Below are 57,671 nucleotides of genomic sequence, written 5' to 3' on the forward strand. Positions count from 1 at the left end.
TATCGGGATTTTAAAACAAAAATCTCGTGACAACTCTCGTACTCCGATGCAGTGGAATGAAGAGATGAACAGTGGTTTTACAACAAGTACACCTTGGATTTCAGTGGCTGAAAACTTTACAGAAATAAACGTAGAGAAGGCATTAGAAGATAAAGAGTCTGTATTTTATCATTATAAAAAGTTAATAGAACTTAGAAAAACGTATGATGTAATTACAGAAGGAGAATATGCTATTTTAGATGAAAATCATCTTAAGGTTTGGGCATATACACGTACTATAAATGACGAGGTATTACTTGTTATCAATAACTTCTATGGAGAAGAAATAACGTACTCTGTACCAGCTCATGTTCAATTAGATGGAATGAAACAAGAAATACTACTGTCGAATTATAAAGATTCCAGCAAGGATATTACAAAACTTAACTTAAGACCATATGAATCAATTGTCTATCGCTATACGAAATAAAAAGGTTGTATGCCCACGTGGCGTACAGCCTTTTTATTTTAAGACACCACTATACAAAATGCTTACTTCTACCTCAGGTTTAAATTTTACTTTTGCATAATCTTTATTCCAATTTTTTTTCTTCCATAAATCAGGATGATAAGCGATAAGATGTCTTCCAATACCGAAAGCATCACAATTTGCTTTTTGTAACTTTTTCGTTATCTTTTTAGCTTCTTTCGTCAGCTGTTTAGATAATTCCTTATTTAGTTTTTTTCTTTCATCCATTTTGTAAAGATTATCTCTCGGAGCTTCAAGAGCGATAACTTTTAATTGAAGCTTAATGTGAGCATAAACATTTCCTTTTTTATCTGTTGTTATTTTTAAGTCTCGTTCTAACTTTCGATTGCTAATTTCCATTGTTAAATAATCAGATGTCTTCTCTGATTCATCGCTAGTAAGTTTCTGGGTTATACGGGCACTTGTTCCCATTTTTCCGGTTAATAATACGAATAAAACAGATTGTTTCAAAGATAAATGCCCAGTTAATTTATCTTTGTTAAATAAAGCTAACCCGTTTGTAACTACTTCTTTTCCTTTTATTTTTATAGAAGGGAGGGTGAAGTCTTTACCAGGATCTAACATTTTTGTAGCAGCTGTTTCTAAAGTTTCTTTTGGAAATACACTCATATCTTCTAAGCTTTTCACTTTTTTCTTTAGAAAATCTCCAATTAGTAAATTTCCTACTTTCTTTTTTTCTAGTATCTCGGACGTTTCACCATCTACTGCAATAAGTTTTACTAAAGCAGTTGGGTTTGTTGGATCCCGAAAGCTGACATCTAAATAGGGTAGTATACCTTTTTTTAGAATTTTGGTTCCTAGTAATTGAACACCATATTTGAAATAGCGAATGTTCCCAGTCACATTTTTTTTTAGGGCATCGCTTGTATCCCTTATGTTATGCCCGGTTGCAGAATGTATCTCATTCTCAAATGAAGACTGCTCGCCGCTAGAACTCTTTACAAGTTCGATCGTTTGCTGAAGTCTATTCTCTTCGGTAATATCATATCCAATACTATAAGCTAATCTCGCTTCTCTTAATGGTTCTTGATCCCAACAGCCAGAAAGGAGGGAACTAGTACATAATATAAAAAGTAATTTAACTCTTTTTTTGAACATACTGTTCTCCTTTCTTCTTTCTTATTACTGCATAAAGTAGAAATAAAAGAGGGAGGACAACGATAAAAATATAGGTGAACTTATCAGTGAAAGTTGAAATTACTTTTAATTCTTCAGGTGTATCTATAAATAAGGCTACACTAAAAGCAATAATACCAACGATTGGAACAGCCTTTTTATGATTAGCAAGATTGAATATATGTCCAATTCCGATAGAAGCGGCACAGTAATAACTAGCGATAGAAGCTACAACAGTTATCATCCAAATTGGTATGAATAGTAAATCAGTTCGGTCTATAATCCCGATATGTAAGGAGCGTAATAAGTAAGCGACTGGTTCTGGAATAAGCTCAACTTGCTTTGGACTAAATACGATAAAGCAAATCCAAACAGTAAAAGCATAAAAGAGAGTCACAAATCCGTTAGCGATAGAAATTGCCTTTAGTTTTGCCACAGCAGTCCCATTTACTTTTGGGAAAGCGATAAGAATAATTTCAAAACCATACATAGCTGTAATTGTTTCTTTGGATGCTTGAATAATATTCCACCATCCAGCCTCTGTAATGGGAAAAATATAAGAAAAATCAGCCCGTGAGAGCCCAAGTCCAATTAAAAGCGCCATAGGTAAAATGAGAATAGAGGCCATGACATAAAATCGCACAATTACTTTAAATGTATTATAAGCTACGTAACAACAAGCTATTGTAAATAGCATGAGAATGGCAGACCAAGGAGTGGCTTGTAAGATCCATACTTTAATGACATTACAAGCGCTTAACATAACCGTCATACCAATAAGGGTAAAATAAAAAACATAAGCAAAACCTAATAGTTTTCCAAGCTTGTTACCAAATAGCATACAAACACTTTCATACATATCTGCATCCGGAAATCGTTTTAAGAAAAGCCACATAAGTAAAATAATAAGTTGAATTGCAAGTCCAGCGATGAGAGCAGAAATCCACCCACCACCTTTCGCTATTGGGTGAAGACGGTTTGGGAGAGAAAGTATACCCACTCCGATTTGGCATTGAATAACGAAAAAGGTAAATTGAACTAGCGAAATTTTATTTTGCGTGTTTGTCACCGTCCTCATCCTCTCTCGTTACATGTTGGCGCTGCATTTTTTTCGGCTTTGGATCATGAGGACGTTCCCAAAATGACCAAATTGGTAGTCTTACGAAAGAATCTTTCATATCCTTTATACGCATTGGTGCAAGGGGAGAAAGATATGGTGTATGAAAAGAATGAAGCTGACATAAGTGAACGAAAGTTATAATTAGACCGAATGATATTCCTACATATCCGAATAGGGCAGCAAGGAGCATTAATGGAAAACGAAGAATTCGAACAGCTGAACTCATATCGTTTGATGGAACGAGAAAAGATGAGATTGCAGTTAAAGCTACAACGATAATCATTGTGTAAGAAACGAGTCCGGCTTTTACAATTGCATCACCAATTACTAAACCACCTACAATACCGATTGTTTGGCCAACGCGGCTCGGTAGACGAATACCAGCTTCCCGTAATAATTCGAAAATTAACTCCATTAAGAGAGCTTCAAAAATAGGTGGGAGTGGTACTTTCTCTAATGAAGCTTTAATTGTGTACACAAGTTCGAGCGGCAACACATCAGGATGAAAAGCGACAGTTGCAATATAGAAAGCTGGTAAGAGAAAGGCAATTAAAAAACTTACTAAACGAATCATTCGGACGAAAGAACCGACAATCCAGCGGTTATTATAATCATCTGGTGATTGATAGAAAGCGAATAACGTAACAGGTACGATGAGCGCTGTTGGATCTCCGTCAGATAAAATAGCAACTCGTCCTTCCATTAAATTTGCAGCTACTCTATCTGGCCGCTCTGTATTTAATTGCTGCGGGAAGGGTGAGAAAGACGTATCCTCTATAAACTCTTGTATATATCCTGGAGACATGAGTGCATCCGTTTTAATCGTTTCTAACCTTCTTTTCACTTCTGTAACGAGATCGTCATTCGCTATATTTTGCATATAAGCAATTGCCACTTTTGTATGCATTTCTTCACCAAGCGTGAAATATTTTACGACAACATTTGGACTTTTTATGAGTTTACGAATCGAAGCCAAATTAGTTGCTAAATCTTCTACAAAACCAGAATGCGGTCCACGGACAACTCCTTCGTTATCAGGCTCTGCTATATCTCTTTTTAAAGATAAAGCCGTTTCGAATATACAAAAACTGTCGACATGTTCATGAAAATATAACGATTTACCTTGTAATAAAAGTTGTACCCCATAATTTAAATTCGTTTCTTTTTTCATATTTAACGTAGAAAAAGCTTTATCTAAAGACAAATCAGACCGCGTTAATAATGGCTCAAGAGCTAATTGATGAATTAAATTTGGATCTGATAAAGATTCGATATATAAGATCGTTCCTTTTCCGTTTTGAAAAGGGAGATCTAATTTTTTTATATCATCAGAATGGAAAAGTTTATTTTCAATGTAATTAATGTTCTCCGGAAGTGATGGAAACATATGCTTTTTGTTATTATCTTGTTGTGAACTCTTCTGTTCGGTCATACTTTCCATCTCCTTTATATTGGAATTATTTCTGTTAATTTTTGCTTTTTGTGAGAAAATTATGCTTGGATTATTTGGGGAAAATAAGCTTGAAAGTTACGTTACGTCATCTTTTATACTTAAAGAAACAGAGAGTAGGGGGATGGTGTATATGATTTTGAAAAGTATGTGGGGATGGAAAGAAATCTTATATTTATTTATGTTTGTATTCATTATTGTTCCAGTAACAGTTGAATCTCTTTTTTATGACTATGCTTTAAAAGTAATAGGGAACGCATTGTATGCGGGAGTATTAATGGGATTTATAATGGCAGTGATATTTACTACTGTAGTTTATCTTTTTTGTATAAAAAGATATAAATTGTCGTGGAAAGACATTGGAATTCGGAAGCTTTCATGGAGAGATTTCCTATGGACAGTTGTAGCGCTAATTTTCTTAATTATAGTTAGTATTGCTGTATTAATGATAATGGAGAAAATGGGTATTTCTTTTGAAAATAGTAAAACGGAAACGGTTCAAAATGATAAATCAATATACGCGTTCTGTATCGCGGTAATTGGAGCAGCAGTTATATCACCAATCTATGAAGAAGTTTTATATCGAGGTGTTTTTTATACGTTTTTTCGTGATAGATATGGCATATGGGGCGGGGTGCTCATAAGTTCCATAATATTTACTGTTGTTCATATTCCAACATATAACACATTACCAGTGAATTTTTTAAGTGGAGTAGTATTTGCGTGGTTATATGAGAAAACAAATTCTATTTTATCAGCTATGATTGCCCACGCACTATTCAATTTCATAGCAGTACTTCTCACTTTTGTGTCGAATTAAGAAGATATATAGGAGGGATACAGATGGAAATAGCAGTAGAACGAGTTTTTACGAAAGAAATTTTAGCAAGAGCAGCAAAGGCATTTCATGTAATAGTGGAAGAAAAGCCACTTGGAGATTTTGAAAATTATATTTTTAAGGCAAAGGGTGATAGTGGTGAAGATTACGTATTACGTTTAACGCACTCTTCTCATCGTTCTAAAAAAGAAGTTGAAGCTGAACTAGATTTTTTACGATATGTTGCGGAGCATGGGGCAAAGGTAGCAGGCCCTCTGTATTCAAAGTCTCAAAATCTTGTAGAAGAGATCAGAGCAGAGGATGAAACTTTCTTTTTCGCTTCTTTATTTACATATGCAAAAGGTGAACAAGTAAAAGGAGAAGAATCGCCTTATTGGGGAGATGCTTATTTTGAAGCATGGGGAAAAGCGATTGGTCAACTGCACCGCTTAACAATGAACTACCCTAAAACAGATTATCGTGATACGTGGGAAGAAGACGAAAGTGGGATTGTTAATGAATTAGAAGATGATCAAGTGAAAAAGATTGCAGCGGTATTAATGGATGAAATAAAGGCTCTTCCCATTGAAAGAGAAACGTTCGGCCTTATGCACGGTGATATCCATCCCGGTAATTTTCATTATGATGGTAAAGAGCTAACAATCTTTGATTTTGATGATGCGGCTTATAATTACTTTATACATGATTTAGCGATGGTTCTCTATTACTCTGTTCTATTTACACCGTGGATAGCAGAAGAGAAGACAAATTTTGCTCGTAAACAGCTACAAGTGTTACGAAAAGGCTATGAGTATGAGCACAGACTGGCGGATAGTTGGTATGAATCGTTACCGTTGTTCTTACGTCTACGTGATGTTGGTTTATACGGTACACTTCAAAAGAAGTTTAAGGGGAAAGATATGCCAGATAACTTCCGGAAATTATCGAAAGAATTATATGAAAGAATTATAAACAAAGAAGCAATTGTGAATATATAATACATTTTGTTCAAAACAAAGTATATAAAATAAATATATACTTTGTTTTTTTATACAAAAATATGTTTGTTTTATTAAAATAATATTGTTATAGATTCGGTATACACTTATAATTTTATATATATTCAGAATATTCTTTATAAAGAAGGAGGGGGAATATTTGGAAGCTATCGTAAATTGGATAAATAGTATTGTTTGGAGTCCAGCACTTGTTTATTTATGTTTAGGAGTAGGGTTATATTTTTCCATTCGAACGAGGTTTTTACAAGTAAGGCATGTAGGAGAAATGGTGAAGCTGACATTTCAAGGAGAAAAATCAGAGGCTGGTGTTTCTTCATTCCAAGCGTTAGCACTTTCGTTATCAGGACGCGTTGGGACAGGGAATATAGCTGGGGTAGCAACAGCGGTTGCATTCGGTGGACCAGGAGCTGTATTTTGGATGTGGGCAGTAGCCTTTTTAGGAGCAGGATCAGCTTATGTGGAATCAACACTCGCGCAAATATATAAAACGAAACATCAAGGACAGTTTCGTGGTGGACCTGCTTATTACATTGAAAAAGGTTTAGGTGTGAAATGGTATGCATTAGTATTCGTTGCAGCGACAATTATTGCAACGGGGCTTTTATTGCCAGGTGTGCAAGCAAATAGTATTGCCGTAAGTTTAGAAACAGCTTTTGGAATTAACACTACCGTATCAGGGGCTTTATTAGTTGTTGTATTAGCTATTATCATCTTCGGTGGCGTAAAGCGAATCGTGAACGTTGCACAAGTTGTCGTACCGTTTATGGCAGTTGGTTATATTTTAGTAGCTTGCGTTATTGTTGCTATGAATATTGAAAAATTACCAGAAGCATTTATGCTAATTATAAGAAGTGCTTTTGCATTAGAAGCGGCTTTCGGTGGTATTATCGGTTTAGCAATTTCTTGGGGAGTAAAACGTGGTATTTATTCCAATGAAGCAGGGCAAGGAACTGGACCACATGCAGCAGCAGCAGCTGAAGTATCACATCCAGCTAAACAAGGTTTAGTGCAAGCATTTTCCGTTTACATTGATACATTATTTGTTTGTTCAGCAACAGCATTTATGATGATTATTACAGGCATGTATAACGTATTTGATGCAAGCGGAAAAAACTTTATTGTAAATAAATTAAATGGTGCTCAGCCAGGACCAGGATATACACAGGCAGCGGTAGAATCTGTTTTCCCTGGATTTGGAAACGGTTTCGTTGCAATCTCGTTACTATTCTTTGCATTTACAACAATTATGGCGTATTACTACATTGCAGAAACGAATATCGCGTACTTAAATCGTGATAAAGACCGTCCTTGGCTGTCTATGATACTAAAGTTTGTATTTTTAGGAGCTGTATTCTATGGCTGTATAAAAACAGCAGCAACAGCTTGGGCTTTAGGTGACATCGGTGTAGGAATTATGGCATGGGTAAATATCATTGCGATTTTATTATTACAAAAACCTGCATTAGTTGCATTAAAGGATTATGAAAAGCAGAAAAAAGAAGGAAAAGATCCAGTATTTGATCCAGGGCCATTAGGAATTAAAAATGCTGATTTCTGGGAGCATGAATACGGCAAAGATAAGAAAGAAGAAGTATCTTAATGGAATAGAAATGAAAAAGCAAAGGGAAAATCCCTTTGCTTTTTTTTATGGGCAAAATGAGGCAGGCAGTTATTTTTTTGCCTATTTTTGAATATAAAAAGAATGTACATGCTTTGTTAAGGGAAGGGGGGAGTATGTTGATAGAGTTTCGTAATGTAAATAAATATTATGGTACCTTTCAAGTTTTAAAAGATATTAATGTACAAGTGAAAAAAGGTGAAGTGGTAGTAGTTGTTGGGCCGTCTGGATCAGGAAAAAGTACGTTGCTACGGTGTATAAATCAGTTAGAGACAATTACAGATGGAGCGTTAATTGTACAAGATACGGAAGTACACAATGCAAAAACAGATATGAATGAATTACGCCGAAATATTGGAATGGTCTTTCAACATTTTTATTTATATCCACATAAAACGGTTCTTCAAAATATTACACTAGCACCGATTAAAGTAAATAAAGTTTCAAAAGAGGAAGCTGAGCAAACAGCGATGTTTTATTTAGAGAAAGTAGGCATCCCGGAGAAGGCTAATGTATACCCGCATCAATTATCTGGAGGACAGCAGCAAAGGGTAGCAATTGCTAGGGGGCTCGCAATGCAGCCGGAAATTATGCTATTCGATGAGCCTACGTCTGCTCTTGATCCGGAGATGATCGGGGAAGTACTTGATGTTATGAAAACGCTAGCTAAAGAAGGGATGACAATGGTCGTTGTCACGCATGAAATGGGATTTGCGCGAGAAGTAGCAGATCGGATTTTGTTTATGGATGATGGTCAAATTATTGAAGATACAACACCGGCGCAATTTTTTGCAAGTCCTGAACAAGAAAGAGCTCGTCTATTTTTAAGAAGAGTGTTAAATCATTAAAGGGGGAGTTTTATGCTTAAAATGAAAAAGTTGTTTACGTTAATCGTATTTTCATGTTTATTCGTACTTGTCGTTGCTGGATGCGGAAGTAAAAAAGATGAGGCGAAAGAAACGAATACGAAACAAGGCGGGGCTGTTGAGCAAATTAAAAAGCGTGGGAAACTAGTAGTTGGGGTGAAGAATGATACGAACTTATTTGGCTTGAAAAATCCTTCGACAGGACAGGTAGAAGGGTTTGATGTTGATATCGCAAAGGCGCTTGCGAAAAAAATCCTTGGAGATGAAAAGAAATTAGAATTAAAAGAAGTAACGTCTAAAACGCGTATTCCACTACTGAAAAATGGTGATATTGATGCAATCATCGCGACAATGACAATTACGGAAGAACGTAAAAAAGAAGTAGATTTTTCAGATGTATATTTTAAAGCAGGGCAATCGTTACTTGTGAAAAAAGGAAGCGATATTAAAAGTATTGATGATGTGAAAAAGGGTGTGAAAGTGTTAGCTGTAAAAGGTTCAACGTCTACAAATAATATTCGTCAAAAATCACCAGAATCGACTGTATTAGAATTTGAAAATTACAGTGAGGCATTTACAGCGTTAAAAGCAGGGAAAGGCGATGTATTAACGACAGATAATGCAATTCTTTACGGCATGGCAAAACAAGATTCGAATTATGAAGTTGTAGGGAAAATTTTCACGGATGAGCCGTACGGAATTGCAGTGCAAAAAGGTGCAGATGATTTAACGAAAGAGATTAATAGCTTGCTAAAAGATATGAAGGCGAACGGGGAGTACGACAAATTGTATGAGAAATGGATTGGGCAAAAACAAGAGAAGTAACGTGATAGTTTCATTAATGGAGCTTTATTCTCATTGATAAATAGTAAGAGGATGAGGGATGCTCATCCTCTTCTTGTAAAGAAAGAGGGGAGAATATGTGCCTGATTTTTCTATATTGACGAATAACATTGATATGTATTTAGAGGGCTTTAAGTATACAGTTATGTCTAGTGTAATTGCGTTAATAGGCAGCTTTATTTTAGGAGTAATTTTGGCTGTAATGCGCATTGCACCTATTCGTATTTTAAATTGGTTGGGAACGGCTTTTGTAGAGTTTGTAAGAAATATTCCACTCGTATTAATTGCATTTATATTTTATTTCGCTTTACCTGTAATAGGAATTACTTTAAATGGTTTTGTAGCAGGAACAGTTACGCTTACCGTATATACTGCAGCGTTTATTGCGGAAGTCATTCGCGCTGGTATTTTATCAGTTGCAAAAGGTCAAATGGAAGCAGCGCGTTCCTCAGGATTAACGTATGTACAGGCGATGTATTATGTTGTTTTACCCCAGGCGATGAAAATCGTAATCCCTCCTCTAGGAAATCAATTTCTCAATTTAGTAAAAAACTCTTCCATACTCGGAATTATCGCTGGTACCGATTTGATGTATCAAGGAGATTTAATTTCAACGAAGACATTTGTTACGTTCGACGTTTATATATTTGTCGGGATGTTTTATTTAATATTAACAATTCCGCTCAGTATGCTAGTGCGTTATTTAGAAAAACGCTTAGCAAAGGAGGCGGTGTAAATGGATTTTAAGGGAGCAATTACAGGAGATCATATTCTGTTTTTATTAAAAGGATTACTTATAACGTTAGAGGTAGCGCTCGTAGCAATTGTACTCAGCTTTATTATTGGTAGTATAATAGGGATATTGCGCTACATGAAAATCCCTGTCGTCTCACAAGTATTAGGAATTATCGTTGAAGTGATTCGAAACTTACCACTACTTTTAATTATATTTTTCACATATTTTGCGCTTCCAGAAGTAGGCTTGAAATTAGAGATTATAACAGCTGTAATTGTTGCTTTAACAGTATTTGAAGCAGCAATGATATCTGAAATTGTTCGAAGTGGTCTATTATCGATTGAAAAAGGACAGATTGAGGCCGCAAGATCTTCAGGATTAACGTATGTTCAAGCACTGTGGCATATCACCTTACCACAAGCATTAAGAAGAATGGTCCCGCCGCTTGTGAGTCAGTTTATTTCATTGCTGAAAGATACATCATTAGCAGTTGGTATATCACTGCCAGAGCTTATGCATAATGCTCAAATTATTAGCGGGCAGAATGTAAATTATATGATTCCAACGTTTATAGTAGTAGCTTGTATGTACTTTATCGTAAATTATAGTTTATCAATTTTATCGAGAAGATTAGAACTTCGTTAACCTTTACAATATATGTAAAGGTTTTTCCTTGTTTCCCCTTATTTTCCTCTAATTAGAATCTAAATCTCACAATAATTCGGTTTTTTATATTGTTTTATCAGAAAAGTTTTAATTTTATATAGAAATTGTAATCGCTTTCGTGTATATTTTTATTATCAGAAAATTTTAACAAGATATAGGGGTATCGGTAGGGGGAGGATTTAGATGCAGCAACCAACGAATGAGAAATTACATCGTACGATGAAGAGTAGGCATTTATTTATGATCGCACTAGGTGGTGTAATCGGGACTGGTTTTTTCTTAGGTTCAGGTTACACCATTAATCAGGCTGGACCAGGGGGAGCCATCCTTTCCTATTTAGTGGGCGGATTTATTATGTATTTAACAATGCTTTGTCTCGGAGAGTTAACGGTAGCAATGCCGGTTTCAGGTTCTTTCCAAAAGTATGCGACGAAGTTTATTGGGCCAGGAACGGGCTTTATGATTGGCTGGCTATATTGGCTTGGCTGGGCAGTGACAGTAGGACTAGAATTAACGTCAATCGGTTTAATGATGAAAAGATGGTTTCCGAATGTTGATGTTTGGGTATGGTGTCTCGTATTCGGCGTTATTTTATATGCTTCAAATGCTATCTCAGCGAAGAGTTATGCTGAATTAGAGTTTTGGTTCTCTAGTATTAAAGTAGTTACAATTCTTGCATTTGTTGTTCTTGGTGGTAGTGCATTATTAGGGTTTATATCATATGACGGAAAAGAAGCGGCACCTCTTTTCTCTAACTTTGTAAGCGATGGTGGATTATTCCCGAATGGACTAGCTGCCGTATTACTCACAATGATTACAGTTAACTTCTCGTTCCAAGGAACAGAGTTAATCGGGATTGCAGCAGGAGAAAGTAAAGACCCTGAAAAAACAATCCCGCGTGCAATTCGTAATACAGTATGGCGCATTATGCTATTCTTCATTTTAACAATGACGATTTTGGTAGGATTAATTTCTTGGAAAGAAGCTGGCATAATTGAAAGTCCATTCGTAGTCGTATTTGATAAAATCGGTATTCCATACGCAGCTGATATTATGAACTTCGTTATTATTACAGCGTTACTATCTGTAGCGAATTCAGGATTATATGCGGCAACTCGTATATTATGGTCACTTGCAAATGAAGGAATGGCACCAACATCTTTCAAGAAAGTAAATAAACGAGGTATTCCAATTACAGCGCTAGTCGTAACGATTGCGGTAGCAGGGTTATCTTTATTCACAAGCTTCCTTGCAGAAGATACAGTATACATGTACTTATTATCTATAGCTGGTTTATCGGCTGTTTCAAGTTGGATCATTATTGCTTTATCGCAACTTCGCTTTAGAAGTCAGTATATAAAAGGCGGAGGAAAGTTAGAGGACTTAAAGTATAGAACACCACTATACCCAATTGTTCCAATTTTAGCTTTAATTACGAATAGTATCGTTGTTATTAGTTTAGCGTTTATTCCCGAACAAAGAATGGCGTTATATTGTGGTATTCCATTTATCATTTTCTGCTACATATATTATTATATAAATAAGAAACGGCAGAAACCGATGAAAGTGGAGATGGAGACACCAAATGAAACTAACAATCAAACACGATGATATACAGGCAGATTTATCGTATGGTCCATTAGCGATTGGAAAAGAAAATGGGTATTCACCGTTACAATTACTCGTTTCTTCTATCGCAGGATGTAGTGCAATTGTCTTCCGAACAATTTTAGAAAAGAAACGTATTACATACGATACGTTTACAATTGAAACCGAAATTGGGAGAAGTGAAGCTTTATCAAAACCAGTTGAAAGTGTTCATTTGCACTATAAAATTAAAGCGCAAAACATTACAGAAGAGCAATTAGACAAGGCGCTGCAACTTGCGGTGAAAAACTGTACAATCGTTCAATCGGTAAAAGATAGTATAAAAGTTACGGAAACAATTGAACTAATAAAATGAAACATAAAAACGTGAGAATACGGCTCTCACGTTTTTATGTTTTTGATAAAGGGGGAAATATGATGGAATGTGTAGGGTGTAAATTAGCCAACGAAGAAGAAATTATATATAAAATATATGAAGATGACTATGTAACATGCTTTTTAGATCATGAACCTTTCTATTCAGGTCATACTTTAATTGTGCCAAAGCAACATGTTGTAGAAGTAGACGAATTAGATGATGTTGTAGCGAAATCGATTATGGATGCTTCTAAGCTTATTGCAAAAGCGATTAAATCACTATATAAACCTGACGGAATTACAATTTGTCAAAATGGTGGAATCTTTAACGAACTCACGCACTATCATATGCATGTTGTCCCAAGGTATAAAGAGCGCTCATTTGCCGAGTTTTATACCGTACAACCGGGAGAGAAGAAGGATTCTAACTTTGAAGAGACACAGAATTTGTTAAAAGAAGCGATAGAGAAAATACTACTTATTGAAAAGGAATAAGAGGGATGTTCTTAATGGAACAGTCAGGAAAATTCTAATATTAAAAAGCCCAATTTCTCAGTTAAAATAGAGAAATTGGGCTTTTGTTTATTCTATTATTAAATTTTATCTATAAAAAGATTTTGCAGTGTCACAAAGTATAGCGCTCATTCGTTATATAGAATGAGAGGAGGAATTATATGAAAGTTACAAACAACGATTATGAAAAGATGGAAGAGCTATACGAGTTGTACGAACAAAAAATTTATTATGTAGCTTATTCTATTTTAAATAATATTCAGCAGGCAGAAGATGCAGTTCAAGAGACGTTTATTACTCTTTATAAGAACTTGGAAAAGCTCTATAGCTTGAGTACTGAAGAGCATAAACGCTACATTTTGAGAATCGCGAAAAACAAAGCGATTGATAGTTACCGAAAAAATAAACGACATGAAACATTTTTAGAAGAATATGAAAAAGAATCAATAGAAGCAGTAGATGAAAATATTGAAGAGTGGGAAAAACGTAAAATGTCTGAGGTTCAAATTGATACATTGCTAAAAGAGTTAAATGAATCTAACAGACAGGTGTTTAAGTACAAAGTCTTCTATAACTTAACGTATCAAGAAATTTCAAGTGTCATGGGGATAACGGAGGCGAATGTCCGCAAGCAGTTTGAACGCGCTCGAAAACGAGTCCAAAATATGATAGGAGGTATACAACATGGCGAATTCAAAGAACTCCAAAGAAATATATGAACTTGCGGAAAAAATTGCTTTAGATGATTTTGATAAACTCGAAGAACAACATGAATTTTCACATACATATACGCGCAAAAAGAAATTGTTTATGGAGGAAATGAAGCTGAAAGACGGACAACCGCAGAAAAAACGTAAAAAACATCGTATGTTAATCGCTGCTGCTTGCTTATTGATCGGCATGCCGACAACCGTTTTTGGAGCAGTAAAAGTCTATAATATGATTGTTCAAAAACAAAATTATGAAGTAAATGTTTCGGTAACAAACAAGGACTCGAAAAAGGCTGATAAGTGGTATAAGTTGAAAATCGATAAATTACCAGAGAATATGGAAGCAATTGATGACAGTGCTATGAAATATTCATTTAAAGATAACGACGCAATGGGTGGATTTTCATTCGCTCTTTGGAGAATAGGAGAAAATGCAGATTTTCAAACTTTGTATTCAAAAAGCTATGAAGAAAAAGAGATAAATGGTAAGAAGGCAGTAATTGTTCATAAAGAAACTGGAAACAACAATGTAATGTTTGATAGGAAGGTCTTTCTCTTTTTTGAGAAAGAAGGGATTATGTTAGAAAGTTTTATTGGATCAGATATAAACGAAGAACAAATGATAGATGTGTTAGGGAATATTTCACTTGAGCCTACTTCCAAAGAAAAGGCATCATATATAACGGATTATGATAAAAAGTATTTTAGCCAAGCAGATGAACCTAAAAAAACTAAGGTGATTCCTTTGAAAAAAGATAGTAAACGACTATTTCATATAGGGCAAAAGGTTCCAGTAACGATATCTATGGATAACAGCAAAATTGAATATGTGATAGAAAAAGTTGAAGTCTTTGATTCAATCAAAGATTTTAAACAAGAGAACTTTTATGAAATGGGCTTAGGAATACTAAGCAGGAATCAGGCTTTGGATCAAGCTGGACAATTGATACCATATAGAAGGGATAAATATAAAATTGGAAATGGCAAAGATTCAATTGATCAATTAGTAGGGTCAAAATTAGTTCATCCTAAATTTGTTTATCTAACAACAACAGTGAAAAATATAGGTAAGCAGGCGACAGAAGAAATTTATATGCATCCATCTATAAAACTGCTTAAATCTGAAGGTAATGCATGGAACTACGCTAAAGAATCTGGAATTGCCGAGAAAAATATTATGACGGGAGAAGTTGATTATTTAGAGCCTCACGGAGATGGAAAAAGCTTTTATAATATTGGCAGTATCCGCCCGGGAGAAACGATAAAAGTTAAATTAGGCTATTTTGTAGATGAGGATAAACTAGATTCAATCTTTTTGGATGCTTTTAATTACAGAGGGATTGGTGACACTGAAAATATGAATTCAAAAAATCGTTGGTGGTTTGATATTCGTCAATAATAAAAATAATAGGAACAACGGGACTGAAAAAGCTGCTGATATTTAGCAGCTTTTTCAGTCTCCATACATATGTAAAACTTCTTTCGCACGCATACGTAAACCATCTATCAATTCTTTCGGTTCTAAAACTTTCGCATCTTTTCCAAGTCTATAAAATAAAGGAGTAATAAAATTGATTTCTCCTTTATCAATTGTTGAATGTATATATCCTGTCCCGTCTTCGTTTACTACCACGAATTCTTCAAGGTAAGGAACACTTTTACATTGGCGCACGCCTTCTGCTGTTAATGAGACATGTAACTGGGTAGGAATGTGTACTACGTTAGAGCTCGAGTCGAACCATTCTTCTAAATTCATGAACGTCTCTTCATTTTCTTCTGTTGATAATATAGAAAGAATACGATCAACGCGATACAGTAATACTTTTTTTCTACTGAAGTCATAGGATGGTAAGTACCATAGCCCATCATGAGCGTATACACCGATAGGATGAACATGTTTTGTTTTGATCCCTGATTTAGATTCGTATTGAAAGTGTAAATTTTTATTTTCAATAGCCGCGGTTAACACTTCGTTTAAAAGAGGTGTATTAATTGTTCTCTTCGGATTCCAAAAAGCAATATAAGAACGTATTTTATCAACTTTCGCTTGCGCATCATGTTGTAGAGAGCTATACAGTTTATGCGTAACGGAATTGATTTCTGTGTTAAAAGGTAAGTCACTGTAGTAGCTTAAAGACTGAAAAGCAAAAAAGATGGATACTGCTTCGTCTTCCGTAAATAAAATAGGGGGAATGACTTTATTCGTTAATACTTTATAGCCTCCGTTACGACCTTGTTCTGCGTAAAGGGGTAATCCCATATCACTTAAATCTAAAATATATCTATGGACAGTACGAACAGAAATGTTAAATTCATCAGCTATTTCCTGCGCTGTAAATGTTCTTTTCGCAGAAGCGAATATAAGAATGTCTAGTAAACGTTTTGCTTTTGACAACTATCTCACTCGTTTCTTTTTTAACATGACATGAATTGTCATGTTTTAAGGTTAGTATAGTGTGTATAAGGTCATTTTATCAATATACGTTGCAAGGAGGAAAAGAGATGTCACGTGAAGTTGTTTTATTTATAGCCGCTAGTTTGGATGGATATATTGCGAAAGAAAATGATGATTTAGAGTGGTTAATGGAAACGGAAGGAGAGGGAGATAACGGTTATACAGAAATGTATGAAACGATTGATACAATAATTATGGGAAAAAGAACGTACGATTATGTAGTAGAGCATACAGAAACATTCCCGTACTTAGATAAAGCATGTTATGTTTTTTCTCGTTCAGAAAAAGGTTCAAACGAACACGTGGAGTTTGTAAATGAAGATGTAGTGGAGTTTACTAAAAGGTTAAAAGCACAAGAAGGATCTAAAATATGGATGGTTGGTGGAGGGAGTTTACTGAAAGAGTTCTTTAAGAATAATCTAATTGATGAATATATTGTTACGATTACACCGCATATATTAGGTTCTGGAGTTCCGTTATTTCAAGACAAGAATCCAGAAATTAATTTAACTTTAACGGATACGAAACGTTTTGGGCAATTTGTAAATTTATATTATAAAGTAAAATGATAAAGAAACACGACTACCATCAGTAGTCGTGTTTCTTTATAGATGGTAATGAAATGATAAAGCAAGACCCATGATTGACTTCGCTCGTTACAGTAATATCCCCGCCGTGTAGTTCTACAATTTCTTTCACGATAGATAGTCCTAAACCAGTTCCGCCTGTAGCTCGTGATCTTGCTTTATCAACTCGATAAAAACGGTCGAAAATGTGAGGGAGGTCTTCAGGCGGAATACCTTCGCCTTCATCTTCAATTGTAATGGAGATACTTTTATGTTCTTCTGTAACAGAAATATTTATATGAGAATGTTCTTTTGAATGTCTATAAGCGTTATTTAAAATGTTTATTATAACTTGTTCAAATCGCTGTTTATCTAAGTTTACTACCAGTGTAGGAGGACAAGAAAAAGAAACTGTAATGTATCTTTCTTTATACATGGCGTTTACTTTTTCGGCTATGCGAGTAAGGAAGGTGTGTAAATGTACTTCCTTTACTTGAATAGAAAAGTTATGTTGTTCCATTTGTGCAAGTGAAAATAAATCTTGAACTAAGTTCGTAATATAATCAGACTCATCTTTTATAATAGATAAATATCGCAAACGTTGCTCAGGAGATGTGTTTTCCTTTAAAGCAATGTCAGCATAACCTCTTACGTATGTTAACGGTGTTCGTAATTCATGAGCAACACTTGCTAGAAATTCACTTCGCTCTGTTTTCATATAATGTAAATCATTAGCAAGCGTTTGAATAGATGATGTTAGTTCACCAATTTCGTCATTTCGAGTAGTCGTTAACGAAACGGATAAATCGCCTTTACTCATTTTTTCAGTGGCATGTTTCATGTGTAACAATGGTTTTGTTAACAACCGTGATAATAGAAAGATAGTGATGGCTGTTAATAGAAACGTAATGACTCCGGCAATAATGAATTGTCTTGTTAGCCCGTTAACCATGTCCTCGATTGATTCTGTTCCGAGAAACATATATACGTAGCCTTCCGTTTTTCCTGCGACTATAATTGGACTAACTGTACATATATAATTAGATGTTTTCCAATGATTCTCTATAATTGCTCCGTCATGATCTGTCCGTGTTTGCATTTTTTCAATATGCTTTTTTATCGTAGTATTTATTTCGTTGGATTTAGCCAGTACTTCTTTATTTGCATTTGTAATAACAACCGTGGTTTCGGCTTCGGATTCCATTAGGGCAACATGGGAGATTGTTTGCTTATCAAAATACTTTTCAAGGACATCTCGGTGACTATTTCCGCGCTTTAATAAAGCTGTCATTTCTTCATTTACTCTATTGTTGACAAGGCTATAATAAAGCAAGACAAATAGAACACTTTCGATTAAAAGTGTAACAATTAAAAAATAAAATCCGAGTTGAATAGATATTCGCTTCATCGTTTTGCTCCTTACTCTAGAGTATCAACCCATCGATAGCCGACTCCGTAAACAGTTTTTAAATGGTGATCAATAGGAAAATTTACTTTTCGTAATTTATCACGCAAATTACGAATATGTGAATCGACTGTCCTATCTTCTGTATTTGTATTTAATCCCCAAATTCGTTCAATGAGCTGATCGCGGCTTAACACGTAGTTCACATGACGTAAAAATAATCCGAGTAAAGAGAATTCGATTGGAGTGAGAAGAAGTTCTTCATTATAGACAGAAACGAAATGCTTTGCCTCATCCCATAAAATGCCGTGATATTGGATTTGCGCGTGTTGATTCGTTCGCCTTAAAACAGCTTCAATTCTTGCGAAAAGCTCTTCTTCATGGAAAGGTTTCGTTACATAATCATCCGCTCCAAGTTTTAACCCTTGGATAACATCTACCGTTTGATCACGAGCCGTTACCATAATGATAGGAACGTTACTAAAGGATCGAATTCTTTTGCACGTTTCCCACCCATCCAACTTTGGCATCATAATATCGAGTAAAACAAATTTGAAGTTTCGATTTTCTATATGTGAAATAGCTTCTTCCCCGGACACTGCACATACGCAGTTATATCCGATTGGAGTAAGATAAAGTGTTAATAATTCAAGCATTCTCGGCTCATCATCTACGAGTAGTATATCGACCATAGAGTACCTCCGCATTTGTAGTTATTAATTAAATTGTAAGTCAAAATCATGAAGAAATGGTGCAGATTATCATGCATCTGCATAATTTCTTCAGAATTGCTTGTTATTGTAAAGTTGAAATTTCATTTTAGGTAATCATATTGGCTCAAAAATGATTCATACGGAGGCGGTATAGTGAAACAGATGACCCGAATTTTTGGGATAACAATAATTACAGCAGTTGGTCTTGCTGCATGTGGACAAACAAATACGGATCATAAAAATCATGAATCTAAAGAAGAGAAAAAAACAGAGCAAAAGGAAATGAAAATGAATCAGGAGGTAACTGCGCCGAAAGAAATGAACGAAGGTGCATCGAATGATTTATTAACGACAAGTTTAAAAAATGTAACGAGATTAAACACAAACGATCCTCTGCAAATGGCAGTATTAACTTCGCAAACGATATGGCCAGCAACGCATAAAGAGAATCAGCCAGGCGCTATTATTTTAGTACCAGTAAACGAGTGGCAATTAGGTATTGCGAGTGCGGATCTTATTCACCATCCGAATAACGGGCCGATTTTATTTATAGAAAAAGAAAAGGTACCCGAAGTGACGTTAAAAGAAATACAAAGATTAAATCCGCTCGGAACGAAAGATAGAACACAAATTATGGTGATGGGGGATGTAAGTGCATCTATCCTTGAGCAATTAAAAGAATATAAAGTAAAGCAAATAAAAGAAACGGATCCAGCTATATTTGCTAAAGATGTGGATAAAGAATATGCCGATATAACAGGAAGTTATCCAAATAGTGTTATTATCGGTTCGTCTGAAGAAGAAGGGCGTTTATACACAACACCAGCTGTAAACTGGATCTCTCATATGCCAGAACCGCTTTTATATACAGAAAAAGATAAGGTCCCAGAAGCGACGATAGAGGCATTAAAAATGAGAAAAGATAAAGCGAATATATATGTATTAGGACCAGAAAAAATCATTTCAAAAGCAGTAGAAAAAGAGTTAAGCAAATACGGGAGAGTAACACGTATTAGTGGGGAGACTCCAACAGAAAATTCGGTTGCATTTGCGAAGTTTAAAGATGAAAAAACGAAATTTGGCTGGGGGTTCACAAAACCAGGTCACGGTTTATCATTTGTTTCAAGCAAAACACCAGATTTAGCAGTTGCAGGAGCACCATTTTCACATATGGGTAAACACGCACCTGTTGTATTGTTAGAAGAAGGGAAAGCTTCACAACCAGTGTATGAATTCCTTGCTAGTATTCAACCGAAGTTTAAAGATGACCCAACGCTTGGACCGTATAACCACGGCTTCTTATTAGGAAGTACGAGTGATATTTCATTTGAAACACAAGGTATACTGGATGAGAGGTTAGAGATTGTGCAAGAAAGTGGTCAAGGTCACGGTGGACATTAATAAAATGAGCAAAGGCGCTACTAAGGTAGCGTCTTTTTCTGTAGGAAACTTTTACATAGCAAAAATCTCTCTACTCGTTATATAATAGCCTTCGTGCAATCGGGCTTTTATGGGCAGTTGATCCCCACCTAACTTCTTTGCTTCCGCTGAATTTTGAGGTGGGGGTCTTACTGCCTGTTAATGCGGGATAAAAGAGTAGAGGAGTGGTATTTTGTTTCAAACGATAAAAAATGACTGGTTCTCCAACGTGAAAGGGGATGTGCTATCAGGAATTGTCGTTGCTTTAGCGTTAATTCCTGAAGCGATTGCTTTCTCAGTTATTGCAGGCGTGGATCCGACCGTTGGGTTATACGCAGCCTTTTGTATTGCAGTTACCATTTCATTTGTTGGCGGAAGAACTGGGATGATTTCAGCTGCAACAGGTGCAATGGCATTATTAATGGTGACGCTTGTTAAAGATCATGGTTTGCAGTATTTATTTGCTACAACAATATTAACCGGTATTGTCCAAATTATTTTTGGCGTGTTCAAACTTAGCTCATTTATGAAGTTTGTACCTAAATCTGTTATGAGTGGGTTTTTAAATTCACTTGGAATTTTAGTTTTTACAGCGCAATTGCCACATTTTAAAAATGCAACTTGGCAAATGTATGCACTTGTCGCATTAGGACTTGCAATTATATATGTATTTCCACGTATTACGACGGCTGTACCGTCTACACTTATTTCTATTATTATTGTGACAAGTATTGCTCTTATGAGCGGATTACAGTTAAAAACAGTCGGGGATATGGGAAGTTTACCGAAAGAATTACCGTTCTTTAACATTCCTGACGTGCCTTTTACACTTGAGACATTAGGGATCATTTTACCGTACGCAGTTATGCTTGCAATTATCGGTTTACTAGAGTCATTATTAACAGCTTCAGTTTTAGATGATATGACGCATACGGAAAGTAATAAACATAAAGAAGCACGTGGACAAGGTATTGCAAACATTGTCGCTGGTTTCTTCGGAGGAATGGCAGGCTGTGCAATGATTGGACAATCTGTTATTAATATTAAATCAGGTGGACGCGGTCGTTTATCGACATTTGTAGCAGGCGGGTTTTTAATCGTATTACTATTTGTTTTAGGTGATTATGTCGTTCATATTCCGATGGCAGCTTTAGTTGCAGTTATGATTATGGTTTCAATTGGAACATTTGATTGGAACTCTGTAACAACGATTCATAAAGTACCAAAAGGAAACGCATTTGTTATGATCGTAACAGTTGTAATTGTCTTAATTACACATAATTTAGCATTAGGTGTAATTATCGGAACAGTAATTAGTGCGGTTTTATTTGCATTCAATATGGCAAAGATTCACGTGAAACATTTATATATTGAAAATAAGAAAATATACGAAATTCACGGTCAACTTTTCTTTGCATCTACAGCAGACTTTATAAATAATTTTTTATTCAATGAAGATGTAAAAGAAATTGAGTTGAACTTTACTTATGCGCATATATGGGATGATTCCGCAGTAGCCGCAATTGATAAAGTTATCATGAAGTATGAACAAAGTGGCGTGAAAGTAAGTATAACGGGATTAAATGAACGAAGCTCGAAGATTATTTCAAATTTAGCTACTTATAGTAAAAGAATTGCTAGTTAGAAGCCTCCTTTTTAGGGGGCTTTATTATATAATACGGGTAGGATAACGAAAAGGGGATTCAGCATATGTACAAACAAATTATATTAGCATGTGACGGTTCTGAACATGCACTTCGAGCAGCGGAACATGCAACATATATTGCGAAATGTAGCGAAGAAACAAATGTTGAAGTTGTGTACGTAGTAGATAATAGAACGGCAAAATCAGATATTATACAAGGTCAAACAGATTTAGAAACAATATCGGCTAGTCGAAAAGATAAATTAAAAGAGATTGAAAGTTTATTAAAGAAAGAGAACATTTCCTACAAAATTACGATATTACATGGCGATCCAGGAGATACGCTCGTTCAATATGTGAATACAGGGGATATAGATCTTGTTATCGCTGGCAGTAGAGGGTTAAATACATTACAAGAAATGGTGCTTGGTAGTGTAAGCCATAAAATAGCAAAGCGTGTAAAATGCCCGGTGATGATTATAAAGTAAATTGAATGAGATATTTTGTAGTGTAAGCAAGACCTTGATATAATTCGAGGTCTTTTTTTGCGTATAAAGAGGGAGAGTGCGGACATACTAGATATATAAGTTTAAAGGGAAATCGTTAACTTACAAATTTGTAAGTTTGTTGTCAGAAAAATCGATGTTATGAAATTTTTCCCATTGGTAAAATAAGAGTATCAAAGGGGAGATAGGGAGGATGGAAGTAATGAAATCATTGCAACATTTATCATATAGTCAAGGGGTAAGCTTAATTTGTTTAGGAGGATTTGCTGCATCTGTTACGTTAGCTATTTTAATAAAGATGGTTCATCAAATCTTTTAATTTTAGAGTAGGGAAGGAATTGGTTGTTATTAATAGCAAGAGAAGGACTATAAATAAAAAATAGCTCCTGGTATGTATCTCAGCGCCAGGAGCTATTTTCTTATTTCTCTGTTTCGGCTTTATCACTTGTTACGCTAACGTTACCCCATTTATATTGATCCACTGGTGTATATTTATAATCTTTTACGCGATTATTTACACCTTTTAAGTCAAATTTATAATGAAGTGGAATTAATGGCACTTCATCATGAACTAATTTTTGCCATTTATCGTATACATCTTTACGGTACTTTTCATCAGCAGCTTTTGGAGAAATACCTTGTTTTAATAATTCTGTGTTTTTGTCAGTAGCCCAACGTGTGTAATTGAACGATGCGTCTTTAGCCCAAATACCAGAAGGGTCTGGATCAGATGCAGTTCCCCAAGCTGCCGCGAAAAGATCAACTTTTGGATCATCTTTTTTAATCATATCGTAGAATGAGTTGAATTCATGCAAGCGACCATCAAGAAGCTCAACTTTTAGACCGATGTCTTTCCAAGATTGAATAAAGAATTTTGCAAGTGGTTCACTTACATCGCTACCACTCATTGATAAGAAATTAGCTTTAAATTCTTTACCATTCGGATCTTCGCGGAATCCATCCCCGTTCGTATCTTTATAGCCAGCTTCATCTAATAACTTTTTAGCTTTCTCTACATCTTTATCATAGGCACCAATTTTATTGTTATGATATTTTGGTAGAGATGGTGGGATTGGTGAGTTAGCCGGATAACGTAGGCCGTGATATAATTTTTCACCAATTTCTTTTCGATCAATAGCATACGCCATCGCCTGACGTACACGAACATCTTTAAATTTCTCTTTATCCATCACTACTTCTTCTTTTTCTTTATCCATATGGCCTAATTTAAAGCCGATATAACTATAGTATAAATCGGTTTTACCGACTAATTGTGCATTTTTTAATTTACTTACATTTGGATACTGATCGGCACTTACTTCAGCAATGTCAATATCGCCATTTTTTAAGGACGCGTTAACAACGGAAGGGTTAACAACTTTTAAAACCATGCTTTTCAGCTTTGGTTTTCCGCCATAATAGTCATCAAAACGTTCGAATTCAACGGATTCTCCAGGAGTAATTTTTTTCACTTTAAAAGGTCCGAAACCAATTGGGTTTTTACGGATTTTATCAGATTCTGCTAATTTATCGATTGGTACATCTCCTAAATATTTCTTATGAAGAGGGTATGCCCAAAGCCCAGTTTTCACTGAAGGATTCGGCTCTTTATATGTAATCGAAATTGTTTTTGGATCCGTTACTTTTATACCTGAAATTTTGTCAGCTTTTCCATTGTGGTAATCTTCCATACCTTCAATCATTTGCATTTGAGTGTCATAGCGAGAACCGGCATATTGTTTGCTACCAATTACAAGATAAGAATATTCTAAATCCTCTGCAGTAACAGGATTTCCATCATGCCATTTTACATTATCTTTAATTTTCAGTGTAATTGTCTTTTTATCTTTAGAAATTTCATATGTAGCAGCACCATCATTCGTGTATTCCCAGTTTTCGTCATTTGATAATAAAGATTCATCGAAAATGGTAATGACTTGGTTATCAGGATCTCCTTCATATACAGCGAAGTTCAAAAGTCCTTCAAATGGTGTGTTAGAAACAAGACCATATGTTAATGAACCATCTTTAATTTCCTTTTTATCATTTTTAACAGATGCACTAAATTTATTTGTATCTACTTTTTTTGTGCTGCTCGTTTTTTCACTACCACCACTGCCCCCACATGCTGAAAGTAGTAATGTTGAAACCGCAAGTGTACTTAATACTTTGAAAAACTTTGGCTTATTTGTCATTTCTTCCACCCCTTATCCTTTTCTTTGTCTTGCGTCAGCCGAACGGCGTAGCGCTTGACCAATAAAATTTATACACAGCATCAATGTTAAAATCATGACTGATGCGGGTAACCAAATCCACCATTTCTCTTGTAATACATCTGGATTTCTAGCATAACTAACAAGTGTACCAAGGCTTGGTGTACTTTCTGGTAGGCCAAATCCTAAGAAAGTTAGACCAGATTCAATACCGATGTTTCCAGCAAGGTTTAATGTAATACTAACAATGATAATGGAACTTAAGTTAGGTAGTACTTGGAAAAGGATGATTTTCCAGTTTGGTGTTCCTAAAGTTTTAGATGCAGAGACATAATCTAGTTCTTTTTCAGTTAATACTTTTGAGCGAATTAATCTTGCCTTTCCTGTCCATAAGAACACGCTCATAATTAAAATGAAAGTAAAGATATTGAATGTAGGAACAAGTGTAATAAATACAATTACAAGCATTAAAAATGGTAAAACCATAACAAAGTCGATAATGCGCATAATGATATTATCAATAGCTCCTCCAAAATAACCGGCAATTAATCCAATCGAAAGGCCAATTAAACAAGAAAGAATAGTAATTGCTAATCCAATTGTAAATGAGTTACGTGTACCAATAATAAGTTGGCCGAAAATATCGCGTCCTCCGTAATCTGTTCCTAACCAATGTTCAGCAGAGGGAGGAGCATAAATAGCGAATAAATCAACTCGTACAATATCTTCTTGTTTCATAATAAAAGATGTTGCGTAGACTGCTAGTAATAAGATTGCTAGGAAAACAAGTGAAAACATTGCTAATTTATCTTTACGAAGTTCTCGCCACATAATAGAGAAACCAGAAGGGCTTTTTTCGTAATGAACAACTTCAGTTTGTTTTTCAGGGTTTGCTAACATAACGTCTGCTCCTTTCTTTAATCAATACGAATACGTGGATCGACGATGCTTAGAATAATATCTGAAAGGAGAGTTCCAAGTAACGTTGCAAATCCAGTAAACATAACGAGTGCAGTTATTACACTAAAATCGCGTTGAGAGATGGATTGTATAAATAGTTGTCCAATTCCTGGATAGCTAAAAATACTTTCTAAAAAGATGGCACCGCCAACTAATCCTGTAATTTCATAGCCTAAGAAGGCTGCAATTGGTAAGAATGAATTTCGTAAAATATGTCTAGAATAGATTTTTGATTCTGGAACCCCTTTTGCTCTTACTGTACGAACAAAATCTTTATGTTTCGTATCGATAATTTCGCTTCGTAAATATTGAACTGTACCAACTGTTGCAATTAATGCGCCGGATAGAGCTGGTAATAGAAGGTGATTCAATTTGCTTAAATAGTAAGCAAATGTACCTGTTGCAACTTGAGGATCTACGCTACCACCGGTTGGGAATATTGCAAACTTAAATCCGAATAGGAAGAGCATAATTAATGCAAATATAAATAGTGGTGTAGCAAATCCTAGATAGTTGTAAATGGTAATAAGTCGATCAGCCCATGTATCATTCCACCGCCCACTTATAACGCCTAGTGGTATGGCAATTAAATAAGTAAGAATAAGAATGACAAGTGCTAAAGATACTGTATTTCCAAGTCGTTCTCCAATTAGATCGGTTACTTTCATTTTATGTGCATAGGAAATACCGAAGTCACCTTGGACGGCATTTTTAATCCAGCGAACATATTGTGTTGGAACTGGGTCATTTAATCCAAGCTTTTCACGTTGTTCTTCAATCACTTTTGGATCCGCTTTTGGATTGATTGCTCTGCCAGTTAAGGCATCACCTGGCATTGCTTTAGCTAGTAAAAAGACAAGTACACTTAACACGAATAATTGCGGGATCATCACTAAAAATCTCCGTAATATAAACTTCCACATGTTTTATCACTCCCTTATGGTAATGCCACCCGGTGCGTTGGCGAGATTGCTTTTAAGTCATAAGCACGACCGTTTTCATTGAAATAATTTTCGTATGATTTCTCGTATTCAGAGCTTACTTGTTGACGGAGATTACGTTGTCTCTCTCTGTTTTCAGGACGAATATCAGGAATTGCTGATATTAGGCGCTTCGTATAAATATGCTGTGGATTGTTATAAATTTCAGCACTAGTTGCTTCTTCCACAATGCGCCCGCGATACATAACACCGATACGGTCACACATATGACGAATGACACCTAAATCATGACTGATAAATAAGTACGTTAGTCCAAGTTCAGATTGTAAATCTTGTAAAAAATTTAAAACCTGAGCTTGTACAGAAACATCTAGTGCTGATACAGGTTCATCAGCGATAATAAGCTTCGGTTTTAACGTCAGAGCGCGTGCAATACCAATCCGCTGCCTTTGCCCACCGGAAAATTCATGTGGATATTTATAAATTGACTCTGGATTTAGACCAACTTTATCAAGATATTCTTGAACTGCTCTACGTTCTTCATCAGGTGAGAGCTTCTCGAAATTTCGAAGAGGCTCAGCAATAATGTCGAGAAACGTTTCTTCGGATTTAATGATGAATATGGATCTTGGAAAATCATTTGAATATCTTTTCGTTGTTCACGTAGCTCAGAGCGACTTAATTTTGTTAAATCTCTATTATTAAAATGAATGCTACCCTCTGTTGCTTTCGTTAAATGCATAATTGCTTTACCCGTTGTTGATTTGCCACTTCCTGATTCACCAACGATCCCGTATGTTTCACCCGGTTGTAATTCAAAACTTACACCATCGACAGCACGCACGTAATCTAATGTGCGGCCGAAGAAACCACCTTTAATTGGAAAATGTACTTTTAAATCTTCTACTTTAAGCAGTGCCATGAGCTACGTCATCTCCTTTCTTATCTTGGAAGTTGAAATGCTTGTAGCAAGTACAACGTACCCAATGGTCTGGTTTTACTTCATGTAAAATTGGATTTTCCTCGTGTTGATCAGGTCTAATCCATGGAATTCGAGCTTGGAAGCGACAACCTTTGCGAGGAAGCTTCGCTAACGAAGGAACCACCCCTTGAATTACATGCAATTTTTCTTTTTCACCATACGCAGATGGAATGGAGTTTAATAGAGAACGAGTATATGGGTGAAGAGGGTTGTTAAAAATCTCTTCAACTTTTCCTGTCTCTACAACTTGTCCAGCGTACATAACGACGATACGATCGGCTGTTTCTGCGACAACACTTAAATCATGAGTAATTAAAATGATGCCCATTTTCGTTTGTTCTTGAATAGATTTTAGTAAGTCTAAAATTTGTGCTTGGATGGTTACGTCAAGAGCCGTTGTTGGCTCATCCGCAATAATGAGTGCTGGGTTACAAGCAATTGCAATTGCGATAACAATTCTTTGTCTCATTCCGCCAGATAATTCGTGTGGGTATTGTTTATATGTAAGTTCTGGTTTTGGAATACCAACTTGATGAAGTAGTTCTAAGGTGCGTTCTTTTTTTTCAACTTTAGAAAGGCTTGTGTGGTAGTCTAAGTTTTCTTCGATTTGTTTTCCAACTGTCATCAGAGGATCGAGTGCTGTAAGAGGTTCTTGGAAAATCATACCGATGTTTGATCCGCGTACTTTATTCATCTCTGCGGCTGACATAGTTAGTAGATCCTTATCTCTATAGTTAAGCTGCCCTTGTAATTTTGTATTTGCTTCATTATGCAGTCGCATAATAGAAAGGGCAAGTGCACTTTTTCCGCAACCTGATTCACCAACTATCGCGACAATCTCATTTTCATGGACAGTTAACGAAACATCATCAACTGCGGCATGATAGTGATCTTGTATGCGAAAGGAAGTCTGTAAGTTTTCAATGCGAAGAAGTGGATTCTTCATGGCTATCCCTCCATCTTTTCTGAAAAGACTAAATATTTTGTATGTTGTTGTTATTTTAATATAAATTGACAATGTTTGACAAGCATAAGTTGAGAAAATATTCAAAAATCTTTTTATACAAAAATTGAATGCAGTTGTATTAGTAGTTGAAGCGATTTGAAAACGCTAACATATATGTGAGAGGGAAATAAATCTTTTGTAAGAAAAAAGTATTATATGTAGAAAAAAGAGAGATGTTCTGGAAAGAACAGTCTCTCTTTTTTTGATAAGAATAATATTCGTACTTAAGCTTGTTTTGTTTTTGCAGATCCTGTCTTTAAAGTAAGAGCAAGGAAGAACATTGCAAGTACACAAGATACAAGTAATAAGATGAATCCGCCATCCCATCCGAATGCATCGACGATAAAGCCCATAGCTGCGCTAGCAAAAGTAGCTCCACCTAGGTAACCGAAGAATCCAGTTAAACCAGCTGCAGTTCCAGCAGCTTTTTTTGGTGCTAAGTCTAGTGCGTGTAGGCCGATTAACATAACAGGTCCATAAATTAAAAATCCAATTGCGACAAGTGCGATACTATCAACCATTGGATTACCAGGAGGATTTAGCCAGTAAACAAGAACGGCGATAAATACACCAACCATAAATAAAATACCAGCAGGTGCGCGGCGTCCTTTAAACAGTTTATCACTCATCCATCCGCAAAGAAGTGTACCTGGAATACCAGCCCATTCGTATAGAGCATAAGCTGTGCGAGAGCTACTATGAGTGAAACTCTTTTCCTCTACTAAATAAGTAGGAGCCCAGTCTACAACGCCGTAACGTACGAAATAAACGAAAACGTTCGCGATAGCGATGTACCATAAAAATTTATTGTTTAGTACGTATGTAAATAAAATTTCTTTTACTGAAAGTTCGCGTTCTCGATCTTTTACTTTTTCATCTGCTGGATATTCTCCAGTATGTTCTTCAATAGAAGGTAATCCACAAGATTGAGGTGTATCTCTCATCGTAATTAATACATAAATACCAACTAAAATTGAAAGAATACCTGGGAAGTAAAAAATACTATGCCAGTCATTTGCAAAGAAATATAACCCTAATGTTACAAGAGAAGGCATAAGTGCGCCACCGACATTATGAGCGACGTTCCAAATAGACATTTTTGTACCACGTTCACTAATAGAGAACCAGTGAACCATCGTACGACCACAAGGAGGCCAGCCCATACCTTGTACCCATCCATTTAAAAACTGAAGGACAAACATAAGTATAATGCTCGTTGTAATGAAAGAAAATGAGCCGAAAATAATATTAATGATACCTGATAAAAATAGCCCAGCTGCTAAAAAATAGCGAGGATTACAACGGTCGGATACGATACCCATAAGAAATTTACTTAATCCGTAAGCGATAGATACTGCTGAAAGGATAACACCAAGTTCCCCTTTACTAAAGCCTTGTTCAATTAAGTATGGCATTGCTAGTGAAAAGTTTTTTCGAACAAAGTAGTAACCTGCATAGCCGATGAAGATACCTAAGAATACTTGTAAACGTAATTTACGGTATTCGCTATCAACGCGATCAGCTGGTAAGCGTTCCGCGTGGGGCGCAGGTTTAAATAATTGTGTGAAAAACATAAAATGAAAATCCTCCCCTAATGAATTCGAAATGTTGTAAGTCAGAGAGAATATAAAAAGGCCATGAAATATAAAAAAGTTTCCTTTTTTATGATTCATAGCCGTATACTCCGATTCTCCGTGACTGTCAATATTAACTTCGTCGAAAATTATACAACTTTGTGACAAAAATGTAAACGTTTTTATAAATAAAAAGTGTTGACGGATTTTGTTCGTGGTATTAATATTTAAATACATTAAATATTTTATTGCTTAAATAAGAGGTGGATAATATGCCAAATGATATGACGCATATCGATAAAATTCAAGCTCTTGCCTTTTCGATTGGAAAGAAAATGCAGACAGAGTTATTAGAACAAATGCAAGCAACAGGACTTACACCACCACAGTTTTATATTTTAAAGATTTTGGATCATTACGGTGCTTCAAGAGCGACAAAATTAGCAAAAAAGATGTATGTAAAGCCGAGTGCAATTACAGTGATGATTGATCGCCTAATTGACCAAGAGCTTGTAGAACGCTATCACGACAAAGATGACCGTCGTGTTGTCATCATTGAGTTAACAAAAAAGGGGAAAGCTAGAGTAGAAGAGGCAATGACCGCTCGTAATGAGCATATTGCAAAATATTTCTCACATTTAGAATTACAAGAAAGAGAAGATTTGTTACGCCTCTTTGAGAAGTTAGAAACAATTATTTGCGGGACACAAGAGAAAAAAGAGAATAACTAAGAGGAATTGAGGAGATTACATGGAGCAACAAGAAAACATAAATAGAAAGTTGCTGTTAATCGGTTTAATAATCGCGATGCTATTTGCCGCATTAGATGGAACAATCGTTGGTACAGCAATGCCGCGTATCGTCGGTGAACTAGGCGGATTAAGCTTAATGACGTGGTTAACAACAGCTTATATGTTAACATCAACGACAGTTGTACCAATTGCAGGTAAATTAGCGGATTTACTTGGCCGTCGTAACGTATATATTACAGGACTAGTTATCTTTATGGTTGGTTCGGCGTTATGTGGTATGGCAAATGGTATGACGGAATTAATTATTTTCCGTGGTATTCAAGGTCTTGGTGGCGGTATTATGATGCCAATGGCTATGATTATTATCGGAGATATGTTTACGGGAAAAGAACGTGCGAAATGGCAAGGTATTTTTGGTGCGTTATACGGTCTTGCTTCTGTAATTGGACCACAAGTGGGTGGTTGGATTGTAGACGCAGTGAACTGGAGATGGGTATTCTACATTAACTTACCAGTTGGTATTTTAGCAACAATCTTTATTGCAATGGGATTAAAGTCACATAAACAAACAGGACCGATCAAAATTGATATTGCTGGAATCTTTACGATGATTCTCGGTGTTGTAAGTTTATTACTTGCATTAACGTTTGGCGGAAAAGATTATCCATGGGATTCTTGGCAAATTATCGGTTTATTTGCATTAGCTCTAATTGGTATTGTTAGCTTTGTTATCGTTGAAACGAAAGCAGAAGAACCAATTTTACCGATGCATTTCTTTAAAAATCGCACGTTTACAATACTGAATGCGATTGGTTTCTTTATGAGTATCGGAATGTTCGGTGCGATTATGTTCGTACCATTCTTCATGCAAGGAATTGTAGGAGTAAGTGCTGCTGAATCAGGAACAATCATGACGCCGATGATGATTACAATGATTGTAATGAGTATTATCGGTGGTCAACTCGTATTAAAAGTTGGTGTGAAACCACAAATTATTACAGGCATGCTTATTATGGCTGGTGGTTTCTGGTTATTAACAACGATGGATATGCACACGACTAAACTTACTGCTACTTTTTATATGAGTATTATCGGTTTAGGAATGGGTCTTGTTATGCCGACATTAACATTAGCGTTACAAGAAAGTTTCCCGAAAAAAGATCTTGGAGTCGTAACATCATCAAGTCAGTTCTTCCGTCAAATCGGTGGAACATTTGGTATTACAATTTTAGGGTCAATCATGAATAACACTTCAGGTACAACATTAACAAATAAATTAGTACCTGTATTAGATACGTTCCCGAAAGAAGCGGGACAAATGGTAACGAAATTTAAAGATATGATTCATACAGACCCACAAGGTTTATATTCGATGCTATTTAGTCCAGAGGCATTAAAACAAATGCCAGAAGCATTCGCTAACAGCATTGTACCAATTTTGAAAAACTCTTTAGTAGACTCACTTCATACTGTATTCTTAACAGGATTAGTATTCATTGTAGTGGGTGCTATCTTTACGATTTTCTTACAGAAGATTAAACTATCAGATCGTAAAAAAGACGCTGAAGAGCCTTCTGTAGAAGAAAAAGAACAAACTGTATCATATTCGTAATGAAAAAGCATCGCCTTATGGCGGTGCTTTTTTGAGTATAACCTTAAAAGCTTTTTTTGTGAGAAATGATTGACGTATTTCTAGAAATACGTTATATTATTTTCTGTAAACGGTTACATGAAATGGAGTGGAAAGAGAATGAGTACGATTAAAGACGTTGCAAAATTAGCGGGAGTATCTGTTGCGACCGTTTCCAGAGTGTTAAATAAAAATGGATATGTTCATGAAGATACATTAAAGAAAGTAGAGCGAGCGATTGAGATGCTAGATTATAAACCTAGTACAGTAGCGCGTTCACTATATAATAAAAAATCTCGTTTAATTGGCTTAGTTGTTCCAAATATCGTGAATCCATTCTTTCCAGAAGTTGCACGTGCCGTAGAAGATGTAGCGCATAAGCAAGGATACACAGTTGTCCTTTGTAACTCTGATGAGAGTTTAGAGAAAGAAAAGCAATATATTGATGTACTTAGGCAAAATAATGTGGATGGATTTATTGTAGCAACAAATCCACAAAATAGTGTTAATTACATGAAGTTGTCTGTTCCAGTTGTTGCAATTGACCGTATGTTTAATGAGCGTATTCCTACTGTATATGCAGATAACTATGCAGGGAGTCAGGCAGCGACAAAGTTATTAATAGATAAAGGGTGTAAACATATTGCGCATATTCGCGGACCGCGTGACGTAAGCACGGCTAATGAGCGTTTTGAAGGTTTTGTAGACGTTATTACGCAAAATAATCTTTCTTATATGATTGCAGAGAGTACATTTGATCCAGCTAATAGTGAGCGTGTAGCGGTGGAATTATTAGAAGAATACCCGCATATTGATGGAATTGTTGCTGGAAATGATTTAATTGCAATAGGTATTGTAAAGGCTGCACTTCAAAAGGGGATTTCTATTCCGGATAATTTACAAATTATCGGATTCGATGGAATTTCTTTAACAGAAATGATGTATCCATCTATTACAACTGTTGCACAGCCAATTTATGAAATGGGGAAAATTGCAACAGAGCTGTTGTTAGAGCAGATGGAAGGAAACGTATTAGAAGAGAAACACTATCGTTTACCGATTGAAATTATAGAACGAAATACAACGAAGTAAGGAGATGAAACAGATGCCAAATATTGCAGTAGTAGGTAGTATTTCAATGGACTTAGTGGCTGTTTCAAAAAAGCGTCCGAAAGCAGGAGAAACAGTAATTGGTGAAGCATTTCATACAATCCCGGGAGGGAAAGGAGCCAATCAAGCGGTTGCTGCAGCTAGATTAGGCGCAAATGTAGCGATGGTTGGAGCGGTAGGAAACGATAATTATGGAACTGTAGTTAGGAGCAATCTAGAGAACGAACGCGTTTTTATCGACTATGTGGTACCGGTTACAGATGCAGCGACAGGAATTGCTCATATCGTTTTAGCAGAAGAGGATAACAGTATTGTTGTCGTGCAAGGAGCGAATGCTCTTGTAAATGAGTCGGTTGTAGATCGTTCGAAAGATCTTCTTATAAAAGCAGATATGGTTGTTCTTCAACTAGAGATTCCACTTGAAACAGTAAAATATGTATTGGCTATTTGTGAGGAGCATAATATTCCAGTTATGTTAAATCCAGCGCCAGCACAAGTGTTATCAGAAGATATTTTAGAAAAGGCAACTTATATTACACCAAATGAACATGAGTGCCGCATCGTATTAGATGATTTCACATCACCAATTGAAGATTTACTGGCTAAATATCCAAATAAACTATTGATGACAGAAGGTTCTAAAGGTGTTCGTTTCCATAATGGTACGGAGATTGTACATGTTCCTAGCATCGCTGTTGATGTAGTAGATACGACTGGAGCTGGTGATACATTCAATGGTGCATTAGCAGTTGCGCTTTCTGAAGGAGAAACACTTCAAAAAGCAATTCGTTTTGCGAATATTGCTGGTGGCCTTTCTGTAACGAAACTTGGAGCACAGGGCGGTATGCCAACGAGAGATAGAGTACGTGAAGTACAGGTGATTGTCGGATGAAAAAGCACGGTGTATTAAACAGTGAGATTGCATCAGTCCTGGCTTCACTTGGACATACAGATACGATTGTAATCGCAGACTGCGGGTTACCAATTCCTGACGGAGTAAAACGAATTGATTTAGCTGTTGAGATTGGAAAACCTAGCTTTTTAGACGTATTGCAAGTGGTAGCTGATGATATGGCAATTGAAAAAGTAACGTTAGCAGAAGAAGTCATTAACAATAATGCGGAAGTAAATAAAGAAATCGAGCTGAAATTAATAGAGCCAGCATTTGAATATGTATCGCATGAACAATTTAAAGAGCACACGAAGAAAGCGAAAGCAATTATTCGTACAGGAGAGGCTACTCCTTATGCCAATGTAATTTTACATGCAGGCGTGATTTTTTAATAAAAGGAAGTGATGGGAATGCGTATTGAAATGAAAAATATTTCAAAGGCGTTCAATGGCAATCCTGTTTTGAAGAATGCACAGTTTATGATTGAAACAGGGGAAGTCCATGCATTGATGGGGGAAAATGGAGCGGGTAAATCAACGCTCATGAAGATTTTAACAGGTGTATACAAAAAAGATGGTGGAACAATCACGATTGATGGACAAGAACGAACTTTTAAAAATGCGAAAGAAGCAGAAGAGTACGGTATTGCATTTATACATCAAGAATTGAACATATTATCGAACTTAACAGTAGCTGAAAATATGTTTCTCGGTAAAGAGTTAATGTATGGGAAGACAGGTATTTTACGTACGCGTCAAATGAACGCGATTGCGCAGCAGCAACTAGCGGAGTTAGGGTTACATGTAAAAGGCGCTATGTTGGCAGGAGAGTTATCGGTTGGACAACAGCAAATTATCGAAATTGCGAAAGCGTTAATGACAAACGCGAGCGTTATTATTATGGATGAACCTACAGCTGCATTAACAGATCGTGAAATTGAAACGTTGTTTACTGTCATTAATAAATTACGTAAAGAAGGCGTTTCGTTCGTTTATATCTCACACCGAATGGAAGAAATTTTTTCAATATGTGATGCCATTACGATTTTACGTGATGGGGAATACGTAGGACAGAGACTTATTCCGGAAACATCATTTGATGAAGTAGTGAGTATGATGGTGGGGCGCAGCATTGGTGAACGTTACCCAGAGCGAAATAGTCAAATTGGCGATGTCATTTTTGAGATGCGTAACGGAACGAAAAAAGGGAAGTTTGAAAATGTTTCGTTTCAAGTGAGAAAAGGTGAAATCCTTGGTGTTGCTGGCTTGATGGGAGCTGGCCGTACAGATATTATGAAAGCCATATTTGGATACGAACCTTTAGATTCTGGCCAAATTTTTATAAATGGACAAGAAGTAAAGATTGATAGTCCGATAGATGCGATTAGACAAAGAATAGCTTTTATTACAGAGGATAGAAAATCTGAAGGGTTAGTTTTAGATTTCTCAATTCGAGAAAATTTAGCTTTACCGAATTTAGAAAGTCTTTCAAAGGGAAGTGTCTTAAGTAACGAACTAGAACAACAGTTTACAGCGGATATGATGAAACTTCTTAATGTGAAAGCAGCTAGTGGAGAGCAAGCGGTGAAATCTCTTTCTGGTGGAAATCAGCAAAAGGTCGTTATTGCAAAATGGCTAGGTATCCACCCGCAGTTACTCATTTTAGATGAGCCAACAAGGGGTGTAGATGTTGGAGCGAAAAAAGAAATTTACTCTATTATGAATAAGCTTACTGAGCAAGGCGATGCCGTTATTATGGTATCATCTGAGCTTCCAGAAGTTTTAGGAATGAGTGATCGCGTTCTTGTTATTCATGAAGGAAAAGTCGGCGGCATTTTAGAGAAAGATGAGGCATCACAAGAGTCTATTATGGCACTAGCTACAGGGGGAGAGTAAGGATGGCTAAGAAGGGGAATGTATTACAACAACTCGGTTCTTTAATCGGTTTAGTATTAATTATCGTCGTAATTACAGCTTTAAATCCGGCATTTATTGAGATTCCAAATTTATTTAATATACTGCGTCAAGTATCAATTAATGCGCTTATTGCATTCGGAATGACCTTTGTAATTTTAACAGGGGGTATTGACTTATCGGTAGGTTCTATTTTAGCATTATCAAGTGCACTTGTTGCTGGAATGATGGCAAGTGGCATGGACCCGTTCCTTGCGATGGCAGTTGGATTAGTAGCTGGTCTTGTAATGGGAATTGTAAACGGTATCATCATAGCGAAGGGAAAAGTAGCTCCATTTATTGCAACTTTAGCAACAATGACTATTTTTCGTGGGTTGACGCTTGTTTATATGGACGGACGTCCGATCACTGGTCTTGGTGATCATTTAATGTTCCAAATGTTTGGCCGCGGTTATTTTCTCGGTATTCCGGTACCAGCTGTTACAATGATGGTCGCTTTTGCAGTACTGTACTTCATTTTGAAGAAAACGACATTTGGTCGCCGTACATTTGCAATTGGTGGAAATGAAGAAGCAGCAGCATTATCAGGTATTAATGTTACGAGAATTAAAGTAATGATTTATGGTCTTTCCGGAATTTTGGCAGCGCTTGCAGGTATTGTCTTAACATCACGACTAGATTCTGCACAGCCGACTGCAGGTACTTCTTACGAATTAGATGCAATTGCAGCAGTTGTATTAGGTGGAACAAGTCTTTCTGGGGGAAGAGGATGGATTGTTGGTACATTCATCGGTGTACTTATTATCGGTGTACTAAATAACGGTTTAAATTTATTAGGTGTATCTTCTTTCTTCCAACAAGTTGTAAAAGGACTTGTAATTTTACTAGCTGTATTGATTGATCGCCGAAAAGAAGCGTAATGGAGGGATAGTTCATGAAGAAATGGTTACTTATACTCGTTGCATGTATTATGGTCATTACTGCTGGTTGTTCAATGGAACCACCAGAATGGGCAAAGGATTCTAGCGATAAAGGTCGAAATAAAACTATTAAAGTTGGATTCTCTGTTTCAACTTTAAACAATCCATTTTTTGTGACTTTGAAAAAAGGGGCAGAAAAGAAAGCGAAAGAAAGCGGCATTGAGTTGATTGCTGTTGATGCACAAAATGATGCAGCAAAGCAAACAAATGATGTTGAAGATTTAATTCAAAAAGGTGTCGATGTAGTTGTTATTAATCCAACCGATTCAGATGCTGTTGCTTCAGCAGTAAGTGCGGCAAATGCAGCAAATGTCCCTGTTATTACTGTAGACCGCGTTGCAAATTCAGGTAAAGTTGTTTCTCACATAGCCTCTAATAATATTGAAGGTGGTCAAATGGCTAGTGATTACATTCGTGAATTAGTTGGCGAGGGAGCAAATGTTGCTGAATTAGAAGGAATCCCTGGCTCTTCTGCTGCTCGGGAGCGCGGGAAAGGATTCCATAACGTAGCGGATAAGTCTTTAAAAGTAGTTGCAAAACAAGCAGCTGATTTTGATAGAGCAAAAGGATTATCTGTTATGGAAAACATTTTGCAAGCAAATAGTGATATTAAAGCCGTGTTTGCGCATAACGATGAAATGGCATTAGGGGCACTTGAAGCATTGAAGTCTTCTGGAAAAACAGATGTAGTCGTTGTTGGTTTTGATGCAACAGAAGATGCTGTAAAAGCGGTTAACGATGGGCGTATGGCTGCAACAGTTGCTCAAAAACCGGAATTAATCGGGGAGAAGGCGATGCAAACAGCAAAAGAGATCACGCAAGGTAAAAAAGTAGACAAATCTATTCCGATTGAATTAGAGCTTATTAAGAAAAACAAATAAATATAAAATGAAAATCAGGAAGGAAGAATAACAAATGAAATTCTTTATTGATACAGCAAACATTAATGAAATTAAAGAGGCAAATGCATTAGGCGTAGTAGCTGGAGTAACGACAAACCCATCACTTGTAGCAAAAGAAGGCGTAGATTTTCATGAGCGTATTCGTGAAATTTGCAGCTTTATAGAAGGACCTGTAAGCGCAGAGGTAATTAGCTTAGAAGCTGATAAAATGATTGAAGAAGGAAAAGAATTAGCTAAGATTGCTCCAAACGTTGTTGTAAAAGTACCAATGACAACGGAAGGTTTAAAAGCAGTAAAAGCATTCTCTGATTTAGGAATTCGTACAAACGTTACATTAGTATTCTCAGCAGTTCAAGCATTACTTGCAGCTCGTGCTGGTGCAACATACGTTTCACCATTCTTAGGTCGCTTAGACGATATCGGTCATAACGGTATGGACCTAATCCGCCAAATCGCAGAAATCTTTGCAATTCACGGCATTGAAACAGAAATCATTGCAGCATCTGTACGTCACAGTGTTCACGTAACAGAAGCAGCATTAAACGGTTCACATATTGCAACAATCCCAGCAAACGTAATTGCTTCATTAGTGAAGCACCCATTAACAGATCAAGGAATTGAGAAGTTCTTAGCTGATTGGGAAAAAACACAAGAGAAATAATAGAAAATCAAGAATCCTAGTTTAATTGACTAGGGTTCTTTTTTTATTTAAAAGAATTTTCATGCAATTTTGCATATTGTCTTTTAAATTTGTTATATAAGCTATTTAATATATATCAAATCACTTTTTATTTTTCATATTTCGACATAAAAAGGTAGAGGTTCTGACCAGAAAACTGGAGGGGCATGATTCTATAACAGAAAGCTTAACGTTTATAGAATTATGCCTTTTTATATAGGGAGGGCAGAAAATAGGGATTTCGATTTAAATGCACTCATTTATCTGAATTTTAAGTTTTATAAAAGGAGAGAAATAGAATGAGAAGAAAAGCGCCATTTAAAGTGTTGTCATCATTAGCAATTGCGGCAATTATCGGATGCACATCTGTAATGAGTACTCCGCTAGCATACGCAGAAACGCCAGCAAAAGAGAAAGAAAATGTATCTACAACACCAATTGATTACAATTTAATTCAAGAGGATCGTTTAGCGGAAGCGTTGAAAGAAAGAGGAACAATTAATCCAGCATCTTCTAAAGAAGAAACGAAAAAAGCTGTAGAAAAGTATATTGAAAAGAAACAAGGCGATCAGGCAAATAAAGAAATTCTTCCAGCGGATACTGCTAAAGAGGCATCTGATTTCGTGAAAAAAGTAAAAGAGAAGAAAATGGAAGAAAAGGAGAAAGTAAAGAAACCTGAAAAAAATGTTAGTCCTGAGCAAAAACCAGAACCAAATAAAAAACAATTGAATGGACAAGTCCCAACGTCTAAAGCAAAGCAAGCGCCATATAAAGGGTCAGTTCGAAATGATAAAGTATTAGTATTACTCGTTGAATTTAGTGATTATAAACATAATAATATTGATCAAACACCAGGGTATATGTATTCGAATGACTTTAGTAGAGAGCATTATCAAAAAATGTTATTTGGTAATGAACCGTACACATTATTTGATGGTTCAAAAGTAAAAACGTTTAAACAATATTATGAAGAGCAGTCTGGTGGAAGTTATACGACAGATGGATATGTAACGGAATGGCTAACTGTTCCAGGAAAAGCGTCTGACTACGGTGCTGATGGTAGTAGTGGTCACGATAATAAAGGACCAAAAGGCGCACGTGATTTAGTGAAAGAAGCTTTACATGCAGCTGCTGAGAAAGGGTTAGATTTATCTCAATTTGATCAATTCGATAGATATGATACAAATGGTGATGGAAATCAAAATGAACCTGATGGTGTAATTGATCATTTAATGGTAATCCATGCTGGCGTTGGTCAAGAAGCTGGTGGCGGTAAATTAGGTGATGATGCGATTTGGTCACATCGTTCAAAATTAGCAATAGATCCAGTAGCGGTTGAAGGTACAAAATCAAAGGTAGATTACTTTGGTGGAAAAGTAGCGGCGCATGATTACACAATTGAACCAGAAGATGGAGCAGTAGGTGTATTTGCGCATGAATTTGGACATGATCTTGGCTTACCAGATGAATATGACACGAAATATACTGGAACTGGTTCACCTGTCGAAGCATGGTCATTAATGAGTGGAGGTAGTTGGACAGGGAAAATTGCAGGAACAGAGCCAACTAGTTTCTCACCACAAAATAAAGACTTCTTACAAAAGAATATGGGCGGCAACTGGGCAAAAATTTTAGAAGTAGATTACGATAAAATTAAGCGTGGAGTAGGAGTTCCTACATATATTGATCAAAGTGTTACGAAATCCAATCGTCCAGGCGTTGTACGTGTTAACTTACCAGGTAAAAGTGTTGAAACGATTAAACCGGAGTTTGGAAAGCATGCATATTATAGTACAAGAGGAGATGATATGCATACAACACTAGAGACACCATTCTTTGATTTAACAAAAGGAACAAATGCAAAATTCGATTATAAAGCAAATTATGAGTTAGAAGCAGAGTGCGATTTTGTCGAAGTGCATGCAGTAACAGAAGATGGAACGAAAACATTAATTGATAGACTTGGAGAAAAAATAGTCCAAGAGGATAAAGATACAACAGATGGAAAATGGATTGATAAATCATATGATTTAAGTCAATTTAAAGGGAAAAAGGTGAAACTGCAATTCGATTATATTACAGATCCGGCTGTAACATATAAAGGTTTCGCGATGGATAATGTAAATGTAACTGTTGATGGACAAGTTGTATTTTCTGATGATACAGAAGGACAGGCTAAAATGAATTTAAATGGTTTTGTTGTTTCTGATGGAACAGAGAAGAAAGCTCATTATTACTACTTAGAGTGGAGAAACTATGCGGGATCAGATAATGGATTAAAAGCAGGGAAAGGTCCGGTGTACAATACAGGTCTTGTCGTTTGGTATGCAGATGATAGCTTCAAAGATAACTGGGTTGGGGTGCATCCAGGTGAAGGATTCCTTGGTGTTGTAGATTCGCATCCAGAAGCATTTGTTGGCAATTTAAACGGAAGACCAACTTACGGTAATACAGGTATGCAAATTGCAGATGCTGCATTTTCATTTGATCAAACACCAGCATGGAGTGCAAATTCATTAACACGTGGACAGTTTAACTATGCTGGATTACAAGGTGTTACAACATTTGATGATTCAAAAATATATAGTAACAAACAAATTGCAGATGCAGGAAGAAAAGTTCCAAACCTTGGACTTAAATTCCAAGTTGTTGGACAGGCAGAGGATAAATCGGCAGGCGCTGTTTGGATTAAACGTTAATAACATAAAAGCACATTCTTCATATGAAGAGTGTGCTTTTCAATTTGTACAGTAAGTTATTATTTTAGCTTATGTAATACAAGTGTCTGTTCATATGTAGTGTATCAAATTATGTGGGGAAAGGAAATATTTCCGAGGAAATTGTCGAAGTATCGTCGGTATTTATACACTTTTTTTGTAAAAGAAGAACTGCAGTATTGCCTTTACAGTTTAATTTATTTACATTGTTATTTAGTTAGACACAAAAGTAATATATTCGGCAAAAAAAGAGCTCTATTCGATAGGGCTCTTTTTTATGGATAGAAAGGAGTGAGTTAAATGAAAGAAATAATTGAATGTCCCCAGTGTGAAGGAGATATTACTACGCAACATATTATTGATCTCCCGCATCCTTTTTCATTCAGGTGTCCACATTGTAAGGTGAAATTAAAAGAAATGCGGATCACACCATGCTTAATATTAGCAGCAATTTGTATCATTCCAGTGCTTATTATGATTGGAGAGAGTATTAAGGAATTACTAGTAAAATATTTTTCTATTATAGACGATGTACCAACTGTACTTATTTTCTTCTTATTTTGTTATCCATTGTATTATCTCTATGAAAAATATAATGCCATATTGTTTATTAAATACGGCTTATTGAAAGTTAAAAGTTGAATAGGAGTTTATCATTATGTTGTGGAAAGTTTATTTAGTCATTGTAGCGATATTAACTATTACTTCGCTAGTAAGAGGTATGTATCAAACGCCAATTCAAAAGTTTGATTTTGTATTGACTATAATTACGTGGATTGGGCTATTTGGTTTTGTCTTTGATGCAGAGATATTAACCTCACTCGTTTGGAAATGCATCTTCGTGTTTAGCGTTAGTTGGACTTTAAGTGCCGTTTTTGTTTTACGTTTATATGAAGAGAAGGATGAACCGTTACCTTTTATATTCAAATTAATTGGTATTGTCCCAACTCTGCCATTATATTACGGGTTATATCAATATGCATTTTAAAAAAGACAATGATGGAATTAACCCATCATTGTCTTTTTTACTTTGCTTTTTGCTTTACTTTTTATTTTGCTTCTTACATAAATCATTCCAGCGAATGTTAATAAGAATGCAGTTCCGATAACGAAGCTGACGCTAGGGGATGCCCCGATTGCACCAACTGTAAAGGATCCAGCAACAACTCCTAATGAGAAGAAAGCATAAAACAATCCGAATGCTTTTCCGCGCTTATCATCTGTCGTATTTTCAACAAGTAATGCATTTATCGATGGGAAAAGGATAGCGAATCCAATGCCATAAATCATCATAACGATAAAGAGCATACCTTTTGTTGCGAATAATCCAAGTAAAGATAACGCGAATGCCATTACTGCAATCCCAATTAGCATGAGTTTTGAACGATTAAATCGATCGTAAATACGGTTTGTTGGTAGCAAGAAGAAGAGGATAGCGGTAATTCCGAATACACTTAACATCATGCCTGTTGTAGATGCTTTAAGCGCTAATGCCTCAACTTTCACTGGTAGCATATAAGTGACAATTCCTTGTGAGAACATTAGTGTGAAAGCACCAATATATGCTTGCAATAACGGTTCTGATTTCAATAGTTCAATCATATCTTCTTTGTTCATCATTTGTGTTCTTGAGGTATCTTGTCTTGATACGTTATTTGGTAAGAAGAATAGAGATACGATTGTACCAAGGACCATTAAAATAGAAATGGTGATGAACACCCACTCTATACCAGCAGTTGCTTTCATAATTCCACTGAAAGCCGGTCCTACAATTGCCGCTGTTCCAACAGCAGCACCAGATAGAGCCATTGCCTTACCTTGTCTTGCTGAATTTGTTTGTTTTGATAAAAATGTAAAGGCAGCAGGAATTAAAAAGCCGTCACTAAAGCCGTGCATAAAGCGCACAACTAATAGTTGTTCACCACTTTGAACAACCGTGTATAACAAGACTATGAAACTCGTAAGTCCCATGCTTATATAAAGTATTTTTTTTGCACCAAATTTATCGACAGCAGCGCCAGCAATAATATTACCGATCATATTAGCGAATGAGTACATACCGACAACTAGCCCAATAATAAGAGGAGATCCTCCAAGACTTTGAGCGAACGTACTCATAATAGGTAATTGTGAAAATGTATCTAGAAACGCTACGATAACAATAAAGTAAATAAAATATTTCAAGCGATATTCACCTCTCCTATGCTATTATGGCATAATGCTAATTTCAACCGCAATGAAATTAGCATTAACAGATGTGGAAAAAAGTACAAAGTGACAAAACATTGAACGTTATTTGTTAAAATTTAGTGGGAATGAGATTGTTTTTTTGAAATATATGGATAGAAGTATTATAATAGATTGGTAAACTTCACCAGGTTAAGTATATACGTAGAGAGGGATGTATAAAATGAAAGCATTACTTTGGCATAATCAACGCGATGTACGAGTAGAAGAAGTACCAGAACCAACTGTAAGACCAGGAGCAGTTAAGATTAAAGTGAAATGGTGTGGTATCTGCGGAACAGACTTGCATGAATATTTAGCAGGACCTATTTTTATTCCAACAGAAGAGCACCCATTAACACACGTAAAAGCACCGGTTATTTTAGGTCATGAGTTTAGTGGTGAGGTAGTTGAAATCGGTGAAGGCGTTACTTCTCATAAAGTGGGAGATCGCGTCGTTGTAGAACCAATTTATTCTTGTGGTAAATGTGAAGCTTGTAAACATGGACATTACAATGTTTGTGAACAACTTGTTTTCCACGGTCTTGGCGGAGAAGGCGGCGGTTTCTCTGAATATACAGTAGTACCAGAAGATATGGTCCACCATATTCCTGATGAAATGACGTATGAACAAGGGGCACTTGTAGAACCAGCAGCGGTAGCAGTTCATGCAGTACGTCAAAGTAAATTAAAAGAAGGGGAAGCTGTAGCAGTATTTGGTTGTGGTCCAATTGGGCTTCTTGTCATTCAAGCAGCTAAAGCAGCAGGAGCAACTCCTGTTATTGCAGTAGAACTTTCTAAAGAACGTCAAGAGTTAGCAAAATTAGCAGGTGCGGATTATGTATTAAATCCAGCTACTCAAGATGTACTAGCAGAAATTCGTAACTTAACAAATGGTTTAGGTGTAAATGTGAGCTTTGAAGTAACAGGTGTCGAAGTAGTACTTCGTCAAGCGATTGAAAGTACAAGCTTTGAAGGACAAACTGTAATTGTTAGTGTGTGGGAAAAAGATGCGACAATTACGCCAAACAACCTTGTACTAAAAGAAAAAGAAGTTATCGGTATTCTAGGATACCGTCATATCTTCCCAGCTGTTATTAAATTAATTAGCTCTGGCCAAATTCAAGCAGAGAAATTAATTACGAAAAAAATCACAGTGGATCAAGTTGTTGAAGAAGGATTTGAAGCACTTGTAAAAGATAAAACACAAGTGAAAATTCTTGTTTCACCTAAATAATAGAGAATAGTAAAAAATAGCCCTTTTCTAGAAATAGAAGAGGGCTACTTTTTTTCTATACAGAAAGGTGATAGACTTTCCTTTAACTACAGGTATTTTGTTTGGAAGGGGAAGTCTAATGCTTTCATTTATGTTGACATTAAAACGGATGCTAAAAGCTTGTTTACGAGCGTGGAAAGATAAAGAATTTCAAGTGTTATTCGTATTAACAATTTTGACCTTAACATCTGGGACAATCTTTTATAGTACGGTGGAGGGATTACGTCCACTTGATGCTTTATATTTTAGCGTTGTGACGCTAACTACTGTCGGTGATGGGCAATTTAGTCCTCAAACTGATTTTGGAAAGGTATTTACGATAATATATATATTTATAGGGATTGGATTAGTATTTGGATTTATTCATAAGTTGGCAGTTAATGTACAGCTGCCAAGTATATTATCGAATAGAAAAAAAGAGTAAAGCATGTGGATGCTTTACTCTTTTTTTACATTAGTTTAGACAATCATTCGTAGTAGCTTAACAATACTTTATTACAATATAAGTGCATTCATTCATTATATTCACTATGTATAAAGTTATAATGATATGAACATTTGCATATTTTAATTTATTGATAGAAATTTCATGAAAGGTGGGATATTCTAGTCATAGGTTAACCGGACGATATCATAGGATCCTAACAAAAAGTTTTCAATAATTCAATTATAAAATGGAGGATTTCAGATGAAAAAGAAAGTACTTGCTTTAGCAGCAGCTATTACATTAGTAGCGCCATTACAAAGTGTTGCATTTGCTCATGAAAACGATGGGGGAAGTAAAATAAAAATAGTTCATCGCTGGTCTGCTGAAGATAAACATAAAGAAGGCGTAAACTCTCATTTATGGATTGTAAACCGTGCCATTGATATTATGTCTCGCAATACAACACTTGTAAAACAAGATCGAGTTGCACAATTAAATGAATGGCGTACGGAATTAGAAAATGGTATTTATGCTGCTGACTATGAAAATCCTTATTATGATAATAGCACATTTGCTTCACATTTCTATGATCCAGACAATGGAAAAACATATATTCCATTTGCAAAGCAGGCAAAAGAAACTGGCGCTAAATATTTTAAATTAGCTGGTGAATCATATAAAAATAAAGATATGAAACAAGCATTCTTCTATTTAGGATTATCTCTTCATTATTTAGGAGATGTAAACCAACCGATGCATGCGGCAAACTTTACAAATCTTTCGTACCCACAAGGATTCCATTCTAAATATGAAAACTTTGTAGATACGATAAAAGATAATTATAAAGTAACGGATGGAAATGGATATTGGAACTGGAAAGGTACAAATCCAGAAGATTGGATTCACGGAGCGGCAGTAGCAGCGAAACAAGATTACGCTGGCATTGTAAATGATAATACGAAAGATTGGTTCGTAAAAGCAGCTGTATCACAAGAATATGCAGATAAATGGCGTGCTGAAGTTACACCAATGACAGGTAAGCGATTAATGGATGCACAACGTGTTACTGCCGGATACATTCAGCTTTGGTTTGATACGTACGGAGATCGTTAAGTATTAAAAAAAAGGTCAAATCTCACAATAGAGTATTTGGCCTTTTTATAACTAATACATGGAGGTATGAAGCGTGAAAGGAAAAATGCTAAAAGGTGTACTTAGCTTTGGGATTGGTTTAGGAGTTTTATACGGAGGATCTTCAGCTCAAGCAGAAACGTCTACAAATCAAAATAATACTTTGAAAGTGATGACGCATAACGTGTATATGCTATCAACAAATTTATATCCGAACTGGGGACAAAGTGAGCGTGCAGATTTAATGGGGGCGGCAGATTATATAAAGAATCAAGACGTTGTTATATTAAATGAAGTGTTTGATAATAGCGCATCAGATCGTTTGTTAGGGAATTTGAAGAAAGAATATCCAAATCAAACAGCGGTATTAGGTCGTAGTAACGGAAATGAATGGGATAAAACGTTAGGTAGCTATTCATCTTCAACTCCTGAAGATGGGGGCGTTGCAATCGTGAGTAAATGGCCGATCGTTGAAAAGATTCAATATGTATTTGCAAAAGGATGCGGGCCAGATAATTTATCGAATAAAGGATTTGTATACACGAAAATTAAGAAAAATGATCGTTTCGTTCATGTAATCGGGACGCATTTGCAGGCTGAAGATAGTATGTGCGGAAAAACTTCACCTGCATCTGTACGTACAAACCAGTTAAAAGAAATTCAAGACTTTATTAAAAATAAAAATATACCAAATGACGAGTACGTCCTATTTGGTGGTGATATGAACGTGAATAAAATAAATGCAGAGAACAATAGTGACTCAGAGTACGCATCCATGTTCAAAACATTGCACGCTTCTATTCCATCTTATACAGGACATACAGCAACTTGGGATGCGACGACAAACAGTATTGCGAAATACAATTATCCAGATGCACCTGCTGAACATTTAGATTATATTATTGCAAGTAAAGATCATGCGAATCCATCATTTATAGAGAATAACGTATTACAACCGAAATCTCCACAGTGGACTGTTACATCATGGCTTAAAAAATATACATATAATGATTACTCTGATCATTATCCAGTAGAGGCAACTATTTCTATGAAATAGTCCTAAAAAGTTTCTTCTTAATAGGAAGAAACTTTTTTATTTTGTAGAGGAAATTTCAACTTTCTTTCCAATATGTATAAGACATATTGAAAAGAGGAGAGAAAAATGTGGATCGAGGAATTTTTAAAGAGGTTCCATTACCGTGTGCATTTTTGGATGAAGTGGCTTTAGATAGAAATATTCAATCGATTATAGAATTAAGTGGGAATAAGAAGATTCGTATAGCGAGTAAATCGTTACGTTCTGTTCCAGTTATGCAAAAGATTTTAGCTACAAATGATCGATTTCAAGGTATTATGTGTTTTTCACCTAGAGAGGCTTTGTTTTTAATTGAACAAGGATTCAATGATTTATTGCTCGGATATCCTGCTTATGATAAAAGGGCTTTACATGAAATAAGTTTGCTAACAAAGCAAGGCCTCATTATAACTTGTATGGTGGATTGTGAAGACCATATTGTTTATCTAGAAAAAATTGCTGAGGAGTCTAAAGGGTGTTTTCGTGTTTGTTTGGATATTGATATGAGTAGTCGTTTTTTTCAATTTCATTTTGGGGTAAACAGATCACCGGTAAAAGATGTGCAAGGTGCTTTGAAAATAGTAAAAAGGGTAAAAGAGTCATCATTTTTAATACTAGATGGTGTAATGGGATATGAAGCTCAAATTGCTGGGGTAGGAGATCACATACCGAATCAAAGAGTGAAAAGTAAAGTAATTTCGTATTTAAAGAAGAAGTCAGTGTTAGAAGTTAAAGAAAGAAGAGGACATATCGTAAACGAAATACAAAACCTAGGTATTGAACTAAGGTTTGTAAATGGGGGAGGCACAGGAAGTATAAAAACAACTGAGCAAGATCATTCAGTTTCAGAGATTACAATAGGTTCTGCTTTTTATGCCCCGAAGCTGTTCGATTATTATAAAGAGGTGCAATTTCATCCAGCTGTCGGATTTGCTTTACCAGTTGTGCGTAAACCAGCCCCGTTTATTTACACTTGTTTAGGTGGTGGATATATTGCCTCAGGTGCAATCGGGAAAGATAAAGAACCTGAGATTTGGAGACCAAATGGTGCCAAACTATTAGCTTTAGAAGGCGCTGGCGAAGTGCAAACACCGATTTTTTATAACGGTGAGGAACGAGTAGAGATAGGAGATTCTATCTTGTTTCGCCATAGTAAAGCTGGAGAGTTATGTGAGCGTTTTCCTTTTTTATATCGTGTGAAAGAAGGAGAGATTGTTGGGGAGTATTCAACATATCGGGGGGATGGCCAATGCTTTCTATAAAGGGACAAAAATGGAGAAATTGGACAGGGAATGTAGAAGGAACGCCGCATTATACGATGTATCCAGAAAGTATACAAGATGTAGTAGAAGTTGTAGGGCTTGCTCGAAAAACAGGGAAGAAAATTCGTGTTGTCGGTTCAGGACACTCGTTTACACCTCTTGTGCAAACGGAAGAAATTTTAGTTTCTTTAGATGAATTGAAAGGTATTTTGGATATGGATGCAGAGAAGATGGTTGCCGAAGTATGGGCAGGAACAAAGTTACATGATTTAGGGAAGTTACTTGAAGAAAAAGGTTATGCACAAGAAAATTTAGGGGATATTGATTCGCAATCGATTGCAGGAGCGATTAGTACAGGGACTCATGGAACGGGTATTACCTTTGGAAGTTTATCAACACAAGTTATAGAGATTACCGCAGTTTTATCTACAGGTGAGAGTATAGTCTGTTCGGAAACTGAGAATGTGGAATATTGGAGAGCTTTTCAGTTGTCGCTTGGGATGTTAGGAATCATTGTAAAGGTAAAATTGAAAGTAATTAGGGCGTATTCACTTGTGTATGAAAGTGAAAAACAGTCATTATCTACTGTAATGAACAAGCTAGAAGAATACAAGAAGAATCGCCATTTTGAATTTTTCGTTTTTCCTTATTCAGATGAAGTGCAAGTGAAATTTACAAACGAAACAACGGGTAAAAAAAGTGACTTGAAATGGCATAAACTAAAGGTAGAGTTGCTTGAAAATAAGATGTTTTCTTTGTTATCTAAAGGATGTAAATGGTTTCCTTCCATAAGTAAAGGTGTAAGTCGATTATCGGCTAAAGCTGTACCGAATACAAAAATAATTGGTCCGAGTTATGAAGTATTTGCTACATCGCGTGCGGTTCCATTTTATGAAATGGAGTATAGTGTGCCTTCAAAATATATGCGGGCTGTTGTAGAAGAAATTTTAAACCTTATTGAAAAGAAAAAGTATAAAGTGCACTTCCCAATTGAATGCCGTTATGTGAAAAGTGATGATATATGGCTCAGTCCAGCGTACGGAAGGGATTCAGCGTATATTGCCGTTCATATGTATAAAGGTATGAAGTATGCGGCTTATTTTGGTGAGGTGGAGAAAATTTTTCAAAAGTATGAAGGGCGCCCGCATTGGGGGAAAATGCATACTTTAACGTACGAAAAATTACAAAATATATATCCAGAAATGCATTCGTTTCTAAAGGCGAGGAAGTTACTAGATGAAGCAGAAATGTTTTCAAACCCTTACACAGAAAAATTATTTACGATTATGAAAAAAAGCTGACAAAGTATTACTTGTCAGCTTTTTTTAGTATGATCGCATTTCTTGTTTGACTAATACGCTCGTAAAATAGTAATTTATCACGACTAAATACATGTAATAAAACATGAATAATAAATAGACCGTTAATTACAAATTGGAATAATAGTATAACTAGTAATACTAAAGGCTCTGTATGATTTAAGATAGAGCTACTCGAAAGAATATAATTGATTCCGCCTAAAATGAAATAGAATATCCCGTAACGAATGAATAATTCTTTTATTGTAATACGCTCTGCTTGTCCTTTAATGTAAATCCGAAGCAACGCTTTTCCTATTGTTCTTCCATTCGTAAAGTATGGAATGATAATAAAGTAAATTAAAATTGAACATGTAATGAAAAGGAGTTCGTATACATTTGTATAAGATTGGATGTTAGCAATGAATAGTGAATTTCCTTTATTTTTAATAAACGGTACAACGATAGATAAGAAAATCCAATCAATTTGCATAGCGATGAGACGACGAATAAATCCGACTGGTTTCGTTTCTAAATCAATATGAATATCTAATTCGCTTGTTTTCGGAAGGAAATAAGTAAATATTGGTGCAATGATAAAACCAATTACGCCGCCTAGCGTGTTTAAAAACAAATCGTCAATATCAAATAAGCGATAGGCACAATTATAAATACCATATAATCCAGTTACTTGTGTTAACTCAAAGAACAGTGAAAGGCAAAAAGAAATGCACACTGTTTGTAAGAAGCTACGTCGGAAGTAATAACGTAAGTACATACCGAACGGAACGGTTAGTAGAACGTTAAAAGCAACTTGTAAAAACGCAGATTCCTTTAATAAATAGAAGTAGGTAGCTGGCATCGTTAAAATCGCCGAGGTATGATTACTAATCTCTTGTATGAAATAAAATGGCGAGAGTTGCATATGTTGCGTATTAGCCGGTTGTAGGCTACAAGTATCATACGTTTGTGGTAATGGCAAAATCACAAGAAAATAGGCATTTAATAAGTAAAGTAATAATGAATATAAAATAAATGAACGCCATTTATTTAAATAACCGTATTTACGATAATTAAATATTAAAAAAGGGATTAATAGAAACATTGCTAAAATAGGAAATAAAAGAAATGCTGTTTTTATTGGAAATAAATATGCAGTCAAAATGAAGCTCCTTTCAATGAAAATTCGTTTATCATTATAACGTTAAAAGAACCTGAAAACAAAATTAAAATATTTCGAAATAGAAAAAATTTCAAATTTAAACGGGATTAAGTTATACTAAATTTAATATGAGGATATTGCGATTATTATAAGTTGAGAGAGGGTACAAGATATGCGATATGAGCTTTTTTCTGTAAGTGGGGATCATATTACAACTTTTGAAAGTGCATGGCGTTTTCAGGAGGGAGAACAGATTTTTGTTCATGATGATCAAACAAAACGAAATTTTATTATTATCCGCCTAACGCATGATGTATTTCAACAAAATAAACATGTTATTCGTTTGTATTGTCAAGAAAAGAAAGTATACGCATAAAAGGGACCCCTCTTACTGTACAGAAAAGTAAGAGGGGCTTTATCATTATAAAGATATAAAAAAGCGAGTCATCCTAGTTTAATAGAATGACTCGCTTTTCGATTTGTAAGTTTCACTTTATAAGAAAATAAGAGTAAGTACACCTACGATAATACAATAGAAAGAGAAATATTTTAAATTTCCTTTTGCCATAATGTTCATAAACCATTTTAACGAAATATACGTCATGATAAATGTTGCGATAAATGCAACGACATATGGTACGAATAATGTGTCTAGATTTGGATCTTTTGCAATGTCTGTAATACTTAATAATAAACCACCTAAGCTAACAGGGATATATAGTAAGAATGAGAAACGAAGAGCTGTTTCTTGCTTCATACCAAGTAACATCGCTGCTACGATTGTTGCACCTGATCGGCTTATTCCGGGAATTAGTGCGCAAGCTTGTGCTAATCCGACGATGATTGCATCTTTCATAGAAAGATCACCATCATTTTTACGTCCACGTAGGTTTCTAATAATCCAAAGGCCGACAGCAGTAATAAGAAGGGAAATCCCAACCATCTTCACGCCTTTTAAGTACTGGTCGATGTAATCTTTAAATAAAACACCAATAACACCTGCTGGAATGGTCGCAATAACAAGGTAAATAATAAAGAAGAAATCTGATTTTGCGCCTTCCGCTCTTGTAAATATATAAGATAGACCATTCTTCGTTAGACGAATTAAATCATTTCTATAAATAAGTAATACAGCTAATAATGAAGCTGAATTAACAAGTAGTTCGAAGCTAAACCCTTCTATTTTTAGTCCTAGCAAATGTTGTGCTAAAACGAGGTGACCACTTGAAGAAATCGGAATTGGTTCTGTTAGTCCTTGGAACAGACCAAGAATTAAATATTTTAAAATGTAGTAAAATTGTTCCATAATAACCTCCTTGTTTATTAGTCGAAAGAAACAACTTTTCCATTATAACAAAGATACGGATGAATATTGAGAAGAAATAAAAATTCGAAATATAATAAAAACCCCTTATAGCGTTATAAGGGGTTTTTATTATTAATGAGAAGCCGCTGTTTCTTGAAGACCTTTAGTCAATTGAACATCGACTTTTTCGGCATCATGAATATGGTTCATAATAGTAGTATTTAATTTTTGGAACATTTGTTGTGTATTAGCGAATTCACGTAATATATCATCATTACAAGATTTTTGGTTTTCGATAGCTTTAATAACATTTGTAGCACCGCTTTGTAACGTTTGAATCATAATTAAAATATTTTCAATTCTAGCGTTTGTATCGGCACTCATTTCTACACCTTCATCAACTAAATGCAAATTATCTTTTGTGTTATCATATGCTTTTTCAATTTCTTCTTGAATTTTTTTCGTTAAGTTTCCGATGTTTTTTGTACTTTCGGCTGTACTTTCCGCTAGTTTTCTTACTTCATTGGCAACGACAGCGAATCCTTTACCGTGCTCTCCAGCACGCGCAGCTTCAATACTCGCATTTAAAGCAAGTAAATTTGTTTGTGCTGCAATGTTTTGGATGACTTCTACAATTTGCTCGATTTCTTTTGAGCGCTCACTTAAATGATTCATACTGTTAGACGTACGCTGCGATTGTTCACCTAATTTGTTAATTACAATAAGTAAACGGTGAACAGATTCTTTTCCTTCATTAGAACAGTCAATAATTTCTTCAATAGATTGAATTAAGCTTTGTTCTTTTTGTAACATTTCGTTATTCAATTCATTGGAATGTGTAGTACGCGTTGAAACATTTTCGAAACATGAGTTTAATTGTTGAACTAAATTTTGAAGTGTATGGTGTTGATTATTTACAAGTTGATGCTCTTGAACGACGCTTTGCACACGGTCGTGAATAGAAGAAATGATTTCTTGTTTTTCAATATCTTTTTGTTTTAATTCTGCTTCTAATTCCTGTATACGATTTTCTAATTGATCAATTTTATGTTGAAGTGATTTCTTTTGAGTAAACATATATTTATTTCAACCGCCTTTAGAAGTTATATTTTCTCTATATTTGGATTTTAGCATCTTTTATAATTTTTAAATATAGGAATTGTTAAATATTTAAGAATCTATTACATTTTATGCATAATTCCCTTTTTTTCGTCATGAAAAATAAACTGTATTTAATGGTATTGTAAACAAACTGTAAAATAAATCATGTATAACTGTATAAGAAGGGAGTCGGATTATGAACTATTTTAAGCGAATCAGTAGTCTAGTATTAGCAGGAATTATCGGTCTTTCTAGTACAGTCGCTGTAAAAGCAGAGTCAAACGACGAGAAACTTAACAACATGCAACAGCAATTGCAGCAAAACGATGCAGATATGCAAAAGAAAGAGCAAGAGAAGCAAGCTGTTAATAAAGAAATTCAAGGTATCGAAAACGAACTACATAATTTAAATAATACAATTGCAAAAAATAAAGAGGATCAAGCTGCTATTCAACGTAAAATCGATGAAACACATAAGCAGATTGAGCAAAAAAAGAATGAAATTGTCGTTTTAGAGGATAAAGTCCTTGCTCGTAAGGATATTATGAGAAAACGTATGGTTTCTGTTCAAAACAGTTCAAATACAAGTTTAGTAGTAGAAGTTGTAGTAGAGTCAAAAAACTTTGCAGATTTCTTACAACGTATGAACGCAGTTTCTACTATTCTAGAAGCAGATAAAGAAATTTTACGTCTACAAGAACAAGATCTTCGTCAAATTGAAGAAGATAAGAAAACAATTGACGAGAAAGAAGCGTCTTTAGTAGTAGACAAACAAAAATTAGCAAAAGCACAAGCTGAGTTGCAAGATAACTTGAAAAAGCGTCAAGATAACTTACAAACAGTTCAAGCTAAATATAATGCGATTGCAAGCCAACTTAATTTAGCAGCAGAAGAAAAAGCTAAAATCGAATCAAATATGAAAGCAGTTCAAGAAACAATTGCTCGTGAGCAAGAAGCGGCAAGAATTGCAGCAGAAGAGCGTGCGAAAGCAGAAGCAGCTGCAAAGGCTGAGCGAGAAGCTTTAGTGAAAGCACAGGCAGAAATTGCTGAAAAACAAAAGCAAGAAAAAGCTAATAAACCAGCTGAACCTGTTGCTAATAATAATTCGAAGGTAGAACCTGCACAACCTTCTCAGCCAACTGCTGGCGGAAAAGAAATTTATGTAGAAGCTACAGCTTATACAGCAGACCCAGCTGAAAATGGTTATAAAGCTGGGGAGCATGTTAAATCGGCAATGGGGCATGATTTAACTGGAAATCCAGGCATGAAATTAATTGCAGTAGATCCAAGGGTTATTAGACTGGGATCACGCGTATATGTTGAAGGCTATGGTGAGGCCATTGCAGGAGATACTGGTGGAGCTATTAAAGGTCACAGAATTGATGTTTTAATGCCAGATAAGGGTTCATCAAGTGCTTGGGGTAGAAGAACAGTTAAAGTTACAATCTTAAACTAAAGCGTAATCCAACTTTACATATTGTAAAGTTGGATTTTTTCATAAAAATAATGTTAAGTTGAGTTTACATTTTGTTAAGGGAAGCATACAATGAAATTGAGAGGTGGCAAAATTGACCATTTTAAATAGAGTAAAGGAGTTAAGAGCTCGCTTTAATTTTTCCCAAAGTGTATTAGCAGAAAAGGTTGGAGTAACGAGACAAACAATCGCTGCAATTGAAAAAGGGGATTATGTTCCTTCATTGTTATTAGCACTTACGATTTGTGATGTATTCGAGTTAAAGATGGAAGATGTGTTTGTTTTAAATAAGGAGGGGGAAGAGGATGAATAGACTTGTATTTTCCTATATGTTAAATGTACTTTTAATGGTATTAGCAGGCTGGGCATTTATTGAGTTGTATTACTTTACTATTGAAGTCGCTAATTTTATTCAAACGGAGAGAGTACCATTCGAAGTTTCATTGAGTTTAATGCCGCTAGTATTACTTTTAATATTTGGTATTGTATCGACTGTTCTTTATAAAATTCAAAAGAAAAAATATAAAGAGCTCTCGTATTGGATGTTTCCACTATTATTTCCTCAAGAAGATGAACGAGAAAAGGCAATTACAGAAAAGGCTTGTCGTACTACATTTATGTCACTATGGTTCGTGTTGCCTTGTGCAGTTGGCTTTCTAACTCTTTCTCCAATTGTTAATCTATATGTTCCTGCATATCCGATATATATTGCATTTAGTATCTTCTTTATTCAGATGACGATTTTTCACGCATCCTTATATCGAAATAAAATTGCTTAAAAAGAAACCTTCTTGCATTAGCAAGAAGGTTTCTTTTCAGCTTACACTTGTACATATAGCAATATTATCTTATCATTTTATATAGAGTAAGATTTTGTAACGGAAAGGAATTGTATATGAATAAGCAAAGAATTTATAGTATAGTAGCGATCCTTCTATTTGTTGTAGGTGGTGTGTTAATCGGCAAGCCATTTTATGATGGATATCAAGCTGAAAAGAAACAGACTGAAAATGTACAGGCTGTCGAAAAGATGGATTATGAAAAACATGAGACGGAATTTGTAGATGCTTCGAAAATTAATCAACCAGACTTGGCAGAAGTTGCGAAAGCATCTTTAGATAAGAAACAAGTAATTGGTCGTATTTCGATTCCAAGTGTTTCATTAGAACTTCCTGTTTTAAAGTCTTCTACTGAGAAAAACCTATTATCAGGTGCAGCAACAGTAAAAGAAAACCAAGTAATGGGAAAAGGGAACTATGCATTAGCAGGACATAACATGTCTAAAAAAGGTGTTTTATTTAGTGATATAGCGTCTCTAAAAAAAGGCGATAAAATTTATTTGTATGATAATGAAAACGAATATGAATATGCGGTTACTGGTGTATCTGAAGTAACTCCTGATAAGTGGGAAGTTGTCGAGGATCATGGGAAAGATGAAATAACGCTTATTACATGTGTATCTGTGAAAGATAATTCTAAGCGTTACGTTGTTGCTGGTGATTTAGTAGGAACGAAGGCGAAGAAATAAAAAAAGATGAGGGGAATCCCTCATCTTTTTTTATTCCATCCATTTTACTAATCTCTTAGAAATTAATAATAAAACAAAACCTAACACAATTGCTGCAGCTCCGATTACTGTAAATACTTCAGCATACCCAAGTGAAGTTGTGAAGCTTGCCAGTTGTCCACCTAAAATGTTGGCGATTCCTGAGCTTGCTAACCATACTCCCATTAATAAAGAAGCAAGTTTTACTGGGGCAAGTGCACTAACCATTGATAGTCCAACAGGTGATAAGAATAGCTCACCTAACGTATGGAAAAGATACGTAAAGACGATAAATAGTAAGTTTGCTTTTTCTGTAATGTTATGTTCATCACTACCTGTTTTTAATGTAGCGATAACGAGAATGATATAACCGATACCGAGCAAGATCATACCAAGTCCCATTTTTGTTGGGATTTTTAAATCCCCGCGCTTGCGAGTTGCAAGTTTTGCCCATAATGC

At 35.6% G+C, this 57,671-nt stretch carries 57 protein-coding genes and 2 pseudogenes (2 of these 59 running past the window's edge); 41 read left to right on the top strand and 18 right to left on the bottom strand.

Annotation, left to right across the window (positions count from 1 at the left end; genetic code table 11):
- Positions 1–469 carry the end of an alpha,alpha-phosphotrehalase gene (gene treC, locus J0835_RS03270; protein WP_087979416.1) on the top strand. The gene continues 1,193 nt to the left of window position 1, outside the view, so the window shows 469 of its 1,662 coding nt (coding positions 1,194–1,662); its start codon lies off the left edge, out of view; its stop codon occupies positions 467–469.
- 33 nt (positions 470–502) lie between these two features.
- On the opposite strand, the gene gerKC is transcribed toward treC, so the two are convergent.
- The 3 genes from gerKC to gerKA are packed head-to-tail and all read right to left on the bottom strand — an operon-like array spanning position 503 to position 4,197.
- Positions 503–1,627 carry a spore germination protein GerKC gene (gerKC, locus tag J0835_RS03275; protein ID WP_087979417.1) on the bottom strand — a complete coding sequence of 375 codons (1,125 nt, stop codon included), beginning with the start codon at positions 1,625–1,627 and terminating at the stop codon, positions 503–505.
- Positions 1,608–2,714 carry a GerAB/ArcD/ProY family transporter gene (locus tag J0835_RS03280; protein ID WP_087979418.1) on the bottom strand — a complete coding sequence of 369 codons (1,107 nt, stop codon included), beginning with the start codon at positions 2,712–2,714 and terminating at the stop codon, positions 1,608–1,610. Before J0835_RS03280 ends, gerKC begins: the two co-directional genes overlap by 20 nt.
- A complete protein-coding gene (gerKA, locus tag J0835_RS03285; RefSeq protein ID WP_087979419.1) occupies positions 2,695–4,197 on the bottom strand; it encodes a spore germination protein GerKA in 1,503 nt (500 codons plus the stop codon). Before gerKA ends, J0835_RS03280 begins: the two co-directional genes overlap by 20 nt.
- Before the next feature lie 151 nt (positions 4,198–4,348).
- Here gerKA and J0835_RS03290 point away from each other — a divergent pair, with 151 nt between their 5' ends.
- From J0835_RS03290 to J0835_RS03345, 12 genes are all read left to right on the top strand, one after another.
- Positions 4,349–5,035, top strand: coding sequence for a CPBP family intramembrane glutamic endopeptidase (locus J0835_RS03290; RefSeq protein ID WP_087979420.1), 687 nt, complete (start codon positions 4,349–4,351; stop codon positions 5,033–5,035).
- Between the two features lie 23 nt (positions 5,036–5,058).
- Positions 5,059–6,030, top strand: coding sequence for a phosphotransferase enzyme family protein (locus J0835_RS03295; protein ID WP_087979421.1), 972 nt, complete (start codon positions 5,059–5,061; stop codon positions 6,028–6,030).
- A 160-nt stretch (positions 6,031–6,190) separates the two neighbouring features.
- Positions 6,191–7,651, top strand: coding sequence for an alanine/glycine:cation symporter family protein (locus J0835_RS03300; RefSeq protein ID WP_087979422.1), 1,461 nt, complete (start codon positions 6,191–6,193; stop codon positions 7,649–7,651).
- A 47-nt stretch (positions 7,652–7,698) separates the two neighbouring features.
- Positions 7,699–8,517 (top strand): amino acid ABC transporter ATP-binding protein, encoded by an 819-nt coding sequence (locus J0835_RS03305; protein ID WP_140386670.1) that lies wholly within the window; start codon positions 7,699–7,701, stop codon positions 8,515–8,517.
- 12 nt (positions 8,518–8,529) lie between these two features.
- Complete coding sequence (gene glnH / locus J0835_RS03310; protein WP_087979424.1) at positions 8,530–9,360, top strand: glutamine ABC transporter substrate-binding protein GlnH; 831 nt, start codon at positions 8,530–8,532, stop codon at positions 9,358–9,360.
- Positions 9,361–9,457: 97 nt separating this feature from the next.
- The gene (locus J0835_RS03315; RefSeq protein WP_001112679.1) at positions 9,458–10,114 is read left to right on the top strand and encodes an amino acid ABC transporter permease; all 657 of its coding nucleotides are present in this window, start codon (positions 9,458–9,460) and stop codon (positions 10,112–10,114) included.
- Positions 10,115–10,759, top strand: a complete 645-nt coding sequence (locus J0835_RS03320; protein WP_087979425.1) for an amino acid ABC transporter permease — start codon at positions 10,115–10,117, stop codon at positions 10,757–10,759.
- Between the two features lie 204 nt (positions 10,760–10,963).
- Positions 10,964–12,391, top strand: a complete 1,428-nt coding sequence (locus tag J0835_RS03325; protein WP_076542387.1) for an amino acid permease — start codon at positions 10,964–10,966, stop codon at positions 12,389–12,391.
- Positions 12,366–12,743 (top strand): OsmC family protein, encoded by a 378-nt coding sequence (locus J0835_RS03330; RefSeq protein ID WP_087979426.1) that lies wholly within the window; start codon positions 12,366–12,368, stop codon positions 12,741–12,743. Before J0835_RS03325 ends, J0835_RS03330 begins: the two co-directional genes overlap by 26 nt.
- The gene (locus tag J0835_RS03335) at positions 12,740–13,240 is read left to right on the top strand and encodes an HIT family protein (protein ID WP_140386666.1); all 501 of its coding nucleotides are present in this window, start codon (positions 12,740–12,742) and stop codon (positions 13,238–13,240) included. Before J0835_RS03330 ends, J0835_RS03335 begins: the two co-directional genes overlap by 4 nt.
- 179 nt (positions 13,241–13,419) lie before the next feature.
- On the top strand, positions 13,420–13,977 hold the full coding sequence (locus J0835_RS03340) for an RNA polymerase sigma factor (protein ID WP_087979428.1): 558 nt from the start codon (positions 13,420–13,422) through the stop codon (positions 13,975–13,977).
- Complete coding sequence (locus tag J0835_RS03345) at positions 13,943–15,367, top strand: DUF4367 domain-containing protein (protein WP_087979429.1); 1,425 nt, start codon at positions 13,943–13,945, stop codon at positions 15,365–15,367. The genes J0835_RS03340 and J0835_RS03345 overlap by 35 nt, the downstream gene beginning before the upstream one ends.
- Positions 15,368–15,421: 54 nt before the next feature.
- Here the strand turns inward: J0835_RS03345 and J0835_RS03350 are convergent, their stop codons facing one another.
- Positions 15,422–16,363, bottom strand: coding sequence for a helix-turn-helix transcriptional regulator (locus J0835_RS03350; RefSeq protein WP_087979430.1), 942 nt, complete (start codon positions 16,361–16,363; stop codon positions 15,422–15,424).
- 107 nt (positions 16,364–16,470) lie between these two features.
- On the opposite strand from J0835_RS03350, the gene J0835_RS03355 reads away from it, so the two are divergent.
- Complete coding sequence (locus tag J0835_RS03355; protein WP_087979431.1) at positions 16,471–16,992, top strand: dihydrofolate reductase family protein; 522 nt, start codon at positions 16,471–16,473, stop codon at positions 16,990–16,992.
- 19 nt (positions 16,993–17,011) lie between these two features.
- On the opposite strand, the gene J0835_RS03360 is transcribed toward J0835_RS03355, so the two are convergent.
- Both J0835_RS03360 and J0835_RS03365 read right to left on the bottom strand, forming a co-directional pair.
- Positions 17,012–18,397, bottom strand: coding sequence for a sensor histidine kinase (locus J0835_RS03360; protein ID WP_087979432.1), 1,386 nt, complete (start codon positions 18,395–18,397; stop codon positions 17,012–17,014).
- A gap of 11 nt (positions 18,398–18,408) precedes the next feature.
- Complete coding sequence (locus tag J0835_RS03365) at positions 18,409–19,086, bottom strand: response regulator transcription factor (protein ID WP_087979433.1); 678 nt, start codon at positions 19,084–19,086, stop codon at positions 18,409–18,411.
- A 174-nt stretch (positions 19,087–19,260) separates the two neighbouring features.
- Between J0835_RS03365 and J0835_RS03370 the strand changes: the two genes are divergently transcribed.
- The 4 genes from J0835_RS03370 (at position 19,261) to J0835_RS03385 (ending at position 22,996) form a co-directional block, all read left to right on the top strand.
- On the top strand, positions 19,261–20,508 hold the full coding sequence (locus tag J0835_RS03370; RefSeq protein WP_087979434.1) for a cell wall-binding repeat-containing protein: 1,248 nt from the start codon (positions 19,261–19,263) through the stop codon (positions 20,506–20,508).
- A gap of 211 nt (positions 20,509–20,719) precedes the next feature.
- Positions 20,720–22,171, top strand: a complete 1,452-nt coding sequence (locus J0835_RS03375) for a SulP family inorganic anion transporter (RefSeq protein WP_087979435.1) — start codon at positions 20,720–20,722, stop codon at positions 22,169–22,171.
- 65 nt (positions 22,172–22,236) lie between these two features.
- The gene (locus J0835_RS03380; RefSeq protein ID WP_048567094.1) at positions 22,237–22,659 is read left to right on the top strand and encodes a universal stress protein; all 423 of its coding nucleotides are present in this window, start codon (positions 22,237–22,239) and stop codon (positions 22,657–22,659) included.
- Positions 22,660–22,870: 211 nt separating this feature from the next.
- Positions 22,871–22,996: a DUF4027 family protein gene (locus J0835_RS03385; protein ID WP_087979436.1), complete on the top strand. Its 126-nt coding sequence runs from the start codon at positions 22,871–22,873 to the stop codon at positions 22,994–22,996.
- 100 nt (positions 22,997–23,096) lie between these two features.
- Here J0835_RS03385 and opp4A read toward each other — a convergent pair whose 3' ends face one another.
- The 7 genes and pseudogenes from opp4A to glpT form a co-directional block, all read right to left on the bottom strand.
- Positions 23,097–24,872, bottom strand: coding sequence for an oligopeptide ABC transporter substrate-binding protein (gene opp4A, locus J0835_RS03390; protein ID WP_087979437.1), 1,776 nt, complete (start codon positions 24,870–24,872; stop codon positions 23,097–23,099).
- A 12-nt stretch (positions 24,873–24,884) separates the two neighbouring features.
- Positions 24,885–25,790 carry an ABC transporter permease gene (locus tag J0835_RS03395; RefSeq protein WP_087979438.1) on the bottom strand — a complete coding sequence of 302 codons (906 nt, stop codon included), beginning with the start codon at positions 25,788–25,790 and terminating at the stop codon, positions 24,885–24,887.
- Positions 25,791–25,807: 17 nt separating this feature from the next.
- Positions 25,808–26,773, bottom strand: a complete 966-nt coding sequence (opp4B, locus tag J0835_RS03400; RefSeq protein WP_333728056.1) for an oligopeptide ABC transporter permease — start codon at positions 26,771–26,773, stop codon at positions 25,808–25,810.
- Between the two features lie 14 nt (positions 26,774–26,787).
- Entirely contained in the window at positions 26,788–27,057 is a 270-nt protein-coding gene (locus tag J0835_RS29155) for an ABC transporter ATP-binding protein (RefSeq protein ID WP_442893515.1), read from the bottom strand.
- Between the two features lie 174 nt (positions 27,058–27,231).
- A pseudogene (locus J0835_RS29160) lies at positions 27,232–27,713 on the bottom strand (ATP-binding cassette domain-containing protein); the annotation flags it as partial.
- Positions 27,700–28,719 carry an ABC transporter ATP-binding protein gene (locus J0835_RS03410; protein WP_048562904.1) on the bottom strand — a complete coding sequence of 340 codons (1,020 nt, stop codon included), beginning with the start codon at positions 28,717–28,719 and terminating at the stop codon, positions 27,700–27,702. The gene J0835_RS03410 and the pseudogene J0835_RS29160, both read right to left, overlap by 14 nt.
- Before the next feature lie 284 nt (positions 28,720–29,003).
- Positions 29,004–30,353, bottom strand: coding sequence for a glycerol-3-phosphate transporter (gene glpT / locus J0835_RS03415; RefSeq protein ID WP_087979441.1), 1,350 nt, complete (start codon positions 30,351–30,353; stop codon positions 29,004–29,006).
- Positions 30,354–30,625: 272 nt separating this feature from the next.
- Here glpT and J0835_RS03420 point away from each other — a divergent pair, with 272 nt between their 5' ends.
- The 12 genes from J0835_RS03420 (at position 30,626) to J0835_RS03475 (ending at position 42,916) form a co-directional block, all read left to right on the top strand.
- Positions 30,626–31,084, top strand: a complete 459-nt coding sequence (locus tag J0835_RS03420; protein ID WP_001132358.1) for a MarR family winged helix-turn-helix transcriptional regulator — start codon at positions 30,626–30,628, stop codon at positions 31,082–31,084.
- Positions 31,085–31,103: 19 nt separating this feature from the next.
- Positions 31,104–32,717 (top strand): MDR family MFS transporter, encoded by a 1,614-nt coding sequence (locus tag J0835_RS03425; protein ID WP_076542415.1) that lies wholly within the window; start codon positions 31,104–31,106, stop codon positions 32,715–32,717.
- 138 nt (positions 32,718–32,855) lie between these two features.
- Positions 32,856–33,827: a ribose operon transcriptional repressor RbsR gene (gene rbsR, locus J0835_RS03430; protein WP_000104028.1), complete on the top strand. Its 972-nt coding sequence runs from the start codon at positions 32,856–32,858 to the stop codon at positions 33,825–33,827.
- A 13-nt stretch (positions 33,828–33,840) separates the two neighbouring features.
- A complete protein-coding gene (gene rbsK / locus J0835_RS03435) occupies positions 33,841–34,737 on the top strand; it encodes a ribokinase (RefSeq protein WP_087979442.1) in 897 nt (298 codons plus the stop codon).
- Positions 34,734–35,129 (top strand): D-ribose pyranase, encoded by a 396-nt coding sequence (rbsD, locus tag J0835_RS03440; protein ID WP_000716160.1) that lies wholly within the window; start codon positions 34,734–34,736, stop codon positions 35,127–35,129. The genes rbsK and rbsD overlap by 4 nt, the downstream gene beginning before the upstream one ends.
- A gap of 18 nt (positions 35,130–35,147) precedes the next feature.
- The gene (gene rbsA / locus J0835_RS03445) at positions 35,148–36,632 is read left to right on the top strand and encodes a ribose ABC transporter ATP-binding protein RbsA (protein WP_087979443.1); all 1,485 of its coding nucleotides are present in this window, start codon (positions 35,148–35,150) and stop codon (positions 36,630–36,632) included.
- 2 nt (positions 36,633–36,634) lie between these two features.
- Positions 36,635–37,570 (top strand): ABC transporter permease subunit, encoded by a 936-nt coding sequence (locus J0835_RS03450; protein ID WP_087979444.1) that lies wholly within the window; start codon positions 36,635–36,637, stop codon positions 37,568–37,570.
- A 14-nt stretch (positions 37,571–37,584) separates the two neighbouring features.
- Positions 37,585–38,511: a ribose ABC transporter substrate-binding protein RbsB gene (gene rbsB, locus J0835_RS03455; protein ID WP_087979445.1), complete on the top strand. Its 927-nt coding sequence runs from the start codon at positions 37,585–37,587 to the stop codon at positions 38,509–38,511.
- Positions 38,512–38,545: 34 nt separating this feature from the next.
- Positions 38,546–39,193: a fructose-6-phosphate aldolase gene (fsa, locus tag J0835_RS03460; protein ID WP_000667669.1), complete on the top strand. Its 648-nt coding sequence runs from the start codon at positions 38,546–38,548 to the stop codon at positions 39,191–39,193.
- A 317-nt stretch (positions 39,194–39,510) separates the two neighbouring features.
- Positions 39,511–41,910, top strand: a complete 2,400-nt coding sequence (gene inhA2, locus J0835_RS03465; RefSeq protein WP_087979446.1) for a M6 family metalloprotease immune inhibitor InhA2 — start codon at positions 39,511–39,513, stop codon at positions 41,908–41,910.
- Between the two features lie 318 nt (positions 41,911–42,228).
- A complete protein-coding gene (locus tag J0835_RS03470) occupies positions 42,229–42,570 on the top strand; it encodes a hypothetical protein (RefSeq protein WP_087979447.1) in 342 nt (113 codons plus the stop codon).
- 16 nt (positions 42,571–42,586) lie between these two features.
- On the top strand, positions 42,587–42,916 hold the full coding sequence (locus tag J0835_RS03475; protein ID WP_087979448.1) for a hypothetical protein: 330 nt from the start codon (positions 42,587–42,589) through the stop codon (positions 42,914–42,916).
- 17 nt (positions 42,917–42,933) lie between these two features.
- Here the strand turns inward: J0835_RS03475 and J0835_RS03480 are convergent, their stop codons facing one another.
- On the bottom strand, positions 42,934–44,112 hold the full coding sequence (locus J0835_RS03480) for an MFS transporter (RefSeq protein WP_087979449.1): 1,179 nt from the start codon (positions 44,110–44,112) through the stop codon (positions 42,934–42,936).
- A 226-nt stretch (positions 44,113–44,338) separates the two neighbouring features.
- Between J0835_RS03480 and bdhA the strand changes: the two genes are divergently transcribed.
- The 6 genes from bdhA (at position 44,339) to J0835_RS03510 (ending at position 50,626) form a co-directional block, all read left to right on the top strand.
- Positions 44,339–45,391, top strand: coding sequence for a (R,R)-butanediol dehydrogenase (gene bdhA, locus J0835_RS03485; RefSeq protein ID WP_000645834.1), 1,053 nt, complete (start codon positions 44,339–44,341; stop codon positions 45,389–45,391).
- A 118-nt stretch (positions 45,392–45,509) separates the two neighbouring features.
- Positions 45,510–45,854, top strand: coding sequence for a potassium channel family protein (locus tag J0835_RS03490; protein WP_087979450.1), 345 nt, complete (start codon positions 45,510–45,512; stop codon positions 45,852–45,854).
- A gap of 264 nt (positions 45,855–46,118) precedes the next feature.
- A complete protein-coding gene (cerA, locus tag J0835_RS03495; protein ID WP_000731006.1) occupies positions 46,119–46,970 on the top strand; it encodes a phospholipase CerA in 852 nt (283 codons plus the stop codon).
- 73 nt (positions 46,971–47,043) lie between these two features.
- Entirely contained in the window at positions 47,044–48,045 is a 1,002-nt protein-coding gene (sph, locus tag J0835_RS03500) for a sphingomyelinase C (RefSeq protein ID WP_087979451.1), read from the top strand.
- 107 nt (positions 48,046–48,152) lie between these two features.
- Positions 48,153–49,325 (top strand): amino acid deaminase/aldolase, encoded by a 1,173-nt coding sequence (locus J0835_RS03505; protein ID WP_087979452.1) that lies wholly within the window; start codon positions 48,153–48,155, stop codon positions 49,323–49,325.
- Positions 49,313–50,626 carry a D-arabinono-1,4-lactone oxidase gene (locus tag J0835_RS03510; RefSeq protein ID WP_087979453.1) on the top strand — a complete coding sequence of 438 codons (1,314 nt, stop codon included), beginning with the start codon at positions 49,313–49,315 and terminating at the stop codon, positions 50,624–50,626. Before J0835_RS03505 ends, J0835_RS03510 begins: the two co-directional genes overlap by 13 nt.
- 7 nt (positions 50,627–50,633) lie before the next feature.
- On the opposite strand, the gene J0835_RS03515 is transcribed toward J0835_RS03510, so the two are convergent.
- The gene (locus J0835_RS03515) at positions 50,634–51,785 is read right to left on the bottom strand and encodes a VanZ family protein (RefSeq protein ID WP_087979454.1); all 1,152 of its coding nucleotides are present in this window, start codon (positions 51,783–51,785) and stop codon (positions 50,634–50,636) included.
- 172 nt (positions 51,786–51,957) lie between these two features.
- Here J0835_RS03515 and J0835_RS03520 point away from each other — a divergent pair, with 172 nt between their 5' ends.
- The gene (locus J0835_RS03520) at positions 51,958–52,161 is read left to right on the top strand and encodes a hypothetical protein (RefSeq protein ID WP_001268332.1); all 204 of its coding nucleotides are present in this window, start codon (positions 51,958–51,960) and stop codon (positions 52,159–52,161) included.
- A 117-nt stretch (positions 52,162–52,278) separates the two neighbouring features.
- On the opposite strand, the gene J0835_RS03525 is transcribed toward J0835_RS03520, so the two are convergent.
- A complete protein-coding gene (locus tag J0835_RS03525; protein ID WP_000434786.1) occupies positions 52,279–53,091 on the bottom strand; it encodes an undecaprenyl-diphosphate phosphatase in 813 nt (270 codons plus the stop codon).
- Between the two features lie 132 nt (positions 53,092–53,223).
- A pseudogene (locus J0835_RS29165) lies at positions 53,224–53,742 on the bottom strand (methyl-accepting chemotaxis protein); the annotation flags it as partial.
- Between the two features lie 646 nt (positions 53,743–54,388).
- Here J0835_RS29165 and J0835_RS03535 point away from each other — a divergent pair.
- The 4 genes from J0835_RS03535 (at position 54,389) to J0835_RS03550 (ending at position 57,194) form a co-directional block, all read left to right on the top strand.
- A complete protein-coding gene (locus tag J0835_RS03535) occupies positions 54,389–55,648 on the top strand; it encodes a 3D domain-containing protein (RefSeq protein WP_087979456.1) in 1,260 nt (419 codons plus the stop codon).
- 112 nt (positions 55,649–55,760) lie between these two features.
- Positions 55,761–55,979 (top strand): helix-turn-helix transcriptional regulator, encoded by a 219-nt coding sequence (locus J0835_RS03540; protein WP_000154009.1) that lies wholly within the window; start codon positions 55,761–55,763, stop codon positions 55,977–55,979.
- Complete coding sequence (locus J0835_RS03545) at positions 55,972–56,445, top strand: DUF2178 domain-containing protein (RefSeq protein ID WP_087979458.1); 474 nt, start codon at positions 55,972–55,974, stop codon at positions 56,443–56,445. Before J0835_RS03540 ends, J0835_RS03545 begins: the two co-directional genes overlap by 8 nt.
- Before the next feature lie 116 nt (positions 56,446–56,561).
- Positions 56,562–57,194: a class A sortase gene (locus tag J0835_RS03550; RefSeq protein ID WP_087979459.1), complete on the top strand. Its 633-nt coding sequence runs from the start codon at positions 56,562–56,564 to the stop codon at positions 57,192–57,194.
- Between the two features lie 30 nt (positions 57,195–57,224).
- On the opposite strand, the gene J0835_RS03555 is transcribed toward J0835_RS03550, so the two are convergent.
- Positions 57,225–57,671, bottom strand: the final stretch of a protein-coding gene (locus J0835_RS03555) for a peptide MFS transporter (protein WP_087979460.1). It continues 939 nt past the right edge of the window; only the last 447 of its 1,386 coding nucleotides appear in the window; its start codon lies beyond the right edge, outside the window; its stop codon occupies positions 57,225–57,227.

It is taken from the genome of Bacillus cereus group sp. Sample62, assembly GCF_036851315.1.
Classification (GTDB): Bacteria; Bacillota; Bacilli; order Bacillales; family Bacillaceae_G; genus Bacillus_A; species Bacillus_A wiedmannii.

Bases quoted from the DNA above. Each gene is read 5' to 3' on its own strand.
- gerKC (WP_087979417.1), bottom strand. From the start codon at position 1,627: ATGTTCAAAAAAAGAGTTAAATTACTTTTTATATTATGTACTAGTTCC.
- gerKA (WP_087979419.1), bottom strand. From the start codon at position 4,197: ATGACCGAACAGAAGAGTTCACAACAAGATAATAACAAAAAGCATATG.
- J0835_RS03290 (WP_087979420.1), top strand. From the start codon at position 4,349: ATGATTTTGAAAAGTATGTGGGGATGGAAAGAAATCTTATATTTATTT.
- J0835_RS03295 (WP_087979421.1), top strand. From the start codon at position 5,059: ATGGAAATAGCAGTAGAACGAGTTTTTACGAAAGAAATTTTAGCAAGA.
- J0835_RS03305 (WP_140386670.1), top strand. From the start codon at position 7,699: ATGGGCAAAATGAGGCAGGCAGTTATTTTTTTGCCTATTTTTGAATAT.
- glnH (WP_087979424.1), top strand. From the start codon at position 8,530: ATGCTTAAAATGAAAAAGTTGTTTACGTTAATCGTATTTTCATGTTTA.
- J0835_RS03320 (WP_087979425.1), top strand. From the start codon at position 10,115: ATGGATTTTAAGGGAGCAATTACAGGAGATCATATTCTGTTTTTATTA.
- J0835_RS03325 (WP_076542387.1), top strand. From the start codon at position 10,964: ATGCAGCAACCAACGAATGAGAAATTACATCGTACGATGAAGAGTAGG.
- J0835_RS03330 (WP_087979426.1), top strand. From the start codon at position 12,366: ATGAAACTAACAATCAAACACGATGATATACAGGCAGATTTATCGTAT.
- J0835_RS03335 (WP_140386666.1), top strand. From the start codon at position 12,740: ATGAAACATAAAAACGTGAGAATACGGCTCTCACGTTTTTATGTTTTT.
- J0835_RS03340 (WP_087979428.1), top strand. From the start codon at position 13,420: ATGAAAGTTACAAACAACGATTATGAAAAGATGGAAGAGCTATACGAG.
- J0835_RS03345 (WP_087979429.1), top strand. From the start codon at position 13,943: ATGGCGAATTCAAAGAACTCCAAAGAAATATATGAACTTGCGGAAAAA.
- J0835_RS03355 (WP_087979431.1), top strand. From the start codon at position 16,471: ATGTCACGTGAAGTTGTTTTATTTATAGCCGCTAGTTTGGATGGATAT.
- J0835_RS03360 (WP_087979432.1), bottom strand. From the start codon at position 18,397: ATGAAGCGAATATCTATTCAACTCGGATTTTATTTTTTAATTGTTACA.
- J0835_RS03365 (WP_087979433.1), bottom strand. From the start codon at position 19,086: ATGGTCGATATACTACTCGTAGATGATGAGCCGAGAATGCTTGAATTA.
- J0835_RS03380 (WP_048567094.1), top strand. From the start codon at position 22,237: ATGTACAAACAAATTATATTAGCATGTGACGGTTCTGAACATGCACTT.
- J0835_RS03385 (WP_087979436.1), top strand. From the start codon at position 22,871: ATGGAAGTAATGAAATCATTGCAACATTTATCATATAGTCAAGGGGTA.
- opp4A (WP_087979437.1), bottom strand. From the start codon at position 24,872: ATGACAAATAAGCCAAAGTTTTTCAAAGTATTAAGTACACTTGCGGTT.
- J0835_RS03395 (WP_087979438.1), bottom strand. From the start codon at position 25,790: ATGTTAGCAAACCCTGAAAAACAAACTGAAGTTGTTCATTACGAAAAA.
- opp4B (WP_333728056.1), bottom strand. From the start codon at position 26,773: ATGTGGAAGTTTATATTACGGAGATTTTTAGTGATGATCCCGCAATTA.
- J0835_RS29155 (WP_442893515.1), bottom strand. From the start codon at position 27,057: ATGTGTGACCGTATCGGTGTTATGTATCGCGGGCGCATTGTGGAAGAA.
- J0835_RS03410 (WP_048562904.1), bottom strand. From the start codon at position 28,719: ATGAAGAATCCACTTCTTCGCATTGAAAACTTACAGACTTCCTTTCGC.
- glpT (WP_087979441.1), bottom strand. From the start codon at position 30,353: ATGTTTTTCACACAATTATTTAAACCTGCGCCCCACGCGGAACGCTTA.
- J0835_RS03420 (WP_001132358.1), top strand. From the start codon at position 30,626: ATGCCAAATGATATGACGCATATCGATAAAATTCAAGCTCTTGCCTTT.
- J0835_RS03425 (WP_076542415.1), top strand. From the start codon at position 31,104: ATGGAGCAACAAGAAAACATAAATAGAAAGTTGCTGTTAATCGGTTTA.
- rbsR (WP_000104028.1), top strand. From the start codon at position 32,856: ATGAGTACGATTAAAGACGTTGCAAAATTAGCGGGAGTATCTGTTGCG.
- rbsK (WP_087979442.1), top strand. From the start codon at position 33,841: ATGCCAAATATTGCAGTAGTAGGTAGTATTTCAATGGACTTAGTGGCT.
- rbsD (WP_000716160.1), top strand. From the start codon at position 34,734: ATGAAAAAGCACGGTGTATTAAACAGTGAGATTGCATCAGTCCTGGCT.
- rbsA (WP_087979443.1), top strand. From the start codon at position 35,148: ATGCGTATTGAAATGAAAAATATTTCAAAGGCGTTCAATGGCAATCCT.
- J0835_RS03450 (WP_087979444.1), top strand. From the start codon at position 36,635: ATGGCTAAGAAGGGGAATGTATTACAACAACTCGGTTCTTTAATCGGT.
- rbsB (WP_087979445.1), top strand. From the start codon at position 37,585: ATGAAGAAATGGTTACTTATACTCGTTGCATGTATTATGGTCATTACT.
- fsa (WP_000667669.1), top strand. From the start codon at position 38,546: ATGAAATTCTTTATTGATACAGCAAACATTAATGAAATTAAAGAGGCA.
- inhA2 (WP_087979446.1), top strand. From the start codon at position 39,511: ATGAGAAGAAAAGCGCCATTTAAAGTGTTGTCATCATTAGCAATTGCG.
- J0835_RS03470 (WP_087979447.1), top strand. From the start codon at position 42,229: ATGAAAGAAATAATTGAATGTCCCCAGTGTGAAGGAGATATTACTACG.
- J0835_RS03475 (WP_087979448.1), top strand. From the start codon at position 42,587: ATGTTGTGGAAAGTTTATTTAGTCATTGTAGCGATATTAACTATTACT.
- bdhA (WP_000645834.1), top strand. From the start codon at position 44,339: ATGAAAGCATTACTTTGGCATAATCAACGCGATGTACGAGTAGAAGAA.
- J0835_RS03490 (WP_087979450.1), top strand. From the start codon at position 45,510: ATGCTTTCATTTATGTTGACATTAAAACGGATGCTAAAAGCTTGTTTA.
- cerA (WP_000731006.1), top strand. From the start codon at position 46,119: ATGAAAAAGAAAGTACTTGCTTTAGCAGCAGCTATTACATTAGTAGCG.
- J0835_RS03510 (WP_087979453.1), top strand. From the start codon at position 49,313: ATGCTTTCTATAAAGGGACAAAAATGGAGAAATTGGACAGGGAATGTA.
- J0835_RS03520 (WP_001268332.1), top strand. From the start codon at position 51,958: ATGCGATATGAGCTTTTTTCTGTAAGTGGGGATCATATTACAACTTTT.
- J0835_RS03525 (WP_000434786.1), bottom strand. From the start codon at position 53,091: ATGGAACAATTTTACTACATTTTAAAATATTTAATTCTTGGTCTGTTC.
- J0835_RS03535 (WP_087979456.1), top strand. From the start codon at position 54,389: ATGAACTATTTTAAGCGAATCAGTAGTCTAGTATTAGCAGGAATTATC.
- J0835_RS03545 (WP_087979458.1), top strand. From the start codon at position 55,972: ATGAATAGACTTGTATTTTCCTATATGTTAAATGTACTTTTAATGGTA.
- J0835_RS03550 (WP_087979459.1), top strand. From the start codon at position 56,562: ATGAATAAGCAAAGAATTTATAGTATAGTAGCGATCCTTCTATTTGTT.